Origin of the sequence: Halodesulfovibrio spirochaetisodalis, assembly GCF_001672295.1 — a bacterium.
GTDB classification, from domain to species: Bacteria; Desulfobacterota; Desulfovibrionia; order Desulfovibrionales; family Desulfovibrionaceae; genus Halodesulfovibrio; species Halodesulfovibrio spirochaetisodalis.
The window spans coordinates 1-57671 of the sequence record NZ_JXMS01000021.1; the positions used below are offsets into that span (position 1 = coordinate 1).

The window sequence follows — 57671 nt, forward strand, 5'->3', positions numbered from 1 at the left end:
TTAGATAGTGATAAAAATCACAATCTTGACTTTATAATATTTGTTTTAATTAATTTAGATGATTAGGGTTTTTGATATAGTGATTTCAAAAGAAAACAGAGATTGTCCGAGGAAAGGGCGGTAGCGTTTCTTCTGATTAGTGCATGCTAGTAAAATAGCAGATGGAAAATTGAGTAAAAAGAGTTGCTAAGTTAAACTGTTATGTGATACTTTTCACATGTAAAACGAAATCTATATTTTCGATAAGAAATGCAAGGCACACTGCAGTATTTTTCACATGTTATTCGCCATATTAATGACATGATCGAAAATGACGCCAATAGATTTAGATAATGTATGAGGCCGGTCCGTGACCGGCAGAAAAGCCTGACCGCGTTCGTGGTCAGGCTTTTTGTATGTGGCTTGGCGCTTGGCAAAGGGTGAGCTGGCTCAGCGGGATTAGCTGATCGTTGTGAGTATCAACCGCGTAGTGTCCCAATGAGTTTACTCAGTTCGCTGGAGTTTGATGCAAGTGCTTTCACCACTTCCTCCGATTCTCTCATGCCTGTGCCTGTTTCAGTCGCTACTTCATTTATGGCGGTGACACTTGAGAGAATGGTGGTTTGCTGGTCGGAATGAGTTCGCGAGTATTGCGCAATGCGCTCAATATGCTCACCCATTGAGGTTGAGAGCGATGTGATTTCCTGCAGCGCCTCAGATGAAGCTGAAACCAGTCTCGTGCTTTCTGCAACAGCTTCTACCGCTGCATTGGTGCTTGATATATTCCCCTGAATTTGTGAGCGGATAATATCGATGCTCTTGTTCACTGTTGTTGTTGCATCCATTGTGCGTTCGGCCAGTTTACGAACTTCGTCTGCAACTACGGCAAACCCGCGCCCAGAATCGCCAGCTCGGGCGGCTTCGATTGCGGCGTTGAGTGCAAGAAGGTTTGTCTGGTCGGCGATTTCGCTGATGACTCCGATAAGATTGCCGATACCCGCAGTCTGTTCACCGAACTCATGCATGCTGTCTTTCAACTCATTGGACAACTTTTGTACCCGCTGCATGGCCAGTGCTGTCTGTTCCATAACATTGGCACCGTTTTCTGCCTTTGATCTGGCCGTTTGCGCATTCTTGACTGCGTCCTCTGCAAATGAAGCGGAGTGTTCAAGTACCGTATTCATATCGTCTACAATATTGGTAGCTTCCTTGAGTTTGCTGATCTGTATGCGTGCTCCAACACCTATCTGTTCCACCTGTCCAGACAGGGTGATTGCCTCTGCAGAGACGTTTGACGCAATGGTTTCTGCCTGTTCTGCCACTTCCAGCATTTTGCTGTTCTGTTGCTGAATTCGCTGCTCTTTGGTTCGAATTTCGGTGAGGTCGCTTGCAAGCAGTATTGAACCGATGAGTTGTTTGTCCATGTCATAGAGCGGTGCGCAGTCGAGTAACACGTTCCGGTGTTCATCACCCGGAGTGATCCATGTTTCTTCTCTATTCAGAATTGCCTGTTGCTTGTGGAGTACATGCCTTGTTGATTTTTCGTGGTTGGCAATGAGAGAGGCGGCAGGTTTGCCTACATAGAATGAAGGCTCTTTTCCTTGCCCCACAAGGACAATGAACTGTTTGTTAACAAAAGCGATGCGGTTTTTGTGGTCTGTGATAATGCAGGGGTGCGTCATGCCTGCGAGTATGCTTTCAGAGAACCCAAGCTTTTCTTTAAGCTGGTTCACCATGTGCAGCATGCCTCCTGCAAGTTCTGCAATTTCTCCACTGAACGTATTATCAAGCTGGGCGGAAAGATTTCCTTCCGAGATTTTTTTGGCAAAGTTCAGAATTTTCTGGAATGGTTTTACCAATGAGAAGTGAATCATGCCGAACGTAGCGAGCAGGATGAGCAGGGTGCTCGCTACGCCGAGAATAAGTGTGGCGTACTGCAGCTCTTCAACCGCGGAAAAGGCGATGGATGTCGGAAGTTCGCTTATGATCGCCCATGTGTGATCGCCGAACTGAACAGGTGCATACGCGGTGGCGTATTCTTTGCCATCAAAGCTTGCATCTATAAGAGTGCCTTGTTCACCGGAAAGAGCAAGTTCAACTGCGTGTTGGGCAGCCTGTCCGGTAGACGGCGAGGAAAAGGAGCTTTTTATGCTGTGGGTGAGCGGGGCTCGAGAGAGGTCTGAGCGCATAAGGTGGTCGGTACCGACCAGATACGAGTCACTTTTGCCTGTACCGGCAGCATTGTTGATAAGAGCAGAGAGCTCACTCACTGGTAGTCTGAGTACAGCAACTCCCAAAATTTCTTGTGTATAGCTGTATACAGGTGCTGCAATGAATGCAGCCGGTGTATTGCTGTCCGGTTCAAACGGAGCAATATCTGTAAACGCTATTTCGCCTTTCATGGCTTTTTCCCATGCCGCAGAAAGAGCCGAGTTGTTGTATGTTCCGTGTTTGAAGTCCCGTCCCAGTTCCTGTCCGCGCTTTACAGAAAAAATGATACGTCCGTAATCATCCATGAGCAGAGCGTCTTCAAAGCCCAGTTCTTCAACAAAGGGGAGAAAAGAAGGGGCGACATACTGGTAGATATTTTCATACTCTTCATCCAGTTCCAGCGGTTTGCCTTGAACTGCTGTGTAGGTCGCGTCGCGTAGCATGCCTATGGCATTGTAGACTTCTTTTACTTTGGAAAAGATTACAGCTTCATGCTTCCATGTCGTGACGAGCGTTTCTATATGTTGCCTCTGCGCTTCCTGCGTAGAACGAAGCTGGGCAAAAGAATTGTTTTTCAGACTGACTGCTGCGGTGTGCACGCTGTATGTGCCCATAGCAAGCAGGGGGAGTAGGCCGATGCAAATACTAAACAGGGTCAACTTTGTGCGTAGCCGCATTTCCAGTCCTTTCGTTAGTGTTATCAGGATGATGAGAGTGATAGGTCACTAATGTTACAGACAGGTGAAGGCGGGGTGAAGAACGTGAGGTGCGTATTAGATTTGAGACGAGCCCTTGGATTTCGGGCAAAAAAAAAGATCATACTTTCGTATGATCTTTTTTAAGTGCATGGTGCCCAGGGGGAGACTCGAACTCCCACGGGCGTGGCCCACTACCCCCTCAAGATAGCGTGTCTACCAATTCCACCACCTGGGCACTTATATGAGCTTCGCTAATGTGTTGCTCTGAGGCTGCGTTAAGCTGTTGTTCCTCAACGCGGAAATGTGTTTATGTGGATTGGGGGTATTTGGCAAGCCTTTTTTGCATTTTTTTTCAGAAAGTTTCCCTGCAAAGAAAATATCATGGCTCGAACTACCTGTAGGTGAGTTAGTATGTACCGTGTTTTTTCGCCCCCCGGAAAGAGCACCAGTGAAATATCACCACACCAAGTAGGAGAAATCGTTATGAAACTGGTACGCATTTTTGCAATCACAGCCGTAATCATGAGTCTTGCAGCATCAGCTTTTGCTATGAAACAGGACATGATGGCGGATAAGCCTATGATGAAGAACGGTATGATTATGATGATGATGGCACCGGATGGCTCCATTATGCCTATGATGATGAAAGACGGAACAATGGTTCCTATGATGATGAAAGACGGCATGGCAAAGAAAAATATGAAGATGCCGATGATGCGGTCAAAATGCAGCATGATGATGATGCCTATGATGATGAAAGACGGCATGATGATGCCTGCTATGAAAGATATGAAAGACGACAAGATGATGATGAAGGACATGGACATGGAATGCATGATGGTGCCGGTTATGATGAATAATGGCATGGTCATGATGATGCCTGTGATGATGAAAGATGGCATGATGATGCCGATGACCATGAAAGACGGCAAGATGACACCGATGAGCATGCCTATGATGATGAACGGTGGCAAAGTTAAATAGAGCAACACTGCTTAAACTGTTGGTAGGCACCCTGCGCTGCAGGGTGCCTTTTTTATGGCTGCGAATATAGGAAGAAGGTGAAAAGGCTGATCAGCAGAGGAAAAGAAAGTGTATTTATTAGGATTGATAGCTAATATCTTTACAACGCGACAAGAAATACTTACTTGGAAGCTACGGCAGCTGAGTAAGTGCAAGAAGCCCATTCTTCACATGCTTCGATGTCGTTGAAATATTTTTTTAATAAAGACGGTACAGCATGCCTGATGTATCAACTGGTTGGCTAGAAAATAACGTATGCCGCGCATCAGGAACTGTAGTATGAAAGTAACTTCTTTGTATTCCAGCAGGCTTTAGAAACAAAATACTGCTTCAATACAACGTAACGGGGTGTTCCTGCCGCTGCCCATTCAGGCTGGAACAAAACTACGCAGGAGATGAGTGTGCAACGTTCTGAATCTATCCAAAGAATTGAAAGTCAGGATATCTGGGATGTACTGATCATCGGAGGCGGTGCCACTGGTCTAGGTGCCGGTGTGGACGCAGCCGCCAGAGGATATTCGACTTTAGTACTGGAGGCAGCAGATTTTTGTCAGGCCACATCCAGCCGAAGCACAAAGTTAGTGCACGGTGGAGTGCGGTATCTGCAGCAAATGAACTTTTCGCTGGTATATGATGCCCTGCATGAACGGGGACATATGCGCCGTAATGCACCACACCTTGTGGATGACCAGTCTTTTATTGTGCCTACCTATAGCTGGTGGGAAACATTCTATTACGGCATCGGTCTGGTTATGTACGACCTTCTGTCCGGACCGTTCAGTTTCGGACGCTCGTATCCCATGGTTCGTAGCAGAGCTTACCGCCATGTACCAGGATTAAATCCTGTGGGTGTTAAGGCTGGAGTACGCTATCATGACGGGCAGTTTGATGATTCCAGATATGCTATGACGCTTGCGAGAACTATGCACGATCTTGGTGGGGCTCCTGTAAACCACATGCAGGTGCGCTCTCTCATTAAAGAGCATGGTACTGTATTGGGTGTTGTCGCTGTGGATACACTGACAGGTAAGGAATATACAATTCACGCCCGTTCTGTAATCAATGCAACGGGTATCTTTACTGACTCTATCCGTCAGATGGATGACCCGTCAGCCCAGCCAATTTTGCAGCCGAGTCAGGGCATTCATATTATGCTCGACAGGTCTTTCTGCCCGGGAGAGGCTGGAATTCTTATTCCGAAAACAGATGACGGTCGTGTAGTCTTTATTTTGCCGTGGCATGACAAACTTATTGTCGGCACGACTGATACAGAAGTTGAAGGGCCGGAAATGGAGCCGAAGGCAACCAATGAGGAAGTGGATTTCCTCCTTGAGCATGTGGGCCGTTTCCTTGCCCGCAAGCCGCAGCGAAAAGACGTGCGTAGTGTATTCAACGGAATCCGTCCGCTGATTAAGGCTAAAGGTGCGGAAGGTACATCTGCATTATCACGTGATCATTATCTGACCGTCTCTCCCTCCGGTATGGTTACCATTGCTGGTGGTAAATGGACTACATACAGGAAAATGGCGGAAGATGTTGTGAATGTCAGCGCGGAGTCAGCAGGGCTTCCTAAAGTGGCAAGTCGTACAGCAAATATGCCGTTGCATGGCTGGACTCGTGACTTTGATAAGGACGATCCATTACGGGTATACGGAAGCGATGTTTACGAACTGTATGACTTGATGGAACAGGATGAGCTTCTTGCTGAGTTGATTCATCCTCGTCTTCCGTACCGTAAGGCTGAGGTTGTCTGGGCAGTGCAAAAAGAGATGGCGCAGACCCTGTATGGCGTGCTTGCATTACGCACCCGCGCACTATTGCTGGATGCTGCTGCAACAGTGGAAGCTGCTCCTGAAGTTGCCCGCATTATGGCCGCGGAGCTTGGGCTTTCCGGTGATGCTGCGAAAAACTGGATAGACACACAGTTGACTGATTTTACAGAAGTCGCATCACAATATATTGCAGACAATTGCTGCGAGCTTTAGCAGATAGATACCTAGATTGAAAAACTCCCCGTTTCCTACCGGAAGCGGGGAGTTTTATTTTAGGTCACGGAACCGTATGCGTAATAAGGTGGCGATTGTGCACCTGTATCAGTTTTTACTGAACTACTGAACTACTGAACTACTGAACTACTGAACTACTGGGCTGCTTCTTGCTTCTCCAGCAGTTTGTCGCTGTTCAGCTTGTTTTTATATACCCATGCAGCATTCTGGTAGTACGAGATTGCCTTTCGCACGAGTTCATCGTCTGTAGAACCACGAACGGTGTTAGTGGTGGTGTCGTTTTTGATTGTCTGGATCTCGATGGACTTTTTAGGACCAAGCACTGCCAGTCGCTTTCCGTCGAATAAACCGAGGTACTGGTAATTACCGATCAGAGCACGACCTTCTTCCGGTTTCATCTGTGCAATATCTTTTCCATAGAAGAAAGAAGAGTATGACCAGTTAAGTAATCCGAGAATTGTCGGCGCTACGTCGATCTGGCTGGACAGGGTTTCTACAAGCTTTGGCTGTACGATTTTTGGTGCATAAATCCACATAGGGATTCTGTAGCGGCGTACAGGCAGATTTACACGCCCAGCACTGCTGGCCTGATGGTCTGCAATAAAAACAAAGATGGTATTATCGAACCACGGCTTTGTCTTGGCATGTTTCAGGAAATCACCAATAGCCCAGTCTGTGTATTGAACAGCACCAGTTCTGCCGTCACCGGATGGAATGGATACACGGTTGTCAGGGTATGTGTATGGGCGATGGTTTGATGTGGTCATGACATGGAAAAAGAAAGGTTTCTTTGACTTATATGCCACGTCCGCAGTTTTGATTGCCTGATTGTAGAGGTATTCGTCAGCCATACCCCATGCATTTTCAAAACCGATATCTTCATTTGGTACAGAAGCCTGATCGATAATCTTGTAGCCGTTTCCAGAGAAGAATTCGTTCATATTATCGAAGTAGCCGCGTCCACCGTAGATGTAGTAACTGTCGTACCCTTTGGAGTTAAAAATCTGCCCAAGAGAGATATAGCCTTTCTCATTACCGGAACGTTTTACAATGGAACGTCCCGGAGTAGGCGGAATAGATAACGCAAGGGCTTCCAGTCCACGGGTTGTACGTGTGCCTGTTGCGAACATGTTTGTAAAGAACTGGGATTCTTTTTCAAGCGCATTCAGGTTCGGTGTCACTTCTGCTCTTGCTCCATAACGACCGAGGTATTTGGGGGTGAGGCTTTCAATGGTCACAAGGATTACATTGTACTTGTGCTCCTCACCTGTACGCTGAACAGTTCTGAAGATACTGTGCTGGTTGTCAGAAAGAAATGTTTCTGCTGTGTCAGCAAGCTCTGTTCTGATGATTGTATTTACGCTGTCTTCCGGCAGAGAACGGTAAAACAGGTAGTAGTCCAGTTCATTATTTTTAAATGCAGAAACAAACTGGTACGGACCGTTTGCTGCAAGTTCTTTCTGGTAAGTGTTGTCTGAAAAGTCCCGTAAGTCGCTGGTGAGGAATAAGCCACCTGTGGTTGCAACAAGGAGAATGCAGATAAACGGAAGCAGGCTGGAGATAAGCGAGTTTTTTGCTGCAAGTGCTCCGTTGATAACGGAACGGAATTGATATGTGAGCAAGCCTGCGATAGCAGCAATAGTCGGGATGATGACGAAAACAGGGTAGGATTCAATAATATTGTTAACTACTTCTCGTCTGTAGATAAGGTAATCTACTGAAATAAAGTTGAAGCGGACATTGAATTCTTCCCAGAAGATTACTTCTGAAGTTGCCCCGAAAATGAGAATGAAAATGGTAATAAAGAAGGCGCTGAAGATAAAAAATTTATTCGCTTTAGAGCGCCAGATGATATTGGGAGCAAATGTAATGTAGAGGCAGGGGAGGATTGTCGCAAAGGAAAAAAATACAAGGTCATAAATAAATCCTACAGAAAAAATCTGAAGGAGCTGGATGAAGTCCGGAGATGCATCATTCCATGAAAATACGAGCAATCCAAGGCGGACAAGTGTCCACAGGGATATTGCTACAGTAAAGGCTAACAGAACAGTACGGTATCTGTGTGTGCCTGGCGTGACGAGTTTGTCCATCTAGTTTTCCCTCGTTAAACTATTGGTAACCGGTTGCATGTTTAGAGAATATTCCCCTATATTGAGATTGTATTAGTAAGTAAAGGGTTAAGAGGAAGTTAACTGGATTGTAATGATGTTGTTAGAGATTGATTGAACGGGGAAACGCATTGAAAATGCTGGATGTGGATGGATAACAGAGAAGTTTTAAATGTATAAAAGAAAGAGCCGGTACCTTTGTAGTACCGGCTCATTTTTATCATGTGGGTTATGCAGTGTTATATACTTGGTGCTGTAATGGATTTTTGATGCTCATGGTATTTATCAATTGCAACAAAGTAGTCTGGATCTTCAAGTACATTAACAACACAAATTTCTTCTGCTTTTTCAATGAGCCGGACACAGTCTTTACTCAGGTGCCAGAAGTATACTGTTTTGCCGGAACGGCGGTAGCGGTCTGCCAGTTTATTAATAATTTCAATGGCTGACTGGTCCATAATTCGGGATTCTTCAAAGTCGATGACGACAGTGTCAGGATCATTTTTGATATCGAACTTGCTCATGAATAGTGAGGTGGAGCCGAAGAAGAGGGGGCCGTAGATCTGGTAGTGTTTGAAACCGCGCTCATCCACAAACTTACGTGCACGAATACGCAGAGCATTTTCCCACGCAAAAATAAGCGCAGAGATAACAACACCGCAAAGTACAGCTATAGCAAGGTCATATTTCACAGTGAGGAATGTCACCGTAAGAATCACAACAACATCCCACTTGGGAACTTTGTTCATGATTTTAAAGGTGCTCCAGGCAAATGTTTTTATGACTACAATAAACATAACGCCTACGAGGGCTGCGATAGGCACCATCTCAATATATTGGGATGTGCAGAGAATAAAGAACAGCAGGGCAAGCGCAGCTGTAATGCCGGAAAGGCGTCCGCGTCCGCCGGAAGTGATATTGATGATGCTCTGACCGATCATGGCACAGCCGCCCATACCCCCGAATAATCCGTTCACAATATTTGCCACACCTTGTGCAACGCACTCTTTGTTGCCACGGCCGTGAGTGTCTGTGAGTTCATCAATAAGGTTGAGCGTCATAAGCGACTCAATAAGGCCGATTGCAGCAAGAATACACGCATACGGGGCGATAAAAAGCAGAGTTTCCAGTGTGAAGGGAACTTGCGGAATAGCAAAGGTCGGCAGTCCGGCTTTGATTCCGTTGCCCCCGTTTGACTGGATAAAGGAAAGTACTGTCTGTGTGTCTATTCCTGTGCAGATAACGAGCAGTGATACCGCAATAATGGCGATGAGTGCGCCCGGGGCTTTGCTGCAGATGCGTGGAACAATAAGCAGAATGCCCATGGTCAGCGCCACAAGACCGCACATGATAAGCATGGCATCGCCTTGAAGTAGTGAGCCGCCTACTTTGAACATTTTAAGCTGGGATAAGAAAATAACAATCGCAAGGCCGTTTACAAAGCCCATCATAACGGAGCGCGGCACCATGCGGATAAGCTTACCCAGTCTGAAGGCTCCAGCAAGTCCTTGAAGAACGCCTACGAGCAGCAAGGTAACGAAAAGGTATTGTAACCCTGCGTTTGCTCCCGGTGCGCCCAATGCATTTCCTTCTGCCACAAGGTGAACCATTACGACTGCCATAGCGCCTGTCGCACCGGAGATCATACCCGGTCTGCCACCTAGAATGGATGTTATCAGACACATCATGAATGCTCCGTACAGGCCGACAATCGGTGATACTCCTGCCACAAATGAAAATGCGACGGCTTCAGGAACAAGTGCTAATGCAACGGTGAGACCGGAGAAAATGTCTGCCTGAATGCTCCCTTGAGAGCTTGGTACCATGGTATGGTTCGATTCCATTAAAAACTTCCTTATGGGAGAGGCGTCCCGAATGTATATTGTGCATACGCATAGAGCCATGTGGCTGTATGGCAGGCCGCAGATTGAGCAGGATGTCCAATGCACAATAAAAAAGACAAGACCTGACATCTTGTCTGCATGTGATGGACGTTTGATTTTTGAGCAAAAAAAGAACCGCGTTGAATTTGAGCGCTTGCTCAATATTGTAGCGGGAATGGTGAAGTAGGGAAGTTTTAAAAAGAAGTCAATTGATTGCGAACAAATGGCGCTCAATAATATTGAAGGACTATGTAGGTAATTTTGATCGCGTGAACAGGCTCAACTGTCTGAACGTAAAAAGCGCGTGAGTTCAGCCAGTTGAGCCTGTTTACGAAAACGCCTAGCTGACGTGGAGGTACGCCTCCTGCAGATGCTTGTCTGGTTCATCTTCAGGAGAATGTATTGCTCTATGTTCATTGTATAAAGCGTCCTCAGCTGAGGCGTAGATGTGTTCTGTACCGATCTTTTCTAATAGATGAGCTTTTTGCAGCACAGTGATAACCGTGTTGTTCGCTGCGCATAATGAAAAAGTAATATTGTTTGCGTGTACTTTTTCAATAATAAGCTCCAATGCTTCCGCGCCTGAACAATCAACATCGTTGATACCGCCAGCCGAGAGGATGATGTGCTTAAGCGACTCATTCTCTGTAATCTTTTCCGTAACGATATCCTCTAAGAAACTTGCGTTGGCGAAAAAGAGTGGGCCTTCAAACTGGATTACGGAGGTGTTTTTACAGTGTTCCAGCCCCGTGATGGAGGTATCCCGTTGTGTCTTGTTCAACGTGCGGGAGAGAAAAGAAACATTCGGGCGCATGCTCTTGTACAGGAACATAGCCAGTGACAGCGCAACGCCTATCATAATGCCTTTATCCAGATGTGGAGCATAGGCAAGCGTTGTAATGAAGGAAATGACAGAGATAGCTCCGTCGTACCACTTTATTTTCCATGCATGCACAAAGCTGGAGACGTTAAGCAGCCCGAATACTGCCATCATAATGATTGCCGCTAAAACTGCCTGCGGCAAATGATAGAGCAGTGGCGTACAGAACTGCAGTGTGAGAACAACCATAATGGAGGTAAACACACTGGACATGCCGGTTACGGCACCTGCTTGAAGATTGACTGCGGAACGGGAAAACGAACCGGACACAGGGTAACTACTGCCAAAGGCACCGGCCATGTTGGCAAGTCCCTGACCGATAAGTTCCTGATCGGGATTGATTCGTTGCCCTGTTTTAGCTGCCATGGCTTTGGCAATGGAGATTGCTTCCATAAAGCCAAGCAGGGAAATAATTATGGCAAACGGCACCAGATGCAGCACAACTGTCATATCAACAGCAGGTACAGCAAGTGCCGGAAGTCCTGATGGTATTGAACCGACAACAGCCCCTCCGCCCATCATCGTGATGGCGGAGTCTCTGAGGGGGGTGTTAGAAACACGAATCCGCCAGGTCCTGCCGTCGGTTTGTATATTCGGTGGCACGTTCTGCTGAAGGTAAAACGCGAGGGTTCCGTCAGAGAGTTCAACACCGTTGAACAACATTGTGCGGAGCTCTTTACGAAGCACATGCGTCTGTTGTTTTACGGTATCAAGTTTAAGTGCCAGTGTGTTGAGTTCATGTTGGATGTTCAGAGCATGAAGCGGCTCACCGAGGGCTTTGGCCTCTGTGAGTTTTTTATTTATCAGCGTACGTTCTGAAGCAAGTCCCTCTGCCGCAGCAAGGCTGCTGTTGAAGGCTGCGATAGTGTTCTGGGCTTGGGGAGAGACAATAGATTCTGCAGAAACGGTTGCATCATGATTGAATCCGGTAGCCCACGAAAGGCACGTGGTCAGTATGACTGCTGCCAGCACACTGGGGATTCGAGGAAGATAGCGCTTACATCCGATCATAATGGCAAAAGCAAGAAGTCCCATCCCTAACGTAGGAAGATGTGTATAGTCGAATGCGCTTTGTGCCACGCGAATAAGTGTTTCGTAGTGGTGAGAAGCTTTATCTACATAGACTCCGGCAAGCTTGGCTACCTGTGACGTTGCAATGATGATTGCTGCCGCGTTTGTGAATCCGTTGATGACAGGGTGGGAGAGAAAATTCACCACAAGCCCGAGTCTGAGTATGCCCAGCAGGAATTGAAATACCCCGACCATGAGTGCCAGCAGAATTGCGTAGACGATGTAGCCTTCGCTCCCCATTGTGGCGAGCGGCTCAAGAGAAGCGGCGGTCATGAGTGAGACAACAGCAACAGGGCCGGTTGCCAGCTGGCGGCTGGAGCCGAAAAGTGCTGCGATCAGCGGAGTGAGAAAGGATGCATACAGTCCGTAGTACGCAGGAAGGCCGGCAAGTTGTGCATAGGCCATCGACTGGGGGATAAGAACCAGAGCTACAGTCATCCCTGCAATGGTGTCTGAACGTAGAGATGAACTGTCGTATTCCTTAATCCAACGGAGAAAAGGGAAAATATTGGCTAGCATTCCAAAAACTTTCCTTTACCGGCTTGCAACACTTGGTAAGTGACGACTGGGGAACGCGCAACGGGTCGCAATCGTCAGTTAGCAAATGGCACAACAGGCAATCAAGGGTCGAGCATAAACTATGTACGACACGACCGATTGTGAATAATTACTCAAGCGCGTAGATCTGGGATAGCACCATAAAAACAAGATGAAAAGCATTAAGTTTGTGGGTATTGACTTGCTGTTCAAAGATTTTTTGTGATTTTTTCTGTAAATACATAGAGTTGTGCTTGAAGGAGGAAGGGTGGGTGCACATGTATTTGTGAATAAAATAACATTCGTGAGTATTGATTGAGAACTCAGTAGGTTGGATGAAATATCGTAGAAGGGAGAGCTGATCTAGAAGGTTGCAGCAGGGCAAAAAAAAAGATCATACTTTCGTATGATCTTTTGTAAGTGCATGGTGCCCAGGGGGAGACTCGAACTCCCACGGGCGTGGCCCACTACCCCCTCAAGATAGCGTGTCTACCAATTCCACCACCTGGGCACTTATATGAGCTTCGCTAATGCGTTGCTCTGAGGATGCGGTGAGTTTTTTCCCTCAACGCGGAAGAAGTATTTATGTGTATTACACGTGTTTGGCAAGTCTTTTTTTAGAAAAAATGAGAAAAAGTGCTTGAGCACAATTAAAAGGGCAGCTGATTTTGTTCAATGGAAGATAGCCATTATATTTTATGTAATATTTGTGTATGGTTGCTCAAGTTTTAGAGGCGCATCCTTGTGATGCTTTTGGCAGAGTACTTGAATAAGTCAGGCTTGGGCGTAGAAGGCGTAGTATAGGAATATAATGAACAAACTCGGTGAACACACGTTGGCATATGAAACGGTAGGGCCTTTTGTAACGCATGTGCATTTGCATCATAAGGATGGAACTAATAGGTATTCAGCTCGATCTGTGCGTAAGGGGGCACGGTGGATTCGTCCAATGATGCTGGGTGCTGATGCACAGGCAAAGTATGTTGTCTGCACAAAGCGGATTAATTACTGGGTAGCAGTAGCATTTATGATCGGCTCTTTTTTGTTTGCACTCCCGGGATTTTTTCCCGAAGCACTGGCTGCGTATAGTAATATGGTCTTTTTTTGTGGTTCGGTCTTTTTCACCTCTGCCGGATACTTGCAGCTGGTAGAATCAATAAATAAAGACATTACCAACCCAGAGTTATTCCGTACTGAGCAATGTTACTGGATACGGTTTGCATGGCGACCAAAAAATTTAGGGTATCTTTCATCGCTTGTGCAGTTTGCAGGAACGTTAATGTTTAATGTTAACTGTGGCTCTGCTTTTTTTCCGCTTACGATTTTGCAGCAGAATATGCTGATATGGGGTTCAGGTATGCTGGGGAGTATTTGCTTTTTGGTCTCATGCCTGTTTGCGTGGTTGGAGATATGCCGTGACCCGTCTATTACTGCTGGCCAATCTCCTGAATGGTGGATTGTGTGGAGTAATATTGTAGGTTCCATTGCATTTCAAATTTCCAGTATTGTATCGTTTTATCTCCCTCAGACTGGTGCTGAATTTGCTCCGACAGTATCCAGCTTTTATCTGACCTTGGGGGCAATCTGCTTTTTTATTGCAGCTGCTTTGTTGCGAATTGAAGATATTGTCGATTCGAGGAAATTGATCAGTGGAGAGTATAGCGCGTAGCAGGGGGAAGTGTTGATTGAGAGCGTTGCTTGTCGGGAGTCGTGGCTTGCGTCAGCAAAACGTGTGAAGATGCTATGAGGCAATAAAAGAGAAACGGCATCTGAATCCAGAAGGAGTCAGATGCCGTTTGCGGTATTATTTCTGCGCAGCTACAACGGAGACTTCGATGAGAAGTTCCGGGCGTGCAAGCCGCGCTTCAACACAGGCACGAGCAGGTGCGTGGCCTTCAGGTACCCATGCATCCCATACTTCGTTCATCTGTGCAAAATCTTTCATATCACGGATGTATAAGGTTGCAGAAAGCATGTGCTCTTTGTCACTGCCTGCTTCTGCGAGCAGTGCTTCAACTTTTGCGAGCATAGTGCGTGTCTGCTCTTTGATGTCTTTGGTTGCATCTTCTGCTACCTGACCAGCAAGGTATACTACACCGTTGTTGATAACGATTTTACTCATGCGGGTGCCGATTTCCATGCGTTTGATATCGCTCATGTTCTGTCCTTTTTCTACGCTGCTGCCAGCGCATAGCATATGTTCAGAAAATAGCAGCTCATGACCCCTCTTGAATTGAGAAAGAGAGAAGGCTGTTGTTTCAACAGTGCTTCAGGCGGCTGTTTGCCCACGATCGGCCCAAGCAGAGATGTTTTTTTCTGCAAGCGTGGAAAAGGCCGGAAATCTTGACAGTATGTACTGATGCCTGAAGTTGTCTTCCCTTATGCAACATTCAGTTGCAGTCGGTAGACGTTGCTTGATTCCTTCATGACGCGGAAGATGTCAACAACTGTTTTATTGTAGTTTCAAAGATTGCTGGCTTACTGGAAGAAGTAAACGTGGATACAGGTAAGGAAGCAAGCGTATGGCAGTCATAAAAAAAGCCCGCCATAAGGCGGGCTTTTGATGCCGAAGCTAAGTTCGCTTAGTAGCGAGGGCGACGCTCACGAGGCTGTGCTTCGTTTACACGAAGGTCACGACCCTGGAAGCTAGTGCCGTTGAGTGCTTCAATAGCCTGAGTTGCACCGTCAGCATCCATTTCCACGAAGCCAAAACCACGGGAACGACCAGTTTCACGGTCTTCGATTACACGAGCAGATGCAACTTCGCCGAAATCAGCAAAAAGGTTGCGAAGGTCTTGGTCAGTACAGCCCCAGGAAAGGTTGCCAACATAAATATTCTTATTCAAAACAAAAAACTCCAAAGAAAGGATTGTCCCCCGCCACAAAGCAAGCTTTGTTCGGGGCGTGTGTGCTACAAACCCAAGGGAAACTGAAGCACGATGTAAATACGATTATTGACCGTATCTGTGTTCATGACATTGGTCAATCGTTTCCTGTATTTTTTGTGCTTTTATTTCGCAAAAAAAAATCTAATACGTTTGTATATGGTTGTATGAATAACGTGCTGGTTTTGATGTGGAAAAGAAATGTGGAGGAATTTGCCGCAGCGAATTTGAAATGATTTTGTATCCGGTTACATGAAATGAAAAGTGATGAAATATGCAGGCGATCTGTGCAGAGGGTTGAATTTCGCTGGTTACGGGGCATCGTTGTTTGGGAAAACGATTGAAGAAAAGAGATAATTGTTGCGCTCGGAATGTGCATCAAGATTGCGTCAGGGCCAAAAAAAAAGATCATACTTTCGTATGATCTTTTATAAGTGCATGGTGCCCAGGGGGAGACTCGAACTCCCACGGGCGTGGCCCACTACCCCCTCAAGATAGCGTGTCTACCAATTCCACCACCTGGGCACTTATATGAGCTTCGCTAGTGCGTCACTCTGAGGCTGCGTTGAGCTGTTGTTCCTCAACGCGGAAATGTGTTTATGTGGAACGGCGTTGCTTTGCAAGTGTTTTTTTGAGTTTTTTGTAATTTTTCTGAGCAAACATATTGTTTGAGAATCATGATGTTGGTCTATCTGGTTGATTCTATTATATGTAGAATGTTTTTACTGGAATAAAATTTTTGATGGTAATTATCTGCTGAATTGTGATTTGACGGCCTGCAAGTAAGTCTGGCTTTTTATCGTGCTTGAAATTACTCATGCATATGAATCTGTCAGCCTATTGGCATAGATTGTTGCTGATGCAGGGCAGTATATCCAAGATACACAACTCCCACTGGAGCATTTATATGAAATCGACCCTCTTTCTTGATATTGGCAGCGGTACGCAGGATGTTTTGTATTACCGTGACGACATGGAACTGGAAAATTGCAGCAAGTTTGTTCTGCCTTCTCCTGCAAAGATGATTGCAAAGCGTATTTCGGAACTGACGGAAGCCGGACGCGATATCTATATGTATGGAACCAATATGGGCGGCGGTTTTTTTGGTGCAATGAAAAAGCATCTTGAAGCTGGTCTGCATGTGGCGATTCATCCTGAAGCTGCATACGCACTGAATGACGATCCGAAGCGGGTGGCTTCTCTTGGCATTACTCTTTGTGATACATGCCCGTCCGGATATGTTCCTGTTGAATTGTGTGATTACAATGCAGGCTGGTGGAATGCGTATCTTGGCATGGCTGGTTTACCTTACCCTGATGAGGTTGTTGTGGCAGCGCAGGATCACGGCGTGCATGAAGAGGAGAGCAATCGTATAGGTCGGTTCCGCATGTGGCAGGAATTGTTAACCCGTCATCAGGGCAATCCCTATTCATTATTGTACAAGAAGCCTGCTGAAAGTCTGACCAGATTAGCGACGGTTCAGAAAGCGACAGGCGGTGGGTGTGTTGCAGATAGCGCTGCAGCAGCCGTGCTGGGTGCATTGTTTGTACCTGAGGTAACACAGCGTTGCTGGCGTACCGGTATTACTGTTGTGAATGTCGGTAACAGCCACATTTCAGCGTTTCTCGTATATCAGGAAAAAATTTATGGTGTGTACGAACACCATACCGGGATGTTGACACAGGAACAGCTCCAGCATGACTTAAAAGAGTTTCGTCGCGGCTGGCTGACAGATGATATGGTGCGCGATGCCGGAGGGCATGGATGTATGTATATTGATGTGCCGGATGAGGGCGAAGGCTTTTTCCCGACCTATCTGCTTGGCCCGAAACGTTCTATCCTTGAAGGTAGCGGAGTTATGATTGCTCCGGGGGGGGATATGATGCTCGCCGGTTGTTTCGGGTTGCTAAAGGCACTGGAGAATCTTGAATAAAATTATTTTTTCGACAATGCCGAAATTGACATCGCCTGTCAGCTACGTATAATCCCAACTCATTTTGAGAATAAGGGGTTGTAGAATGGCATACTTTGATCCGGCAGAAGGTTGGTCTCGGGAAGAAATTGAACAGGCACAGGTTGCCCGTTTGCGTACAACCATAGCACAGGCTGGTAAGGCTCCGTTGTATCGGAAACAATTTGATGAGTTGGGCATTACTCCTGACTCTATTCAGTCTGTGGATGATGTGCGCAAACTGCCTGTGACAACAAAAGACGATCTCCGCGCCCAGTATCCGGATAAAATGAATACAGTACCGCGTAAAGATATCGTGCGTATGCATGCATCCAGCGGTACCACTGGTTCTCCTACCGTTATTCACTATACTCAGAGTGACCTTGATAACTGGTCAGATCTTGTTGCGCGCTGCCTGCACATGGTGGGGGTGCGCCCTGAGCATGTGTTCCAGAATATGACAGGCTATGGCTTGTTCACAGGCGGGCTTGGTCTGCACTATGGTGCAGAGCGTCTGGGCTGTTTGACCATGCCGTCAGGCCCTGGGAATACAAAGCGCCAGTTCAAGTTGATGAAAGACTTCAATACCTATGCTGCGCATATTATTCCTTCATATGCCCTGTACATTGGTGCTGCATTGCGCGACATGGGAATGTCTCCAGACGATTTGCCTCTCGGTATTGTCATTACCGGTGCTGAGCCGCATACAGAAGAGGCTCGCCAGCGTATTGAGGAGTTGCTTGGAGCGAAGGCGTACAACTCGTACGGATTATCCGAAATGAACGGCCCTGGTGTTGCGTTTGAATGTACAGAACAGTACGGCATGCATATCTGGGAAGATGCATTCCTTCCGGAAATTGTTGATCCTGCAACTCTGGAGCCGGTAGCAGACGGTGAGGTGGGCGAACTTATTATGACCACTTTGTGCCGTACCGGTATGCCGATTATCCGATACCGTACCAGAGACCTCACTCGTTTTATTACAGAAGAATGCCCATGCGGCAGATTACATAGACGCATTGACCGTATTTTAGGGCGTGCTGACGATATGCTTATTATTAAGGGTGTTAACATTTACCCTATGCAGATTGAGCGCGTGCTTATGGAGTTTAATGAGGTTGGCGAAAACTATGTAATTGAACTTGAGCGTGAGAATTTTATAGACCAGCTGCGTGTAAAAGTGGAAATTAAGGACGAACACTTTGTAGAAGATATGCGCGTCCTTCAGGGACTGCAGCGCAAAATAGCCTCACGGCTGTGTAGTGAAATTCTTATCACGCCGCGTGTTGAGATTGTTCAGCATAACAGCCTGCCGAAATCAGACGGCAAGGCGCAGCGAGTGGTAGACAAACGAGAATAAGGAATATTGAGTGGAAACAGTTCTCGCAGTTGTTTTTACAGCACTTATGGTCGCTTTTCTCGGCCTTCATTTTTTGAGCATGCCTGCTAACTTTTTAATTATGGGCATGCTGGTATTATGGAAGTTCATGTATCCGGCACAATCAGCGGATATGAATACAATGTTTTTTGTGATTACAGGTGGTCTTGTGTTGCTTGGTGAAGCGCTGGAATTTGGTTCCCAGTTGATGGGGGCAAAAAAATACGGTGGCTCTAAAAAAGGAAACCTTGGCGGGATCATCGGTGCCATTTGCGGTGCCATAATTGGTGCACCATTCTTTCTTGGATTGGGAGCACTGGTCGGTGCTCTTGGCGGGGCGTACGCTGGCTGCCTCATTTTTGAGATAGCGCATGGCCGTAATATGAGCGAATCAATGACTGCCGCAAAAGGAGCCTTTTACGGCAAATTCCTAGGCATGAGTATCAAGTTCGGTATCGGTGTTTTTGTCGTTGTGTACGGCGCATCGCATATATGGAACTAACAGTAATTAAGTAACCAAGAGGCTGTGGAGAAATCTGCGGCCTTTTTTTATGTGCTGTTTATCAGAATTGAGAGATGAAGATGTAGAAGAAAAGAAAAAGCCCCCGGCGGGAAAGGGGGCTTATAGTGCTGTGCTCCAGTGGTCGAAGAACAGGTGCGTACCAGTGAAGAGACCGAGTATTATGCACCTTGAAAGATCCCGACCGGGGTAAAAAAGAGCACAGCACGGGAAATTTAATGATGTGCGCCTAGAGCATAAGGTTGGCAGCAACAATTTGAAGTGTGACAACCAGAGAAGCAAAGACGATAGTTTCAATAATATTTCGTTTACTCATATCAACCTCTCAGGGTTTCAAAATAGGGGGAACAGGTACTGCACTACCTGTTCCCCTTTGTTACGGGTGCCTTTCGCTATCAGTATGCTGTAGATTTTTGTCCGTGTAAGGGGCGGGACGGGTAGATTTAAGAATCCGCGTTTTTTTGAAGAATTTGCGGATTGCTTCAGCATGATGACAAGAGCTGATGCTTAACGATTTTTTCATGGGCAACCCCTTTACGTGCTATGCGTTCAGTTTAGCGACAAGGTCATTTGCCCAGGCATCAATGTCAGCCTGTTCAGCTTTAGGATCGCCGTCAATTTTAAGCGAGTCAGCAAACACGGTAGCACCTGCATTTTTACATGCTTCCTCAATGGCATCTACTGCACCGCAGTAATATTCGTAGCTGCTGTCACCGCAGCCAAAGCATACGATTTGCTTGCCGGTAAGATCTACATTTTCAATTTCTTCATATACTGGAATGAAATCATCCTGCAGTTCGATTTCATCCTCACCCCAAGTGGAACAACCAAGGCAGCAGAGGTCGTATTCTTTTGCGAGGTCGGCAACATTAATGTCGGAAACATCTTCAATAGTAACTTCATGGCCGTTCTGTTCCAGAGTGCGCTGAACGCTTTCTGCAACATATGCGGTATTGCCTGTAGTAGAACCGTAGGTAATGAATACTGATGCCATAATTTTGTCTCCTGTTTGATTATGCTGCTGTATTAGTAATACAGCAGCTGTCTACAGTAGACAGAATAGCGGCGGTGCGTTTTGTGCACGGACATGCCGGACCGTCGTTGGGGAGACGGTCCGGCAGACTGCGAAGGAGTAATACTGATGTGTGATTTCATATTCATGTTTTTATTCAGCCAACTATGTTCGGGTTGAATTCTTTATATTGAAATTGAAATTCTTTTTCAATTAAAAAATGCAAAAAAAGTATATTGTTTTGTAAGTTGTTGATTATTTAGCGGGAATTGAGCCTTTCCAATGCTCCCACATGCTCCACTCCGGCGGGCACATGGCAGAAAAGGAACCAAGTTCAATTTGATAGTGATGGAGGTACATTGTTTGTTCGTGAGGGGAAGCAACGTCTTCTTCTGCTGAACCGTAGAGCGGGTCACCGACAATAGGAAATCCTTGAGAAGCAATGTGGGCACGAATCTGATGTCTGGCACCTTTACTGATTGCTGCCATAAGGAGTGTTGCCGAACCGGACGGATCGTTCGGTAACGTGGTTTCCAGTAGCGGTAAAAACGTTGTGTGGCGGAGCGGGTCGGAGTCAGGTTCCGGTAGTATTTTGGTAATTTTGCGTTTGGCAGTGTCGAGTTTGTTTGTCACGACAAGCGGTGCGGTTACGGAACCATGAACCAGCAGCAGGTAGAGCTTTTCCACTGCTCCTGCATTTTCCAGTTCCTTGAACATCGCAGCGGCAGCTTTTGATTTGGCTGCCATAACCATACCGGAGGTGAGGCAGTCGAGTCTGTTCAGCAGAACTGGAAGCACTTCATCTGCGGCAATGTCTTTAGCAAACAACGAGCGCAGTTCAGCTTCAAGGCTTGGAGTGTTTTTACCGGCTATCGCTGCAGTGTGGAGTCCGCCGGGTTTGTAAATAGCAGCAAAGTGAGCATCTTCATGCACTATATAAAGCTTTTTTGTCAGCTCTGTATTGAGTGTAGCGGAGTCTTGAGTGTTGTCGGAAGGCTGCTCAGACTCTGTTTTTTCTACGAGCAAAATTTGGTCTCCGGTGGAGACCGTGTGCCCTTTTGATCGAGGCACTCCGTTTACAAGGATAGTGTGGGTTTCAAAAAGGCGTTTGCGGATGCGCATGCCCGCTTCAGGAAGAAACAGGGATAGAGCGCCGTCGAGTCGACTACCGTCCAGTTCTGGAGGGACAGTTGCTGTAGAAAGATTGGATACCATGTGAAGCCATTGGATAAAGTTATTCAGGTGCATCTTCCATAGGGAAGTTGATTGTAAATTCGGTGCCGCTGCCTAATGTGCTGGCTACATCTACACTACAATTATGGGCGGTAGCAATACGCTTTACTATGTGTAATCCGAGACCGTGGCTTGATTCACTTCCGGTAGGCACAGCACTTCCTTTTGAAAACGGCGTAAAAAGTTCGTGTTGCTCTTCCTCTGCTATGCCTGGGCCTTCGTCCCGTACTATGAGCTGGATGCAGGTGTCAGTCCGTTTGGTACAGATATGGATGGTTGTGTTGTGGTCAGAGAATTTAACTGCATTGGAAAGCAGGTTGTCCAGCAACTGTGCAATGCGGTTCGGATCAGCAGTAACGTGCAGATCAGGTTCCAGATTTTGATGGATCGCAATGGACTTGCGGGAGGCAGACAGCCCTGTCAGGGCAATGCGCTGAGTAACAACGTCACTGAGCTTGAACGTTTTTTTTGTAATGGAAAGCAGGCCGCTTTCTATTGTTGAAACGTCCAGAAGGTCTGTAACCAGTGTAAGCATGTCGTCACTGGCGTTGTGGATAGCATCGGCAATTTCTTTTTGCTGAGCTGTTAATTCACCTGCATGACCTTCTTTGAATAGAGATGATAGGCCTTGAATACCAGTAATGGGCGTAACGAGGTCATGAGCAGCAACGCCGAGCATTTTATTTTTCACCATATTCAGTTGTTCAAGGTGACTAAGCAACTCGGTCATTTTGAGGTTTTGCATTATCCGGCAATACAGCTCCTCACGCTTGAACGGTTTATTAAGAAAGTCGTTAGCGCCGTTTTTAAGAAACATGGCCGAGATATGCAGGTCAGTATTGCCTGAAATTCCAATGATGGATGTGCGTTCCGGTGGATGGTTTTCGCGTAGGATACGGGTCAGTTCAAATCCTGCCATGTCCGAAATGTTTGCATCAATGAGTACCAGTGAGAAGTTGTACTGCTCCATGAGATGCATGGCTTCGCAGCCGGTCTGTGCCGGGACAGGATTGAGCATGTAGTTGGAAAGCAGGTGCGACATGTAATGGCGGATGGAGGCAGAGCTGTCCACAATAAGCACATATGTTTCCCGATTCTTCTGCAAGCGTTGTACAGCTTCAACCACGTTGTTGAGGACATCTCTCGTTTTAAGGATTGAATCTATGATGGTCGGGGAGAGCACACAGGCTGAGCAGGCTTCATTATTGCTATCTGTAATAAGAAGCGTAGGTATACTTTGTTCAGCTGTGACGTAGAACAGACTTTCATTAATATCGGCTAAGGAAGTATCCAGCACGGCAAGCTGTAATTGATCGCTGTAGCGGGAGGCAAGAGTAAAGGCTTCGGATGAAGAAACGGCAACAAGGCATGGGACGCTGCTTGTTGCTTCGATTCCTTGCTTCATCTTTTGCGCCATCTCTTCATTTTCTTCTGCAATGAGGATGTATTGAGTTTTCTCCGTGTTCATTCCAATACCGTTAGAGGATGGAGGTTACAGATGTGCAGGCGGATACATCACAAATGGGCAGAACTTCTCCGAGAAGGGCGTTGATGTCCTGTTTTCCCTTGCTGCGAAGTATTGAGTCCACATGCTGAATTTTATCGGCATTGGCAAAAAAGAGTTCTACAAGGTGAGGGTCAAAGTGATGTCCGGCTTCTTCAGTAAGGATTGCTGCGGTGTTTTTCCATGAAAAAGCTGGCTTATATGACCGTTCTGAGCGCAGGGCATCATACACATCTGCTAGGGCAACAGTGCGGCCCTCTATGGGGATGTTAGTACCGGCAAGATTTTTGGGATACCCTGTTCCGTTCCATTTTTCATGGTGCGTCAGGGCAATGATGCGTCCGGTTTCCAGCAGGTCTGATTTAGAGTTTGCCAATAGCTTAGCGCCAACTGTTGTGTGGCTTTTCATTGTTTCGAATTCAGCGGCAGTCAGTGGGCCCGGTTTAAGAAGGATTGCATCCGGTATGCTTATTTTTCCTACATCATGCATGGCTGCTGAATTGTAGATTCTCATGACATGTTCGCAGGGCAGGCCGGCAGCATCAGCAAGAATAGCGCTGAAAAAACAAATACGGGAGACATGGTTTCCTGTTGCCTCATCTTTATATTCAACAGCTTGTGCAAGTCTGTTGACGGAATCAAGATATGCCATCTCCAGATCAAAATGAGATTCTTTCAGCAGATTGATCGTTGTATGTAAATCTTCAGCGTAGACTATGAGCTGCTTGTATGCTTCTTGAATTTCTGTCTCACAGGTATCACTTTTGGACATACGATATTCCTTTTATGCATGGTTGCCGTACTGCGCCATAAACATGGAGCTAAGCTAAGGGTAGGCGCTGTTGTTAATCATATGCGGCACCATTGTCCGTGTACTATGAGAATGGATGTATAACAGGTATTTAGTGGCGTAATGTTGGCAGGCTGTTAGTAGAAGACAACAGGACTATGAGCGTTGTGCAGCTTGCTGAATATTTTTTAACAGATCGATAGGGCTGAATGGCTTGGTAAGATAGGCTACTGCGCCGGCCTGCAGGCTTTTGTCCTGCAATTTCTTTGAACCGGTGAGCATAATAACAGGAATATCAGCAGTTGCGGGATCTGCGTGAAGCTTTTGAATGGCGGTCAGTCCGTCGTATTCACCCGGCATGTCTATATCCATGATGATACAGCTGAGCGGAGTTTGTCTGGCAAGGGCAACAGCTTCAGGAGCGCTTTGACATTCTGTAACCTGATAGCCGTCACTGGAGAGCGTAATACGCACAAGGGTTCGTATTTCAGGGCGATCATCAGCAATCAGTATATTTTTCATGTCTTTCTCCGTGAGCTTGTCCGTAGAAAAGAAAAAAGCTGTCAGACGATCATATCAGACCGTCTGACAGCATAACATGAAAAATGTTTTTATTACTCGTCAGTAAAGGGGTGATCTGCTTCGAGGGCAACAGGGCTAAGCTCATAGCCAAGCTCTTTAGCCATAAATTCGAGAGCAGTAATGTCTTTAGTGGCACGCATGATGTCGAGCAGAGTATCCGCACCAAGCTTAGCACTCTGGTCGTACGGATTTAATTCACGCATCATTGTCGGATATGGTTTACCGATTTGCTCTGCTACCCATTTTGACTGCCGTGCGCCTAGAACCATGTTTTGTGTCACGCGAGTTACAGTTTCTCTCATAAGGCCATCCTTACTATCAAAGTTAGACGAATTACCATATATCCGCGATCGTTGTGAGGTCCCGCGGATACTCTCCTACTCTGATACAAAATAGACCACATAGTTCGTGATGCGTGAATTAGGCGCATGCTGTATTTTTGTATTGAGAGTATCCGTATTTTTATGGTAGGGTATAGCCTGATTACTACTCCTATAATGATAGGAAGTAAGGCGGTTTAGCGTCTTATTTGCAGTGGTGTGTTAACTTTTTGTGTCTGAGTATTGGGGGTAAACCTAAAGGCAGGCGTTTTAATGGAAGAGTTGTATCATGTTGTTTTAGCTGAAGATCATGTGTTATTGCGTGAAGGGCTGAAATCATTATTACTAACGTTTGAAGGCTTTGAGGTAGTCGGGGAGGCAAGCGACGGGTATCAGGCAGTAGAGTTGTGCGAAACTCTGAAGGTCGATCTGGTGTTGATGGACTTGTCAATGCCTAAACTGGACGGTTTAAAAGCAACAAAAATCATTAAACGTACTCTTCCTGAAATTAAGATTCTTGTTATCACACAGTATGATGCCAACGATTATGTTCATTCTGCGCTATCAGCCGGAGCCGACGGCTACATTCTCAAAGATGCCACCAGTGAAGAATTTCTGCTTGCAGTCACCAGCATTATGGATGGAAAGACCTATATCTCTCCCGGAGTGGCCAGTAATGTTATCAGAGGATACTTGAATGGCAGTGGAAATGCCGAGGCAGGTTCACCGTTGGCAGACCTGACACCTCGTGAAGAGGAAATTTTCCAGCTTGTAGCAGAAGGCTACACAAGTAGGGAAATAGCTGAGATGCTGGTTGTAAGCATTAAGACAGTCGAAAAACATCGCTCTAACCTTATGCAGAAGCTTTGTGTGCACTCTGCGGCAGAGCTTCGGGAATTTGCTGCACAGCAAGGGGTAATTTTTAAAAAGCCTGAGCTAAGTGCGTAGAGCAAAGCCATTGAAAAGCAAAAGATAGATTGATGATGACTCAGCACGTTGGTGCTTGCTTAGACTTGTTTCAGTCTGTCTACCGAAGTTTGTTAACACAAAAGGGGAAGTACCGTTACCGGTACTTCCCCTTTTCTCGTATTGTGTTGTGGAGTGTGACTAGTTTTCCAACTGCTGGATACCGTCGAGCAACCACATGGAGTCATCTTTGTTGCTTTTAAGGAAATGCCATACTTCGCGCACCTGCTCCGGTTGCTGTGCTGATGCATCTTCACGCATGAGCACATCGAAGTATACAGTGGCGAGAATGCCTTCTGCGTCTTCTTTTACTTCGAGAAGACGGGCATTGGACATAAGGATTTCGGTACGGGACGGAGTAGGGTCTTCTTTTGCCTGCTGTTTGATGGACTCAAAGACTTCCTGCGTCGTGAACTGCTTGATGTCATCAAGGTCACGGCTGTCCCAGCTTTGCTGCAAGCGGTTGAATACCACCTTGGCACCTTCAAGGAAGTCTTCAGTGTCGAAACCGGCCGGTGTAACAACCTCAGGCTGAACATCTTGAGCATGGCTTCCGCCTGCCGGTGTGCTGCGCAGGTTTGACCACGCATCCTGTGCCTGACGCTTCATGGTCGAGAAATCGTCCTGCTGCGGTGCATAGGATTGTTGCTGGCTGTAGTTTGCTTGTCCTCCGGCCTGATATGCAGATTGCTGCGATTCCATTCGTCGTGACCGGAACATTTTGCGGAGAAAGAAAAATGCTAAGACTAGCAGGATAATGTCGAAAAAACCGATGCCACCAAAGCCGCCGCCAAAGAGGAGGGAGCCAAGTAAGCTACCGGCAAGAAGACCGCCAAGCATGCCGCCCATGCCTCCAAAGAGACCTCGGCGCGGTTGCTTTGTGTTGTTAAAAGCGGATTTGTTTTGGTTCAGCGGAGCCTTAGGTACGGGCTTTGAGAAGCTCTTGCTGAACATTGGCTTACTCCCGAAGGACCTCCCCCCGCCGAAGCGTTTGGCGTCGGCAAATTCTGACATGCCGATAACAAACACAGCAGCCAGAATCGGGATAAGGAGTAAGGCAACAGGACGGATCATTTTCATAGGGTTCTCCCTGTAAAGAATATACCCGTACCATGTAACTATATTGAGGCATCCGTCAAGGGGACAGATGCCTCAAACATTGTTACTTTTTAAAGTCGTCTACTTTAATCCATGTAACAGCGCCTAACTCAACAGGCTTTTCGCCGGCATCCGGCACAACCATTGTGTAGTCAGCTGTGGTGAGTGCAGCAAAGCCCCACCAGCCTGCTTTAGGGCATGTAACAGTAAACACACCGTTCTTGTCTGTTTTGACAACCATGGTAACGTGGTATTCTGTAGGTCTTTTGTAGCCGTCTTTATTGTAGAATTCATATTCAACAATGGTGCTTGGAACCGGCTTTCCGTCTTTCAGAACCTGACCTGTGAAGCTGCTGCCGACGTACAGGCCGTACGGGCGGCTAAGCGGAACAATTTCCATAGGCAGCCTTGCTGGCGTGTCCCATCCGTCTTCAGAACCGAAAGCAGCTACATATGCTTTTGTGTAGTGAACAATGAAGCAGTCTTCTTCAGGTTCCCAGTAAGGTTTTGGTTCCATGATGAACTGGTACACACCTGGACGCTTGAAGCGGTAATTTGTTTTCCATGCAGGTGCATCCATAATGGTGGTTTCAGTAAGCTCAGGAAGCAGATCAATCTTCTCGTCGTTAACCAAAGCATAAAACTGCTTTGGCTTTTCAAGCGGCATGCCGATGCCGTCAAACGGGTGAGAGAATGAAAGCGCAAGGTTGGTGCTGCGACTTTCCTGTGTGGCAACATTGTTGTCTGGAATAACCATTCCGAAATGGGCAAATGCCGGACTGGCAACAAGCATAAAGGCAATAAATGTGAGAATAATTGTGCGCATAGCTGCTCCTGTTAGGTCAAAAAAGATCTGTCGAATTGGACACCTAGGAGTTGGTTACACGAATTGAATAATCGTGTCACCAAGAAAGTAACAGAGGTGAAATGGTGCTACTGGTATGGATATGTTCGAGTGCGGGCAGTTGAACATGCTGGCACAGAATCAACAACTGCTTATCGACCTGAACGGCAACTTGCTTATGATAAGGGAGTGGAATGTTCCGGTTCTGGAGTTTTAGCAATGATGGCAACCTCAACTGAACCGGCTCCTGCCTGCAGCAGCGGGTGTACTGCTTGATGCAAGGTAGCACCTGTGGTGGCGATATCGTCAACAAGAAGAAGATGTGCGCCGTGTAATGATCGGGGCAGGCGCGCGGTGAAGGCACCGGAGATGTTCTGCGCACGGTCTTTTTTACGTAAGGTTGCTTGCGGGGTCGTTTCTCTGGATCTGTACAAAAGTTCCGGCATGAGCGGAGTTTGTATTTTTTGTGCAATAAGTTTTGCGCTGAGCATACTTTGGTTATGCCCGCGCTGGAGCAGGCGCTTTTCGTGCAATGGAACCGGAACAACTGCGGCTGGAGGATGTGCCGCAGGCTGGTAGATGCTTGTCAGGAGGCGGGCAAGAGTCAGCCCTGCATCCAGCCTGCCGTGGAATTTGTGCTTAAGAAGCAGTTCGCGCAGTAATCCTTCATAGCCTCCATAAAGCGTGATGCGCGTCCAAGGGGGTGGAGCAATCATGCATGAGGAGCAGCGAGAAGGGCTGCCAATTGCTTTCGCATAGAGCATGCCGCAGTCAGGACAGTATCCTTGTGTCCGTGGTGCTAGTTGCTTTAAACATGCGGAGCACAGTTGCGGCGGGCTGCTATGGAAACGTGATGTGCGAGCGGTAGAAAGTTCAGGAGCTGACTCTCCGCTCTCATACAGGGAGCGGAATGAAATTTCGGTTGCTGGCGAATAAGGCGTAAAGCATGAAACACAGCGGACTTCGTCTATTCCTAGAAAGGTTGCAGTACTGGCCAGCAGTGTCAGGATGCTATGCATGTTGCGTTGTCCAGAGACTATTTATATTTAGTAAGAGGCGGAATGCTGCCGGCATACGCCGCTCTGCCGTACTCCAGAATACGCTCAACCGTTGCAGAGTCGTTTTCCAGTTCCGTAGGCCCGTCTTTGCCATAGATAAGAAGCGGTTCTGCAAGTGAAATATTGAGCGGAGTCAAAAAGTATTTGAGTGTCAGCAGGGAACAGTGGAAAAGCTGATCTCCAACAGGGCGTGCCGCCACAAGACAGACGTATGCTTTTCGTGGTGGAAGCGAAAGAATGTACGGATCGCGGTTATGGTGTCTGAACCAGAAACATTGGCAGCGGTCGATGAATGTTTTGAAGATGGACGGTAAGTGGTAGAAATAAATAGGGGACGTAATGCACAATGCAGGCGCTTCCATGAGCATGGAATAGAGCACAGAACTGTCATCTTTGCCTTCCTGAACGCACCCCTTGCTGCCCTTTGCAGCGCATGCTTCACAGGCGGTACAGTGGCGGACTGTATAGTCACGCATGTACTGAGTCTGTGTTTTGCCACCGGCTGCTTCGTACCCTTGGGCAAACAGTTTTGCCGCGTAATCAGAGTTGCCGTTTTTGCGGGCACTGCAACCCAGAATTTGAAGAGCGTTTGCAAATGATTGCGGTGCAGGCATGAGAACTCCTTAAGCTAATCGGTACGTTTTGAGGCGGTGCGTGTGCACACTGCAGAAAGTTCAGTATGGTCGTCTGTCTGAATTTCGCAGTGCCATTCAGGATATCTTTCTACGGCATATTCAAGTGCAACATGGCTTCGCGCAGGAAGTAAAAAAAGTACCCTGTCTTTCTTCTGAACTCCGAGATAGAAACTTATCTCGACGCCAAGTCCTCAGCATATCTTGCGTAAATCAGCGACAGTGGTGTCGGTGCTTGCTGTATGTGTAGGCATGTTACCCCCTGTGTTTCCTAAAGACTGTGTGTAACCGGCAGGTTGCCGCATTACTTTTTTTGTTCAGGCACAGCAGGCTGTGCCTGAACAAGGACACTATCGTTTGAAATCAGAAAAGTACGGGTTGTTCAACTCTTCATCTTTGACTGATGAGTGAGGGCCGTGTCCTGAATATACTACGGTTTCAGGTGGGAGTGCGAAGATTTTTTCTGTGACAGAGCGTTTCAGCACATCAAAATCACCGCCAGGAAGATCGGTACGACCGATTGCGCGGTAGAATAACAGGTCGCCCACAAAGACAACAGCTGCATCTGCAAAGTAGAAAGAGAGGCTTCCGGCAGAGTGCCCCGGGGTCGCCAGTACCTTACAGTTCAGATCCATGAATGTATGTTCCCCTTCGTTGATAGGGGTGAAGCTGAATGCAGGAACTTTCGGGAATCCCCACATACCGCCTTGACCTACCTCGGAATCGAGAAGAGCTGCATCGCCACTGCTGCCGATAACGACTGCATCAGTTGCTTCTTGCAATGCTTTTACACCGTATAAGTGGTCAAAGTGGAAATGCGTAATGAGGATGTGCGTGAGCGTGAGTCCTTCTTTTTTGAGAAACTCAACTACGGAATCAGGTTCTCCGCCAGGATCAACTGCAATAGCTTTTCCTTCGTGAAACAGAACATAGCAGTTGGTTTCAAGTGGTCCTAATGGAAATGTTTTTACTTGCATTAAAATGGCTCCAGCATAATATCTGCCAGCGGTTTGCGTGAGGAAGAGCCTTCCTGCGCAGGTTCGCCGATGGCAATAAATGTAATGAATTCATAATTGGCAGCATCAAGGGAAAGAACATCAAGTACCTGTTCTGCATTATTCATCATTTGTCCCAGCCAGACAGAACCAAGGCCGAGAGCATGTGCTGCAAGCATAATGTTCTGAATGCAGGCACCGGCAGACTGATGATCTTTAAGCTCATGATACAGGCTATTTTTATCGAGAAAAACACCGATCATAAGCGGTGCATTGTTTACGATATGTGAGTAGATCGTGCAATCGGCTAATCCTGCCATACGCGGGTCATCTGTATTGATGACAATAAAGCGGAACGGCTGGTTGTTTTTTCCGCTGGGAGCCCAGCGACCCGCTTCCAGCATGGCAGTGATTTCATCACGTGTGATAGTTCGGTCAGTAAATTTTCGTATGCTGCGACGCTCTTGCAGTGCAGCAAGGACAGGGTTGGACATGCTGTCTCCTTATCAAAAAAATATGCTCAACGTCATTGATGGATATGTCTGGACATAACAACGTATCATAAGAGCAATGGCAAATCAGAGTCTGTGCTTTGACAATACAATACACAGTTGCCTGTGACAGCCGTAACGTGCTTGGTTTGCATTGAATTGCCGTACCCTGAGTGTACCGTCTGTTGTTTCCAGTTTCTCATTTTCTTTCCACAAACCGGACTGTGCAGAATACAGAGTGTAGTCTTCTGTAAATCAACGCAAAATGCAACCGGTGCTTTTCTTTGTGGTGTAACCCATGTATAAAAAATGGTTATGAAAGCGCAAATAGATATTCTGAATTCGGAGCGGACACAGTTAAGTAGATATGATCTTATCACGTATGAGCATCTGCTTGCTGACTCGGTCAAATCTATTATCAATTTTTCATCGTACAGTCTGTATTTCCCAAGAAAGATTCAAAGCCTTGAGGCTGTATGGGATGCAAAAGAAAAAAAACTTTTGCTGCCTCTTGTCATGAATAACAAATTTTACGGGCAGTTTGTTGCCCGTGGTGTGTCGCTTCGCGCTCCGAAGACGCTCCTTGAGATGCTTCCTGCTGTGGCAACGCTGGCTCTTGAAAAAATACAAGGGGTGAAATCCAGTATCACGAATGCGCAAAACGGACTTTTTACCCGTGACTATCTGTATCACGCGACAAACCGTGAACTGCGCATGATCCGTGAAGGCTTTCATCCTTCCGGAGAACCGCGTACTGCGGGGAGTGAAGAATATCGTGCTTCTGTTGGCGTAGTGCTTCTTGATCTTTCCGGCTTGCGTTCCGTAGCAACAGAGTTCGGACATCTTTTTGCCGAAGAGTTGGCTGTGCAGTTTGCAGATGCCTTGTCTTCAATAGCACCGGAGCAGGCTCTTGTGTGCAATAGCGCAGAGTATGAATACGCCATTCTTGTACCTGCCGGAACCTCGAGCGTGTGCAGAAAAATCGCCGGAGAAGCAGTGCGTACCCTGCGCTCCATTCAGAAAGTCCACGACATAACTGAACACAGAGTCGGTGTTGATATTGCCGCAGGCTATGCAGCGTTTCCACAGGATTTTGAAGGCGCTCAGTTTGAACTGAATAGTAACGAGCAGAGCCGTATTCTGTTGGGAAAAGCCCGCATAAGTGCTGAAGTTGCCAAGCGCCTCGGAGAACTCCTCACCATCCCGCATGTCCTTGGGTTTACCCGTCTACTGCATGAAGGGGGAACTGTTCGCGAAGTTCTGCCAGTCAGCCGTGTGGTTGTTGATGTGGGCATGTCCATGGGTGCTCGTGAAGGCCAGCGTTTTTCCGTGTGGTCATGTAATTATGACTCCAAATATGCAGACGGCGTTTCTCCCGATTCCTTGATAAAACGCCACCCTTTGTACAAAGGGGAGCTTGTGTTGATGGAGGTGCGTGAAACAGAATCAGTGGCAGAGATAATGCATCTTGGTGATCCTACATGGGCTGTTGCTCCGACAGATACCATCAAACTGCTGCCAGAAGAAAAAGGAATAGGCGTTGCTGTGTCGCAAAGCTCTGAAGAGGAGCAGACAGACGCCTTAACCGGATTGTATAAGCATAGAGATTTTATTGCCCGCTTTACCAAGGAACGGGAACAGACTGACTCTTTTGCTCTTGCCCTAATACGTCTTTCCCGCATGCCGCATGATACCGGTGGGGCAGGGGAGCAGATTTTAGCGGAAGCAACTCAGCTGTGCCGCGATATTCTGGGCAGCGATATGATTGGCGGCAGGTACGGTCTTAATTCTCTTATTTGCTTTTATCCGGAAGGCAAGCCGGAGTTTGTACAGGTGCTCTTTAATGAATTATGCGTGCGCCTGTTAGCAAATCTTGGAATAGAAGCAGCTGTGGGTGTCTTCTGTTATCCGTATCTGGATTACCGTAAAGGCGATGCATTGGAGTGCTGCCTTAAAGCACTTGAATACGCCATGCTGCTCCCGGAACCACGGGTGGGAATTCTTGATTCGCTTGCGTTGAACATCAGTGCAGACAAGCTCTATTCCAAAAACGATTCCTTCGGGGCAATTGAGGAGTACAAGCGTGCCTTGCTTGCTGACGAAGATAACACCATGGCATGGAACTCCTTAGGGGTTTGTTATGCGGGATTAGGGCGTAAAGAAGAGGCGCGAAAACATTTTGAAGGTGCATTGGTTCGTGATGCACATGACACAATGGCCTTGTACAACCTTGGGCACATCTCGCAAACGCTGGGAAATTTCAATGCAGCACGGCAATATTATGATGACTGCCTTGCACATGATGCAGAACACTTCTTTTCCCTCATCCGTCTTGGACAGGTGAATGAAATGGAGAATGACTTTGCAACCGCACGTATGTTTTTTGAAAAAGCCCGTGCGCTTGAAGAAAATAAACCTCTCGTGGAACGTAACTTTGCCCGCCTCTGTATGAAAGAAGAACAACCGGATAAAGCCCGTGAACATCTTCATCAGGCATTGTTGTACAATCCGCAGGATGCAGTAGCACTTGAGCTTATGGCGCGTCTGTATCTCGATGGGGGTGAAGACCCTGAGATTGCAGAAGTACTGGCACGACAGGCCGCAGCACTGCGACCGGATTTTAAAGGAGCTTGGCTCCAGCTTGCCCGTGCGCTTGAAGCATGTGGTAAGAAACAGGAAGCGCATCAGGCGCTTGTGAAAGCAGGGGAATTATAGTGCTTCAACAATTGAAGTCGTTTTTTGCATCGCCATACATTGCGGTACCCATCGGCGCGCTTATCATCAGTTTTTCTCCGGTGCTCGTAAGACTGACCACCGTATCGCCGGACAGTTCGGCATTTTATCGCGTCCTCTTTGGCGGGATCACCCTGATGATTATCTCAATTGCCAGACGGGAAAAAATATCTGTCCCGTTAAAAATATGGGGGCTCGTGGCGTTAACCGGAGTCTTTTTTGCCATTGACCTGCAATGCTGGCATCGTTCGATTGGCTATGTAGGCCCCGGACTGGCAACAATCCTTGGTAACCTGCAAGTATTCGCCACAGCAGCATTCGGTGCCATACTGTTTAAAGAAATTATCTCAAAACGTTTAATCGTAGCATTGCCATTAGCTGTCATCGGGCTGTTCCTTTTGATCGGCCTTGATATAAACCAAATGTATTCCCATATCCTCTGGGGGCTCTTCTTCGGTATCCTGACAGCACTTTCGTATTCTTGCTATTTAATCTGCCTTCGCCAGTCCCAGTCGACAGAAAAAAAGTTACCGCTTTTTGCCAACATGGGGATCATCTCCTTACTCACAGCGTTGAGTGTGGGCATTTCCATGTACAGCACTGGTGATTCCTTTGCCATCACCACCCCGCATGACTGGCTGTATCTCATTATGTACGGTGTGTTCTGCCAAGGCATCGGATGGGCGTTTATTTCAAAAGGCCTCCCAAACTTACCAGCTGCCATTGCAGGTTTACTCATGCTGTTGCAACCAGCACTCGCATTCGTTTGGGATGTTGTGTTATTTAACAGGCCAACCGGAACCTACGGGCTTTTCGGCGTAGCACTCGTTCTCTTTGCCATAGGCATGGGGATTTACGGGCAGCAGGCTGTGACTAAAGAGACTGCATAGCGTTGGTGTGTCTCCGACGGGCAGGCGGGCTCTGCCCCCTGCACCCCCGCAAGGGGACGCGTCCCCTTGACCCCGAGTATACGCGAACCAGTCCGTTCTTTATGATGTTGGAAGCCGCGTAGCAGCTAACTTTCTGTAATAAAAAAGGCTGTCCTTTATTTAAAGGACAGCCTTATACCTTTGAAAGGTAGTGGGGACAAAGCCGCGAGGCTACTGTAAAAACGGGCTAGCATCGCGAGTAAAAGTTTTTGGAGAGTCCAGAGAACCTTTTTTAAAAGGTTCTGCTGGTCGCCGAAGGCATCCCGCTGATAAGCGCCGCCGGAGGCAATAGCTGCGAAGAGCTTTTTAGGAAATTACTCTGTCACAAAAATTGGCAGATCAGGCATTGGCTTGCCTGCTATTTCGAATGCTTTTTCCAGCAGGAGTTGAATTGCGTATTCGCCGTCTGCACCGAGTTCCATGGAAAAGTCGTTTACGAAGGTGGCGATGTGCTCTTTGATGACTTTGTCATCCATTTCTTGTGCGTGCTCTTTGATGTATGCGGTGGCTTCATCTGGGTGTTCGCGCACGTAGGCAAGGCTTGCGCGGATAGCTTTTTCAAGCTGGCGGGCGGTTTCCATTCCTAGGTCTCGGCGGATAGCGATGGCACCGAGCGGCAGCGGCAGGTTTGTTGTATTTTCCCACCATTGTCCGAGATCGAGAACTTTTTTGAGTCCGAAATTCTCGTAGGTAAAGCGCCCTTCATGGATGACGACACCGGCATCAACCGCGCCTGATTGCACGGCTGGCATTACTTCGTCAAAAAGCATTTCCACTCGCTCCCCTTTTAGGGAGTTATTAAGGGAGAGGAGCATGTTGGCTGTAGTAAGTTTGCCGGGGATGGCAACTTTTTTGTCTGCTTCACGTGCGGACTGGAAGCATGTGTCCTGTTTGGTTACGACGATAGGCCCGCAACCTCTGCCGAGTGCCCCGCCTGTTCGCAGAAGAATGTAATTATCAAGGCAGTCTGTCATGGCGGCGACCGAAAGCTTGGTTGCTGCAATATCGCCTTTGCGTGCGCGGAGGTTTAAATCCTCGACATCTGCCATGTACATGCTGATGTCGAAAGGCATTGCAATTTTCTTGTTCGCAAGGGCGAAAAAAATCCATGTATCGTTCGGGCAGGGAGAAATGCCTAGTTCTAACTGCATAATGATAACCTCCGGTGTACGGGAGCATAGTGTTCGATAAAAACGCACGCTGTGCGGCTTGTGTGTAGTTATTCTTACGGTTGACATAGCTCGCATGCAAGCAGATACTCAGCCCGCCGAAGACCACATGCACATGTTGCCGTATGTATTATATACTCTGCATTGATTTACGGTAAATTGGAACGTTCGATTTGCCTCGTATACAGCGGCAGCAGCAGTACATCAAGATACTGATACTGTCTTTTGATAACGCAGAGAGCGTGGTTCTTTTAGTAGACATCTGGAGACCGTGATTATGTTAGATGCTGGTTACTATGCCCGTCTCGGACTGGGCAGTGTATTTGAAAAGGTTATGAACGGTGAACGTCTGTCCATTGAAGACGGTAGAAAGCTGTTCGCCTGTGAAGACATAAACGCCCTTGGCGCACTGGCGCATCATGCACGCACCTGCATGCATGGGGATTCTGCGTATTATGTATTGAACCGCCATGTTAACTACACAAATGTATGTGTAAATGCCTGCCTTTTTTGTGCGTATCAGAAGGAGCAGGACGAGCAGGAAGGCGCGTTTCGTCTCAGCATAGACGATATTGTTGCCAAGCTTGATCCACAGGACGGTCTTCCATATGACGAAGTGCATATTGTAGGCGGTTGTCATCCTAAATTGCCGCTGAGCTTTTTTGAAGAAGCTATCTCCCGCATAAAAGAAACCTATCCCGGTATTGTTGTAAAAGCATTTACTGCTGTTGAGATTGCGCATTTTGCTGAGCTGGAAAACTGTACAACTCAGGAAGTGCTTGAACGTCTGAAAGCAGCAGGTCTGGAAGCTATGCCGGGTGGTGGTGCTGAAATTTTTGCACCTGAAGTCCGCGAAAAAATTTGTCCGCGTAAAGCAACTGGTGAGGAATGGCTCAATGTTGCACGTGAGGCGCATAAGTTGGGTATTACCTCCAACTGTACAATGCTGTTCGGACATCTTGAGTCCATTGATGATCGTCTCGATCATCTGGACAAGCTGCGCAGACTTCAGGATGAAACCAACGGGTTCTCCTGCTTTATTCCACTTCCGTTTTTGACGGAAAACAGCATGCTTGAGCTGCCGGAAGAGCGTAAAGGCAAGCATACCGGTCTTGATAAGCTGCGTACTATCGCGGTTTCCCGTCTTATGCTTGATAATATTCCGCATATTAAAGCGTACTGGGTCATGCTTGGCGTTAAGCTTGCGCAGGCAGCACTTCACTATGGTGCTGATGACCTTGACGGTACTATTGTTGAAGAAAAGATCGGCCATGATGCTGGTGCACAGTCTGATCAGGCTATGACGATTCCGCAGTTGGAAGAGATGATTTCCCGTTCCGGATTTAATCCGGTACGCCGTAACAGCTTCTTTAAGCCTGTTACTGATAAGCAGGAGGCGTAGGTATGTTTGTCCACAGCCCGTTTCATGAAAACGACGCCGTATTGGAAGTTGCTAAAAAAGTACTTCGTGGTGAGCGGATAGACCGTGGTGAAGCAAGCGTTCTATATAATGAAGCCAGCCTGCACACCCTTGCGCATCTTGCCAACGAAGTTCGTTTTGCAAAACATCCTGAGCGGATTGTGACATATGTTGCAGACCGCAATATCAACTACTCCAATGTTTGTAGCTGCGCATGTCGCTTCTGTGCATTTTTTGTTGCACCGGATAAAGCTGAGACTGATGGCGGCTATGTTATTTCCCGTGAAGAACTTGGCCAGAAGATTGAAGAGACCATTGCACTTGGTGGTACTCAAATTCTCATGCAGGGAGGACATCATCCTGACCTGACCATGGAATTCTATGAGGATATGATCCGCTGGATTAAAAAAACATATCCTTCTATCCACGTGCATGCATTTTCTCCGCCGGAGATTGTGTTCTTTGCAGAGAATGAAAAGCTGCTGGTAAAAGATGTTATTGCCCGTCTTCGCGCAGCAGGACTTGATTCCATTCCGGGTGGTGGCGCAGAAATTCTTGTGGACGAAGTCCGCAAACGTGTTTCCCCGAATAAGTGCAGCGCAACACGCTGGCTTGCTGTGATGGAAGAGGCGCATTATCAGGGACTGAATACGACGGCGACCATGATGTTCGGTCATGAAGAAAAGCTTGAAGATCGTTTGGAACATCTGTTTGCTGTACGTGAGGTGCAGGACAGAACAAACGGATTTACAGCATTCATCCCGTGGACATTCCAGCCGGGTAACACCAATATTACATGCAGACCTGAGCCAAGCTCCGGATACCTGCGCGTGCTTGCTATGTCCCGCATTGTTCTGGATAACATTCCGAATATTCAGGCATCATGGGTTACTATGGGGCCAGAAATCGCACAGTTATCTCTTTCATACGGTGCCAACGACTTTGGCTCACTGATGATTGAAGAAAATGTTGTTGCGGCGGCAGGTACCTCTTTCCGTCTCACCCGTGAAGAAATTCATTCCATTGTTGAAGCTGCCGGATTTACGCCAAAGCAGCGGACAATGAACTACACTCTTGTAGAAGACAAGGAAGCCTAAGTAGTGCAGCAATCGAAAAAGAAAGTACGGGTCGGTCGTATCCGCTACCTTAATGTGCTGCCTATTTATCATCCGCTGGAATCTGGGGAGCTTGGAGAAAATTTTGAGCTTGTTTACGGTACTCCTGCGGAGTTGAATGAACAGATGGAAGCCGGAACTCTTGATGTGTCTTCCTGTTCTTCATTTGAATATGCACGGCATCCTGAAAAATATTACTTGCTTCCGGATATTGCCATCGGAAGCGCTGGCCCTGTTATGAGCGTGCTGCTTATAAGCCAGAAGCCGATTTCAGAGCTGGAAGGGGAAGAAATTCTGACCACAGCCCAGTCGCATACCTCTGCTGCATTGCTGCGCATGTTGTTTCGTGATTGTCTTAAACAGGATGTGTCGTACAAAACAGGTTCTGTTTCTGATTACATCGACCGTGGTGAACTGCCAGTTGCGGCGTTATGCATCGGTGACGAGGCACTGCGTCTTGCTAATGATGAGCGCTATCCGTACCGCCTTGATCTTGGTGAAGCATGGCGCGAATGGACAGGACTTCCGTTTATTTTCGGGGTGTGGATTGTTTCCCGTAAATCTGTAGAGTCCGGTTGTTTCTCACAAGACCCTGCGGAGCTGTTCAGAAAAGCAAAGCAGTGGGGCGACGACAATATACAGCACGTTATCAGCCTTGCAGAAAAAGCAGGGTACATGGATACAGAAGGACTTACTCAGTACTTCAAAAGTCTTGTGTATGATCTTGGTGAAGAAGAGCAAAAGGGACTGCGTCTGTTCTTGAAGCGTCTTGCTGATGCAAAGGAGATTCCTTTTGCACCTGAGCTTGAATTTTATGAGCACACATGCTGATCTTGTATATAAATTATGAAAAAGGGCTGTCCCACGTTTGGGACAGCCCTTTTTTTATGCGTGATTTGCTTGCGGGGAAGAGGTTACGCAAGGGGAATACGTAACTCTGTGAGAAGGTCTTCTTCTGCGGTGATTGATGGACAGTTAAGATACACTTCAAGTGGCGGGTTTATTGTTAATTCTTCGCCTGAATCTGGAAACCAGCTGCTGAGCATGGCGACAAATGTTTTGGGTATATCGCGATAGGAGCCTTTATGAACACAGCAGGCATATCTTCCGCCTTGAATAATCATCTTTTTAGCTTCACCGGTAACGTGGAAATCTTCCGGTATTTCCATGCAGCCATCATAGCGTAGTTTTTCTGCGGGAGTTGTTCGTGGATCATCGTGGCTTGTACCGATTACTTGTCGATATGTACCATAAAGCCCGTTTTCCCGCGCCCAGTTGCATAAGACTGGATATACCTTCCCACACTCTGCATATGGCCCGATGTGGCGTATTGCGGCTACGTTAATAGGATTACAGTGTTTTATTGTGACAGGTGGTGAAGAAATGGTCTGCGCAGTGGAATGCATCAGTCTGCCTCCAATCAGGGAACTGTAGTCAGGCTGCAGCTTCCTGAATTTGTATGGTGAGAGGGTGAACCGCTTTTTGAATGCGCGAGAGAAGCCTTCCTGCGATTCGTACCCTGCGTCCAGAGCAATATCCATAATCGATGTTTCGGAAAAAAGTAGTTGGTTTGCTGCACGTTGCAGGCAGAGTCTGCGTTGATATTCTTTAACACCTTCTCCTACTATCCCAGTAAAAAGAGAGTGGAAGTAGAGCGCGGAATACCCGCATTGTTCTGCCAGCAAGTCTAAAGAGACAAAGCTGTCCAGATGCTCTTCAATGTAGCGTTGTGACTGTGCTATCCGTTCGCGGATAGGTACTTTTTTCGTGTTCATGCGGGTATAATTACCACCTGACGTGATGCATTTCTTGACCGTTTTTTAGAAAAAGAACGGGCAGGGGGTGAACCCTGCCCGTCTGGTGTACGTTAGCTTCTGAATCCATGCAGGAATCCTGCATCGTAGAGTTTGGAAAAATGTTCTTCATTATCCTCACCCGGCAAGATCAGAAAGACAGTCTGACGGTTGAGGTTATGTTCTGCTACTGATGCGCACAGGTTGCCTATGGTCGTGCGGATAATTTTTTGATCCGGCCAGCCCACGCGATAGGCAATGACAACAACAATCTCATCCTCAAGCCCGCCTGCGCGTAACTCTTCAACAAGACGTTCAGGGTGCGCAGCTGAAAGGTAGACAGCCATTGCGCAACGGTGTTTTGCCATGTCCCGCAGTTTTTCGGTTTCCGGCACAGGGGTACGACCTTCCAGTCGGGTGATGATGACGGACTGGGACTCTTCAGGAACAGTCAGGGATGTCGCCGATGCTGCTGCGGCTGCAAAACTAGCTGTAACTCCCGGAATAGTGCCGTAGCCGACTCCTTCTTTATCCAGTAAGCGCATTTGTTCCCGTATGGCGCCATACAGGCTGGGATCGCCTGTGTGGACTCGGGCAACGGTACCGCCTTTGCGGACTGTCTCCATAACAGCTGTATGTGTTTCTTCCAGATTCATCGGGGCAGAATCCATGATGGTAGCGGATTCTTTTGCACCTTCGACGATGATCGGTGGAACAAGAGAACCGGCATACAAAACAAGGTCAGCTTCCGCGATCATGCGCGCGCCTTTAAGCGTGATGAGTTCAGGGTCACCCGGGCCTGCGCCGATAAACCATACCGGTGCAGTTTTCCATTCAGAACGTGTGGTCGTCATATGTAGTCCGTGTAGTGTGTCTATCTAATCTGGTTGTTTTTCAGGCACAGGCTTGTGCGCACTGATGATAAAAATCGGGTTCATGCTATCCAGCCGGATATCTCCGGCAAGTGGACGGGAATCGGCAGACTGAATAAGCGTGACGTCATATTCCCAATCAAGCGTTTTGAAATACTCTTTTGCTGTTTCAAGGCTTGAGAGCAGGGTGCAGTTTACAACAATACGCCCACCGTCGCGCAGGCGCTCGCACAAGGGGGCAAGTAGAGTGCTGTCTGAGCCTAACCCGCCACCCATAAAAATTCTGTCCGGTGTGGGAAAGTCTTCAATACATTGTTGTGCATCACCGTGCTGGATATCGACATTTATTGCGCCGAACCTTGAACGATTCTCGCGAATAATATCTACCCGTTCGCTTTTACGCTCAACGGAAAACACACCACCTTTAGTGAGGAGGTGGCCTGCTTCAATGCTGACAGAGCCGCTTCCGGCACCGATGTCCCACATGATGTGGTGTGGCTCCAGTTCAAGGATGCCGAGGGATGCCGTGCGAACTGGGCGTTTTGTGATTAATTGATTCTCTGTTGCATAGTGTGAGTCGGGAATGCCCAAACGGAGCGGTTTGTCCGGTGAACCGGTGCGTTCCAGCAGTACCGCGTTAAGACTGGCAAAGGTACGGGTACTTGCTTCTTCCAAAGTGCAGACTGTGATGCACTCATCAGCAGTGCCCATTTTTTCAAAAATATGCATGCGGAACCAGCTGACACCTCTGTCTACGAGCTTCTGGGCAATAACAGCAGGAATGTTTGTGTCATCTGTGAGAGCCGTGACGTGGTCACACTGCATAAGCGCTGTGTACAGCGGAGTGTAGTCGCGGCGTCCGTGTAAGGAAACCATGCGCATATTCTGCCACGAGACTTTTGCTTTGCTGGCAATGGCCTGCACTGTAGCAGTATTCGGATGAACGATGACATTATCTGAACCGAACTCTTTAATGATACGGTCGCCGATTCCAAAGAAGAGCGGGTCACCGTCCGCAATAACAACTACTTCTTTACGGGCGTTGTATCTGGACGCCATTGCTTCAAAAACATCAGACAACGGTGCCGTAACCGGAATCCTCTCTGCATTGAGGTTGGAGTATGATTCCAATTGTCGATTACCGCCTACAAGCACGTCAGCAGTCGTAATAATTTGTTCATGAATCTCAGGAAGTGTATCAGGGTCTATTCCAAGACCGACAACATGAATAGGCATAATCCCTCCCGGCAGGTTTCCAGTAGCAAAGCTTCGGTTACACGTTACACAACAGTAAGCAGCGTACCATCAAAATCAAACAAATAAACAGTGATTTTAATGTTATTTTTTGCCCACATTTGCGCTGTGTCACGTGCAATGGTTGCAATATGTTTCAGAGCAGTATCTTTATGGGGATCTGTGCTTATTATTTCAAGAACCTGTCGTGCGGTATTTGCTCCTTCAATTTCAGGAAGAAGGTGTTCTGCAATACCTGCTTCGCGGCACCATTCAGCAAGTTTGATAAAATCGACCGGAGCAGTTTTAGCATGGGTGTAGGCGTGCCCTTGCGCCAGTTTGACCAGTTTTCCGAAAAAGCATGACCATGCTGCGCAGGTGATACCCTTTTTAGCTGCGGCATCCAGTGAAAATTGTACAAAGTCTGCCGCCTGTATGAAGGCCAGTTCTTTCCAGTCCGGCAGAGCTTCCATCAGCAGGCGTTCGCTGCGACGTCCTGTTGAAAAGCCTATGCATTCAGCACCTGCTGCAAGGGAAACATCCATACCTTGCAGGATGGTCGCCTTCCACGAGCTGTGACTGTATGGCTTAACTGTCCCTCTGGTGCCGAGGATAGATATACCTCCGAGAATACCGAGTCTGGCATTCATCGTATTTTTGGCACGTTCTGCACCTCGGGGCACCTCGATGCGTACGAGCACACCGCCATTGTAGCCAGCTTTGGAGCATACCTCGCGTATTGCCGCCTTAATCTGTTCCTGCGGTTCAGGATTAATTGCGGGATTGCCCGGAGGCACAGGAAGCCCGGGAAGCGTCACTTTGCCTATCCCTTTACCGCCTTCAAGTATGATCTTGTCTGCGTCCGGCAAGAGGGAGACGTGTGCTTCAATGTGCAAGCCATTGGTGGCATCCGGATCGTCTCCTCCGTCTTTAATGACGCTGCCCATAGCACCGTCATTGGTGAGGCGAACAGTGTGAACGGGAATATTCAGCCGTGCATTAGGCGCATCAGTCGCACCGTTTTCCTGTAGAAACGGAGGGAGCGGTATCTCAAGCGATTCAAGACGTTCCTGCATAAGGAGAAGCCTGAGTGCAGCTCCTGCTGCAGCCGCTGCTGATGAACCTGTTGTATAACCTTCGCGTAGTCTCTTTTCTGCCATTTCCATGGTATACTGTTGAGTGCGGTAAATTGCAAAAACATTAGCTTGTAAAAACGTCTACTCTTCGTGATTGTTATCATAGATAAACGTGATACATATCCTTGTTTACAATGCATATTATCGATTTGATTAAAAAGTTCAGCGTGATACCGTAATAGTATGAGTGTGTCCAACAATACTGTGCTGCGCGTTTTTCAACGTCCTGTTTTTGTTCTGGCTGTGCGCATCTTTCTTGGAGGAGTGTTCATTTATGCAGGAGCATCCAAATTCTGGGATTTACGAGGGTTTGCGCTCATCATTGAAGAGTTTGATCTTGTTCCGCTTTGGTTGCTTCCATATGTGGCTGTAGGGTTGCCGTCTTTGGAAGTCTTAGCGGGGGCAGGACTTGTTCTGAATGTACGCGGAAGTCTTGCAGCAGTAACAGGCATGACGGTGCTGTTTATGGGAGTGCTTGGCTATGCCATGTATGAAGGGCTGGTGATAGCGGACTGCGGGTGTTTTTCGCCTGGAGAGCTTCCAGCAGGGTATGATGACGGTAGCGCGTTGAAGGATGCGTTTATTCGGGATGCGGGCTTATTGCTTGCCTGTTGCTTTCTGTTTGTATCGTCCATCCAGAAGCGGTCGGCAGAAAAAATTTTGTAATGTTTACTACTAAGCTGTACTGAGAATTGGAGTGTGTTGTGCGTAAATTGCTTATTATGAGTGTTGTGTTGGCAGGTGTGGTACTATTGAGCGGTTTTCTGGGAATAGGCGAGTCAGAAGTCGAGCTGGAAGGTAAGGCCATAAAATTGGCAAAGGAAGTACAGCGAGGCGACTATAAGGTCATATCCACTCAGGAGCTCTCTGATGCACTCAAAAAAGGCGATCTGCTTGTGATCGATACAATGCCGTATGAGGCATCATACAAAAAGAATCACATTCCAGGAGCAGAGCAGTTCTTATTCCCTATTCCGGATATGGTAGAATGGGATACCAAAGAAACTGCCGGCAAGACACAGGAAGATTTTGAAGCTCTGCTGGGTGCAGACAAAGATCGTATGCTCGTGTTTTATTGCGGGTTCGTAAAATGTACTCGTTCTCATAATGGTGCCGCATGGGCACGTAAGCTTGGCTACACCAATGTATATCGTCACCCGGGCGGTATTAAAGCATGGAAAGAAGCCGGATACCCAGTAGATGAAGTTAAATAGATACGCCACAGCATCAGTTATTGATGCTGAATTATCGCCTGAAGCGGAAGTTGTTGTTGAACGACTGAAGCTTCAGGCGGAAAATTTATTTGAAACCCGTGCGTTGCTATGCGCTGAGGCAGTCATGGTAACGTTGAACGAAGCATTTGACGGTTCTCTTTCAGAAGAAGAGGCCATTAATATTGGTTCTACCTTTTGCGTGGGCGTAGGGAATTCCGGTTGCATGTGCGGTGCTCTTGCCGGTGGACTTGCTTCCGTAGGGATGTTTACGGGAAAAGGGCAGGTTGCCACAAGCAATGCCCATGCACGCGATTGCGGAAAAAAGTTGCATGATGCCTTTGTACAGCGCCACAAATCAAGTTGCTGCCGCAGTCTGACACGTAAAGTGAAGCATGATTCTGCAAAGCATTTTGCTCAGTGCACAATGCTCACAGGAGAGGCTGCTGAGTTGGCGGCACGTATTATTATTGCAGAGCGCGGTGGCATAGTATCAGACACAGTATCGCGTCCTGCGCTGACAAAAGCACAGGTGCTGGGGCTGAGGGTCGGGAATATGCTGCGTAGTGTTTTTCAAAAGTGTTTGGGTGATGCAGGTAGGTAAGATGTAGTTTTTTAGCTGGATTGTTCAGGTTGTATATCTGAGTAAATTTTGAGCCTGAATTTATTACTGCTTGCAATACGCTGGGGGGCACACGCTGGATAGGCGTTGTGCTTTAGGGAGCAAAAAAGCCGTATGTGATGCATACGGCTTTTTTGTGTCATCAAATAGTGATGTCGGGGAACAATAAAAAGGGTTGGCGAACCGACATGGTGTGGGCAAGTCGGTTCGCCGACCGAGAGATCCTTATATATGTTGCAGGCATATATTAAATACAGAGGAGAAGACCGCTGTTCTCTCGGTAAGCAGTCTGTCAAACGCGGGCTAGTCGATGACAGACTGGAGTGGCAATGAGCGCACCCGAAGGTGCTGCAGAGAGAAATTTGTCGCTACGTTGGATAGCGTAGTTAGGTTGTATACTCAACCAACACTAAGATCAAGTTAAAATCAGGTGCTTATTGGTGAATATTGAATGGGATTATGGTGCAAACGCAATTTTATCCGCTGGTTATCAGTCTTTCAGCGAAAGAGGTGCGCAAATAATTTTTTGCTGTCGACTCCAGTAATATAATCGTATTACCTTTTTTTAGATCAAACTCACTCCATATTTGCATGGGCAGCTATCTATGGTGGCTGCTTCTACCAGACATGTTTTTTCCCAGCGACTCAAACGTTCTGTAATTATCTTTATGAATATTTTTGCTGAATCTGGATCCTTATCCGGCTCAGTTAAGGCTTTGGGGCGGGGAAGAATGAGGCACATTGCAGGTTCAATGGCTTCCACAGAAAACAAGCGTTCCGTATCTGCCAGAAGTGCTAAGGTACCAAACACCTGCCCTTGGGAAATAGTGCCGTGTGTATGGGACTTATCAATATATGTATGTGTGATGGATAAAGAGCCTTGTACAAGAAGATAGGCTTTATTGTCGTAGTCTCCCTGATGAAAAACAAATTCACCTGCCTGATAATTCATGCGCTTAACGAGTAGCGCATAGGTGCGGAGACGTTCAATAGGAATCTTGGTGAAGAGATCCGCTTTAAGCAGTAAGTCTAGGTTTTCATCATATTCACAACAAGGTGGTGCATGTTTGTCCATGGTATCTCCTGATATAGTAATATGTACTGCTCAGTTGAGCTGTTATGCGCCGTGGATGAGTTCGTAAAGGGCACCTTTTTTCTCCATAAGTTCTTCATAGGTGCCTTGTTCCACAAGTTTGCCACTCCGTAGAACAGCCACTTTATCATATCCCGGAAGAGTATCCAGACGGTGCACAACAGAGAGAATAGTCGCTTTGCCTTTGAGCATGCGTTCCATAACATTCTGGATGCGTGTTTGTGAGGCGTTGTCCAGAGCAGAAGTTGCCTCGTCGAAAATATAGATAGGTGGTCTTTTGAGGAAAGCACGCGCCAGTGCAACCTTCTGACGTTGTCCGCCTGAAAGGTCCTCACCCATATTCCCCACATTATGTTCAAGGCCGATTTCGAGAATTGTTTCCAAGACCCCCTCAATAATAAGCAGCTGGTTGATGTGCTGTTGCACTCGTTCTTCTGCACCTGCATTATCGTGCTTGATATGCCCGTACGCAATGTTGTCCATAATTGTGAGCGTGTACACGTAGCTGTCACGGCTGTAGGCATTGAATTTGCCCGGAAGGTTGTCGTCCATATATTGATGGAAGCTTTTCCGAATGGTGCCGATGGAGGAAAAAAGTTGGTCAGGTATTGATGCAATAGAGTGCTGGCTTGGCGTGAAGTTGAGGCTCAGATAGAGCAGGGCAAGACGTGCTTCTTCGTCGAGACTGTTCAGACCGCTTTCAGGTGTAGGGGCTTTACGCAGTTGCTCGACAATACGTCCGTATGCGGAGAGCTTTTCTGCTGGTACAGGGCTTCTGAGAAGTAGTTCCTGTTCATCCGGTGAGTTTTGAATGAGGTCGATGGTTCTTGTTGCCAGCGTGATGCCGAGCAGTTCAAGTGGCTTCAGCAAGTCATAGTGAATGAGGAAGTTGATGAAATGCTTTTGCTTATGCAGTTCCTGCATGGAAATATTTTCATTTTTTGGAGCACCGAACACAATATTTTCTGCAATGGATGCATATTGCAGGTATTTTTCTGGATCAAAAAATTCAATGTCACTGTGGAGTTGTGCTCCGTGCCGTTCCTGAAATTGTGACCGCGCACGGATGAGGCTTTCAATAAGTTCGGGCGGTGCTTCTTTATTCAATGTTGTACGGAGCCCGAACCCAAGCACGTCTACAAACAGGCCGACTTGCTGGGCAACTTCGATAATGCGGTCAAGGTCAGGAAGTACCGGTTCTGTTTCACCTTGTTGCCGCAAGAGGGCTTCACTGCTGTACACTAAGTTGTTGCGTATTGTTCCATCAAAGATGAATGGATGTTGAGCAACAATTCCTACGTTTTCCGCAATGTCCTGTTTAGTCATGTTCGCGACTTCGTAGCCGTCAAGTTGCACACTGCCGCCTGTGTATTTCAGCATTTGGCCTACTGCACTGGCAAGGGTGGATTTGCCGCTGCCAGAAAAACCGACAAGGGCTAGATGCTCACCCGGTTTGATGTGCATGTTGATATTGTCCAGCAAGCGTATGTTTGTGCCGATGGTAAATGACAGGTCATTGAGGTCAATATCACCTTTGAATCGATACACATCACGACCAAGAGGGGTTGATTGAAACTCTGCAAGTAAATCGAAATAATCCATTACTTGCCGGTAACGCACGACACAATCTTGATAGAGTTGGTAAAACTCCATTAATTCTTTCCATGGATCATACAGCTTTTCATAGGCAGAAAGAAACGCCACCAAAGCACCAAGCTGGAATTTTCCCTGAATAGCGAGATAACCGCCAACGAGGAAAAGAATGAATGGCCCGATTGACTGGAATAGGTTGTTTGTGAATTTGATTCCGAATTTTACTATCTGTAGTCGATACGTAATGTCGTACAGCCAGCGTGCTGCTTTTTTAAATTTTGTTTCTTCAAGGGAGTATGCACAGTTGCCTTGTATTTCGTGAATTCCTGTCATGGATTCACTTATGATGCTGCTGGTTTTTCTCAGGCTTTGTGTTCTCTGGCGGTTAAGCAGATTATATTTACGTTGTAGAATAGGGATGATGATCATCTCAATTGGATAAATAGCAACAGAAAGAGCTGCCAGAAGCGGATTCAGGTACAGCATGTATCCCGCAAAAGCAAAAAAAGTAAGGATGTTTACCAGAGGTGCGGATATAGCCATTCCGGCAAAAGTGGACATGGCCATCAGTTCTGTCATGAGTGTGGAAACGACAAGCCCGGGAGAGGTGCGGCGGAAAAACGGCATCGGCAGAGTAAGGATATGTTCATACAGGGCAGTGCGTATGCGATAGAGTGTCATTTCTCCTACTTTAGCCTGAAGAATATTAATCGCATATTTGAGAATTCCGGCGGTAAACACGGCAATGATGTATATGATGCAGTAGTAGATGAGTGCATCAACTTTTTTAAGTTGAATTGCATCGGATACAATTCTTTTTTGCATTTCAATAGGAACAAGGCGCATGCCGACCGTTATAACAATGATAGTAATCATGGTGAGTTGTAACGGTTTGTTTTTATATAGAACCCAGAAATACATGGAGCGTTTCGTAACCGGAGGAACTTCTTTTACCATGCTTTGTATCCTTTACTATGTAAAAAGGCACATCATACGGGCATATATAACAATATTAAGAAGAAAGGTACGGTACTATAGGTCATGGCTCTGAAAAAGATGACCTTTATTCACAGACTGTCCTTACGGTGGAAACTGTTCATCACACTGTTTTTATTCAGTGTGTTGCCTATTTGCGGTACGCTGGTGACAGTTGAGCAGCTTGAAGCAGATATAAAAGAGTACCTATATGAGAGTACCCGTAAGGACTTAGTGCAGCAGGCCAGCCGGTCTATTGAAAATATTGCAATAAATTCTGCGCGGACTTTGGAAAGCAGTGAGCGGATGCGTAGTGCCATTTTGGATGTAGTTGCCTTTTCTGCTCAGTATGTGCTTAATCTTCCGCCGCTTCCTGAAAAAGATCTGCTTTTTTCTAGGCAGATTGACCCGACCGCTCCATATCCCAAAGACTTGATTGTCGACCCACAATACATTCCTACTCAAGAACATATACTCAAATATGGCAGTGACATAAGCAAGTATATTTCCTTGGAGAACCTTGCGTTCTTTTTACCGCAAAATGTTTCAGACAAGTCGGCAGCCATACAGGAAGCACGAAGGCTGGTGCGATTACTTCCGTTGTTCAGGAAGATCAAAAAATCGTACGGGGCGTTTTTGTATAACTTGTACATAGGGATGAAATCTGGATTATTTATCACTTATCCTGCGCATGCCGGTATCCCCAAAGGGTATGACCCGCGCGAACGTATCTGGTACAAGCTGGCAGTAGAAAACAAGGGCTTGATATGGCGTGCTCCCTTACGTGGAGCTTCAACAGGAAGACTTATGCTTTCTGTGGCGACGCCACTGGTTGATACTTCTGAGCAAATAATTGGTGTAGTAGGTTTGGATGTCCTGATGGAGCAGGGACTGACGCAGGGAACGATAACGGGAGCCTGGTCAAAACATACGCGGTTGATTCTTGCAGAAGAAGCGGATGATAAAGATACAGGAAGCACAGGCTTACGGATGGTTGCCCACAGGTATTTACGGTTTGCCAGTGAGAAAAAATTTGGTTGGGTTATGGACGGTGGTGATAAGGGGACTGCTATTACCTTTGAAGATAATGAAGTAAAAGCAAAATTCATGAACGCACTTGCCTCGGGAACCTCTGGCACGTTGCGCATGCGATGGGAAGGCAAAGACAGTCTTGTGGCGTGGGCTCCTTTTAAAACAAACAGCTACTTCATTGCTGTGGTGCCCGAAAAAGATGTCATGCACCTTACGAACAAGATTTTAGCGTATTTGCATTGGGCAAGTTCCGCACAACAGCGTGTTGTAGAAATAGCAGTGGTTGTTATCATCTTTCTTACATTCCTTTTTGCGATCTATGCCAGCCAGACAATTTCCAAGCCAATGAATTTAATGAGCGAAGCCTTTAAAGAACTGGCTAAAGGTAACTTCAGCGTTCAAGTAGACTTTAAGACAGGTGACGAGCGTGACACACTTGTGGAGGCATTTAACCGCATCGGCCCGCAATTGAAAAATTTGCTTGAAACCCAGCAGGCTCTGGGAGTGGCGCAGGAAATTCAGGAAAACCTGCTTCCGGCACAGAGTCCTAAACTCCCCGGATGGCAAATATCAGGGGCAATCCGGTATTGTGATCAGACAGGCGGCGATTACTACGATTACTATATGACTGTTTGTGACGGTGAGCCGATACTTTCGGTCGTGGTAGGGGATGTTTCCGGACATGGTGTTGCGTCTGCATTGCTGATGACAACAGCGCGTGCGTTATTGAGAGTGCATTCTGAATGTTCGCGTATGAGCGCTGCGCGAAGAATATCGCAGGTGAATAGTCTGCTATCACAGGATGTCCATGGAACAGGGCAGTTCATGACGCTGTTCTACCTTGAAGTAATCGGGACTACAAACAAGTTGTGCTGGGTGCGTGCAGGGCATGATCCGGCCATTGTGTATCTGCCGGAAGATGATACGTTTATTGAACTTCGGGGAAGCGGGCTTCCGCTGGGCGTAATGTCACGGTTTGCGTATGAAGAAAATGAAATAGAATTAACACAGCAGGGAGCTATTATCCTGTTGGGTACAGATGGAATATGGGAAGCCAGAAAAGGCGGATATGGTGACTTGTATGGGAAAGAGCGTGTGCGTGAGGTTATTCGCGAACACGCTGCGGAAAGTGCGGAATCAATACGTGACCATGTACTCAAGGCCGTTGAGCTGTGGCAGAAAAATGTCCCCAATGCAGATGATGTGACGCTTGTTGTGTTGAAGAAAGATCGTAAGGCAAACAAGGGCTGCAAAGATGTAACGACCTGCAATATTGATTTCTTTATGAGCAGTGAGAATAGCAATGAGTAATGAGCGCTTGTGCTATAGAATGATACTTCACTCACGAGATGAATTTTCGAATCTTGTCTCGGCAATTGATAGTATTGCTGAGCAGCGGGATGTTGCGCCTTCTGTTGTCTTTAAAATCACCCTCGCTCTTGATGAACTGGTCAGCAATATTTTTGATTATGCGTTTCCTGGAATTCCTGAACCCCAAATAGATGTTGTCGTGTGTGTTGATAACGGAGTGTTTTTCGCTAAAATTATTGATAACGGTATTCCTTTCGATATGTCCAAGCTTCAGGAGCCGGAAGTGGACAAGCCGCTTGAAGAAAGAAAAAGAGCTGTCGGGGGGCTTGGTGTGTTTTTAGTTCGCAGGTTGATGGATTCCTTCACGTACTATCGATACGCCGGAAGAAATTACGCCATGATTTGTACAAAACTTGATTCAGAAAATTCAGAAAAAGGAGCCGGAGATGGCAATGACTACCATTGAATTACCCAACTGCACGGTTCTCGCAATGAGTAACCGGCTGGATGGCTCGCATACGCAGGAGCTCGAAGCAAAGGTCGAGGAGTTGATAAGCGGGGGATATTCACGTCTGTTGTTTGACTTTCAGGAACTGGATTATATCAACAGTGCAGGATTGCGAATTCTTGTAATGGCCTATCAGCAATTACATCCGAACGGAGGTAAGGTGGCTGTGTGTTGTGCCCGGGACTATATTCAGGAAGTATTTGAAATATCGGGGTATGATCAGTTGTTTGGCATGTACACCAGCCGCGATGATGCTGTGAGCGATTTTTAAGAAAATACCGTAGGGAGATTGCTTCACAGAAAAGGTCATGCTTTCGTAGGAAAATGTGATGACGTTTTTTCGGATATCTCTGAGCATAGTTTTGTGCAAAAAATAAGTGCCTGTAGATACACATTATCTGCAGACACTTGTTTTTTTGATGTGTATTGGCTGACCTGCCTTGAAGGCAGGGCGGCGCTTACTATGGAGGGTTCCGGAACTTTACTGAGTTCCAAAATTACTTAGAAATTGTAATTTTGACTTCACTTCCCGGGGCATAGCCTTTTAAAGATGTAAGCATACCTTCGATTGAGCCGCGAATAATTTTTTCGACAAACGGGTTAACTCCTACGGGAGAGCCGTTTACAGAGATACTCAATCCAGAAGCATTGATGGATTTACACGCTTTCATAGTTGCTTTTCCTGCAACAATTTTTTGCGCAATGACTTCGCAGGTCGGTTCGCCACATGCGCCACAGTCCAGAGCTGGCAACGTGAAAGATTTTTCTTCGATCAGATCAACAAGTTCTTTAAGATTTGCATCACTGAAATGGGGCATGTCGGAAGCCGGTACATCACCGAATGAACCGATGGCTAGTTTTCTATCAAGAGCCTCTTGCTCTTGCTGGTCACGAAGGAGAAGAATGCGGGGGAGCCAGCTGAGTGATTTTCCGCCCTCTACGAGCAGGTAGTCTGCCTGTGCAAGCGGAAGCAGATCTGGGAGCATTTTCTGTTCGCCCCAGTGGATAGTGCATTCATCTTGACCTAAGCCAATGACAGTTCTGTTTTTTTGAATAAAAGAGCCTGTGTCAGTGTCTGGCTTGGTCAAACCAGTGTGGGTGAATTTTGCAATGGAAACAGTTTTACCACGCGCCTCAAGGGCATCGGCCAGCTTACGGGTAAGAGTTGTTTTGCCGGATTTTTTGTATCCAATAATACTGACAGCTTTCATGGCAGGAACCTCGGTAGGATGTGTGTAAAAGGCCAGTTTCACCTTCAGGAATGAAAAATGCAAGGGCTAAAGACGTCAGTCGGTTTGCGTATTGAAAGTGACAATGCCATACTTTTCCATTTTGGTTACAATAATTTTAATTTACTGCTGTATTATGTAGAAAAAAATAAAATTATCGTGTAATGCACTGAATGTTATGTGAAAAAGTTTTTAATCTATAACATCCCGAGATGTTAACTTATTGTAAACCTATCCACGTAGTATGCTGGCTTTTAGGTGAAAAAAATGAAAATAATCGCAGATATTGAAAAGCTCACAAGCGTTTTTTCATATATTGAAAAAATGCTAGATGACGAAAATGTTGTTTTAGTCCCTAAAGTAAAGCTTGTTGCTGAAGAGTTGCTTGTGAACGTCGCAATGCACGTTAAAGATGCAGAAGATAAAACTATCGAGATAGTAATTTCTGCAGTGGAGGGGGAAGAGGATACATGGAAGTTAACCTTTGTCGACAATGGCCCTGCATACAATCCATTAGAAGAGGCAAAAGACCCAGATCTTGATGCAGGGGTTGAAGAGCGAGAAATTGGGGGACTTGGTATTCACCTTATCAAAAATATTACAGACAGATTGCTCTACGAGAGAACATCTAACGAAAAAAATCTCTTAGAAGCTTTTTTCAAGAAAGATTAAACGATGATCAAGAGGCGGGCTGTAATCTCTGTAATTTTTTACGAAGCCCCTCTCTTGTGATTCCAAGTAATTTAGCTGCCTTACTTTTATTATTCTGTGTGTACTCCAGTGCACGCAGAATTGTTTTTTCTTCAAGCGCAACCAATGAAAACTCTTCATTTTCAATAATCATTTTCTTTTCTTCGTGTTCTGCGGAGAGCTTCACATCCTGCGGTATGACATTGACTGGAACCTGAATTTTGTTCGACTGTCGCAGTCTTGGTGAAAAATTCTCAGGTACAATTTCTTTTTCTGAAAAGAGTGCAGCTGCGCGTTCCATTTCGTTATTGAGCTCTCGAACATTCCCCCGCCAGGAGTAGTTGAGCAACAGTTTCTTGGCCTTTGCTGAAAAACGTGGAGTAGTTCTGTTGAATCGTCTGCAATGTTTAGCGAGCAGAATATTCGCCAGTTCAATAATGTCTTCGCCACGTTGGGCAAGATCCGGCAGTTCTATCTCGGCGACATTGAGTCTGTAATACAGGTCTTCACGGAATCTTTTTTCAGCAACTGCTTTTTCAAGATTACAGTTAGTCGCGGAAATCACACGAATATCAATAGGGATAGGGCGCGAGTTACCAACAGGGGTAATCTCTCGTGATTCAAGTGCCCGCAACAGTTTTGACTGGTTTGCAAGGCTCATATCCCCGATTTCATCCAAGAACAGCGTTCCTTCATTTGCACTCACAAAGAAGCCCGCTCGTTTTGTTACACCGGTAGCAACCCCTTTATCGATCCCGAACATTTCGCTTTCAAATAAACTGTCTGGAATAGCTGTGCAGTTAACTGCAATGAATGGTTTGTCTTTTCGAGGCGAAGCGTTGTGAATGAGCTTTGCAAAGACTTCTTTACCGGTTCCTGAGTTACCCAGTAGCATGACATTGATAGGGTGCAATGCAAGTTCATATGCCATGTTTGTTACCTGCTGCATGACAGGGCTGGTGGCAACAAAGAAATCTTGAGCTGCACCTTCACGTATGGAGCTGAGTGACTCAGTGCAGGTTGAAAGATTTTCGAGGGCAGTTTCCAGTTCAAGGTTCTGCTGCTTAAGTGCTGCAAGCAATTCAGCATGACGCATTTCACTGATTTCCAGACTTACATACAGAAGACCGATAGCATCAGCCAGCCTTTGGATATGCTCTGGAAATTCATACTGCTGTGTCAGCATGAACAGCTTATTAAGTGCCTCTTCTCTTTTTTGTGCATTTTCCGGAGTGTTGCCGGCAGAAAACTGCTGTTTTTTCTGCCAGGCAACTTCTTCACATAATTTAGTGAGCAGGCCGAAAAGTGCCTGCTCGTCTTGGGTAGTATTCTTTTTCATAGGGCGTTGGGCTAGGAATTTTGTTTATCTTTTGGGTCGTAGTGCAGGCACAGCATAGTAATATCGTCAGATTGCGGAGCTTCGCCGGCATGTGCAGCAACAGCGTCTTTAACGGTATCAATGATGGATGACGGTGATGCATCAGGCCTGTTGGTGCTTTGGATGAATGTTTCTTTGAGTGTTTCTTCACTAAAGAGCTCTTTATCCGAATTCATCGCTTCAGTAACACCATCTGTGTAGGCAAAGAGAATATCGCCCTTTTCGAGTGTGATCGAGTGCGGCATATAATCAATGCCCGGCATTGCCCCTACAACAGGTCCGCTCAGGTTTTCCAGCCATATTGGCTCAGTGTTACCTTCATGAAGAACGAGAAGCGGGTTGTGGCCGCCGTTAGCAAATTTCAGTTCGCCGATTTTGATGTCAAGAATACCGATGAACAGAGTAACAAACATGCATTTAGGATTATCCATCCCCAGTGTATTGTTCACAATTTCCATGAGGTCTGCAGGGTGACTGTGCTGTCGGGCGCCGGAGCGGATAAGGGTCATAGTCATACTCATGAACAGCGCAGCGGGAACGCCCTTGTCAGAAACATCACCGATAACGATGCACAGGCGGTCATCATCAAGCATGAAGAAGTCGTACAAGTCACCGCCAATTTCTTTTGCTGGCGTCAAGTACGCGCTGATTTCTCCGCAGTTAATCATGTGTTCCGGTGAAAGAGGAGAGGGCAGTAATCCCATCTGAATATCATGGGCTGCATTTAGCTCACCTGTCAGACGCTCTTTTTGCGCGTTTGTCGCCATCAGTTCCTTCACTCGCTGACGCAACGCACTGTCCATAAAGAGGAACGATGCAGCCAGACGGCGAATTTCATCTGCTGATTCAGCAGACGCCATCTGCTTCAGGAGAGGGTCTTGTTTTTCATCCTGCATAAAGTCTTTTTCAGGAATGGTATGCGCATACTGTGTAAGCAGCTGAAGTGGAGTTGTTAATTTTCTGGAAAGGAAAATTGCACCAGCTGTTACCAGCAGTGTACCGCCGAGCATTGCAAAGAACAGGCGCAGAGACAGGCTCTTGCCCGGCCCTTGAATTTCATCAAGGTACGCAACACCGACAATATGCCACTGCAGGGCTTTTATTGTATCTACATATGCCATCCAACGTCGACCGCTGTTTACGCTTAACGCTTTTATTGGAAGGCTGCAGGTTATAGGAGTCGATGGTGTTAGCGCAGCTTGCTGTAAATCTGTGAGCAATGGCTGATTTGTTTCTGCGTTTGTGAGGGGTGAAATATCGCTCGGTAAATCCGGTGCTGGAACGATGAGTTTTCCTTTAGAATCAACAATAAATACATATCCGGAACTGCCATGATTGATAGTCTGCAGTGTACTTGAAAGATTTGTTTTTAATGCTTCGAAAAGTACTTTTTCTTTGTTCTGGATTTTACCGATGTCTGTCCATGCAGCGATGACAACGCCCCGCTCCGGTACCCATTTATGCGTACCGTAGTATTTTTGCGGTGAGCCATTCTGTGCTCTTATAAGACATGTTGCAGTTTTGCCTTGCTTTGCACGGGAATACATTCTGTTGGCTACAAAGTGTCCCTTGATGTCTTTCAGCGTGGAAAAATATTTCAGAGCAGGAATCTTTTCACCATGTGCAGCTAAGATGGTGGAGTTTCTGTTGTATGCAAATAGTGTCATTCCGGCTGGCAGCGGGAATGTTTTAAGTATCTCTTTAAGCGGAGTCTTAGGAGCTTGCTTAATGAGACTCGCAATCATTGTTTGAATGCTGTGCATATTTTTTTTGGTGTGAGACGCCTCTTGAATTCTCCAGTCAAAGAGAGTTCTGTGCAGACTCTGCGCATTGAGTGTACCCAATGCAACACTGTTTTTGACACCTTGAAGCTGCGCTTCGCTCATGCTTTTTTCAACGCTGTGCGAACTGAAAAAGCCGATACCTAAGGCAAGAAAAGCAAGAGCAGTTATGATAAGAAGACTAAATTTTTTGCTGATCGACATGTAGGGTTCCGCAGTAATCACAAATTGTGATTGCTATACTGCTGCTTTTTGTAGAGCAGGTATGGGTGGTGAAAATCGGTTGTAAAATGGTTGAACTATCTTCTGGTATTCTTCTTCACTAATGACAATGTGTCCGGCTTCAGAAAAGTTTGTAAACTCTTTCTCTGATGGTGCTCCGAAGTATCGGGCATCATCTTCGCGGTAGCTGGTGCCGGGGATCGCTGCGAAGTTTTGTGGGTTGTTACACAGGATAGATGCCATTTCGCTAATACCTTTCTGGTATATCTGAATGGTGTTCCAAAGCAGGGAGCGGGAATAGTCCAGCCTCCATGGAGTCAGTGCCAGAATTTTTCCGCAATCTACCTTTGTAGTCATGAGATGCACTGAGCAATATGCGTATTCATTGTGCTCCAGCATTGCCCAGAAAGGAGTACAAAGTCCTCGAAACTGGGGAAGCTTTCCAGGGTGAGTGTTCACACAACCAAACTTTGCGCTCTCCAGCACATCATCAGGGAGTATGAAGTCGTGTCGTGTTGATATAATGATATCCGGTGCGAATTCTTTTATTGCTTCTTTGCATGAAGAAGTAATTGATTCTCCCATGTGTACAATGTTTGCGTTGTACACCGCACTGAGCTCATTGAACGTAAGCAGTGCAGAGTTTCTGTTACTCTGATGCTCAAGGTACGGAAATAATTGTGTGAGCGGGTAGTCCCGCTCGCAATACGTGAGAGTATCAACTGGTTGAAACCCTCTTTCATTTGGAAAAACTTTATCTGAGAGGAAAATTGTGATCTCAGATGCCAGTTCCTGAATTTCAGGCAGTAAGGTGTTCAGATTGTACGCACCTATTATGTCGGCCTTAGAAAAAATAGCTAATCTCATAGTTCCCCCTTGGAAAGTGTTTGGGATATACCTTTTGAGTTTGCAATAAGGAAAAAGCATAATCCGGCAATGATGAAAGCTATGCCGGTAGAGCTGACTTCCTG

Annotated in this window: 50 protein-coding genes and 3 tRNA genes (1 of these 53 running past the window's edge); 20 read left to right on the forward strand and 33 right to left on the reverse strand. The window is 46.7% G+C overall.

Going from position 1 to position 57671, the window contains the following annotated elements; translation table 11 throughout:
* Window positions 1-458: 458 nt before the first annotated feature.
* Window positions 459-2867 carry a methyl-accepting chemotaxis protein gene (locus SP90_RS11560; RefSeq protein ID WP_066856270.1) on the reverse strand — a complete coding sequence of 803 codons (2409 nt, stop codon included), beginning with the start codon at window positions 2865-2867 and terminating at the stop codon, window positions 459-461.
* A gap of 170 nt (window positions 2868-3037) precedes the next feature.
* A tRNA-Leu gene (locus tag SP90_RS11565) sits at window positions 3038-3123 on the reverse strand.
* Between the two features lie 248 nt (window positions 3124-3371).
* Between SP90_RS11565 and SP90_RS11570 the strand changes: the two genes are divergently transcribed.
* Together SP90_RS11570 and SP90_RS11575 are read left to right on the forward strand one after the other, a co-directional pair.
* A complete protein-coding gene (locus SP90_RS11570) occupies window positions 3372-3872 on the forward strand; it encodes a hypothetical protein (RefSeq protein ID WP_066856273.1) in 501 nt (166 codons plus the stop codon).
* Between the two features lie 434 nt (window positions 3873-4306).
* Window positions 4307-5896: a glycerol-3-phosphate dehydrogenase/oxidase gene (locus SP90_RS11575; protein WP_231895560.1), complete on the forward strand. Its 1590-nt coding sequence runs from the start codon at window positions 4307-4309 to the stop codon at window positions 5894-5896.
* A gap of 155 nt (window positions 5897-6051) precedes the next feature.
* Here the strand turns inward: SP90_RS11575 and SP90_RS11580 are convergent, their stop codons facing one another.
* On the reverse strand, window positions 6052-8007 hold the full coding sequence (locus SP90_RS11580; protein WP_066856277.1) for an LTA synthase family protein: 1956 nt from the start codon (window positions 8005-8007) through the stop codon (window positions 6052-6054).
* A 257-nt stretch (window positions 8008-8264) separates the two neighbouring features.
* The gene (locus SP90_RS11585; RefSeq protein WP_066856280.1) at window positions 8265-9869 is read right to left on the reverse strand and encodes a SulP family inorganic anion transporter; all 1605 of its coding nucleotides are present in this window, start codon (window positions 9867-9869) and stop codon (window positions 8265-8267) included.
* Between SP90_RS11585 and SP90_RS11590 the strand changes: the two genes are divergently transcribed.
* Complete coding sequence (locus SP90_RS11590) at window positions 9850-10095, forward strand: hypothetical protein (RefSeq protein ID WP_157471271.1); 246 nt, start codon at window positions 9850-9852, stop codon at window positions 10093-10095. The genes SP90_RS11585 and SP90_RS11590 overlap by 20 nt on opposite strands.
* 153 nt (window positions 10096-10248) lie before the next feature.
* Here SP90_RS11590 and SP90_RS11595 read toward each other — a convergent pair whose 3' ends face one another.
* The gene (locus tag SP90_RS11595; protein WP_066856286.1) at window positions 10249-12378 is read right to left on the reverse strand and encodes a SulP family inorganic anion transporter; all 2130 of its coding nucleotides are present in this window, start codon (window positions 12376-12378) and stop codon (window positions 10249-10251) included.
* Window positions 12379-12821: 443 nt separating this feature from the next.
* A tRNA-Leu gene (locus tag SP90_RS11600) sits at window positions 12822-12907 on the reverse strand.
* A 300-nt stretch (window positions 12908-13207) separates the two neighbouring features.
* Between SP90_RS11600 and SP90_RS11605 the strand changes: the two genes are divergently transcribed.
* Complete coding sequence (locus SP90_RS11605) at window positions 13208-14065, forward strand: hypothetical protein (protein ID WP_157471273.1); 858 nt, start codon at window positions 13208-13210, stop codon at window positions 14063-14065.
* A gap of 135 nt (window positions 14066-14200) precedes the next feature.
* On the opposite strand, the gene SP90_RS11610 is transcribed toward SP90_RS11605, so the two are convergent.
* The 3 genes from SP90_RS11610 to SP90_RS11625 all read right to left on the reverse strand — a co-directional run bounded on the left by SP90_RS11610 (window position 14201) and on the right by SP90_RS11625 (window position 15806).
* Window positions 14201-14554, reverse strand: coding sequence for a RidA family protein (locus SP90_RS11610; protein WP_066856408.1), 354 nt, complete (start codon window positions 14552-14554; stop codon window positions 14201-14203).
* A gap of 424 nt (window positions 14555-14978) precedes the next feature.
* Window positions 14979-15242 (reverse strand): RNA recognition motif domain-containing protein, encoded by a 264-nt coding sequence (locus tag SP90_RS11615; protein WP_066856293.1) that lies wholly within the window; start codon window positions 15240-15242, stop codon window positions 14979-14981.
* Window positions 15243-15720: 478 nt separating this feature from the next.
* Window positions 15721-15806, reverse strand: a tRNA-Leu gene (locus tag SP90_RS11625).
* A 382-nt stretch (window positions 15807-16188) separates the two neighbouring features.
* Here SP90_RS11625 and SP90_RS11630 point away from each other — a divergent pair.
* The 3 genes from SP90_RS11630 to SP90_RS11640 all read left to right on the forward strand — a co-directional run bounded on the left by SP90_RS11630 (window position 16189) and on the right by SP90_RS11640 (window position 19112).
* Window positions 16189-17214, forward strand: coding sequence for a DUF1786 domain-containing protein (locus tag SP90_RS11630; RefSeq protein WP_066856299.1), 1026 nt, complete (start codon window positions 16189-16191; stop codon window positions 17212-17214).
* A gap of 85 nt (window positions 17215-17299) precedes the next feature.
* The gene (locus SP90_RS11635) at window positions 17300-18592 is read left to right on the forward strand and encodes a phenylacetate--CoA ligase family protein (RefSeq protein ID WP_066856301.1); all 1293 of its coding nucleotides are present in this window, start codon (window positions 17300-17302) and stop codon (window positions 18590-18592) included.
* Between the two features lie 10 nt (window positions 18593-18602).
* Window positions 18603-19112, forward strand: a complete 510-nt coding sequence (locus SP90_RS11640) for a DUF456 domain-containing protein (protein WP_066856304.1) — start codon at window positions 18603-18605, stop codon at window positions 19110-19112.
* Window positions 19113-19671: 559 nt separating this feature from the next.
* Here SP90_RS11640 and SP90_RS11645 read toward each other — a convergent pair.
* The 6 genes from SP90_RS11645 to SP90_RS11670 form a co-directional block, all read right to left on the reverse strand.
* Window positions 19672-20124: a flavodoxin gene (locus tag SP90_RS11645; protein WP_066856307.1), complete on the reverse strand. Its 453-nt coding sequence runs from the start codon at window positions 20122-20124 to the stop codon at window positions 19672-19674.
* 273 nt (window positions 20125-20397) lie between these two features.
* Complete coding sequence (locus SP90_RS11650; RefSeq protein WP_066856411.1) at window positions 20398-21357, reverse strand: pseudouridine synthase family protein; 960 nt, start codon at window positions 21355-21357, stop codon at window positions 20398-20400.
* Window positions 21358-21376: 19 nt separating this feature from the next.
* Window positions 21377-22843: a hybrid sensor histidine kinase/response regulator gene (locus tag SP90_RS11655; RefSeq protein ID WP_066856310.1), complete on the reverse strand. Its 1467-nt coding sequence runs from the start codon at window positions 22841-22843 to the stop codon at window positions 21377-21379.
* Between the two features lie 10 nt (window positions 22844-22853).
* Window positions 22854-23651, reverse strand: a complete 798-nt coding sequence (locus SP90_RS11660) for an HD-GYP domain-containing protein (RefSeq protein ID WP_066856313.1) — start codon at window positions 23649-23651, stop codon at window positions 22854-22856.
* A 174-nt stretch (window positions 23652-23825) separates the two neighbouring features.
* Window positions 23826-24191: a response regulator gene (locus SP90_RS11665; RefSeq protein ID WP_066856316.1), complete on the reverse strand. Its 366-nt coding sequence runs from the start codon at window positions 24189-24191 to the stop codon at window positions 23826-23828.
* Window positions 24192-24283: 92 nt separating this feature from the next.
* Window positions 24284-24553: a phage regulatory CII family protein gene (locus tag SP90_RS11670; RefSeq protein WP_066856319.1), complete on the reverse strand. Its 270-nt coding sequence runs from the start codon at window positions 24551-24553 to the stop codon at window positions 24284-24286.
* Between the two features lie 291 nt (window positions 24554-24844).
* Between SP90_RS11670 and SP90_RS11675 the strand changes: the two genes are divergently transcribed.
* On the forward strand, window positions 24845-25519 hold the full coding sequence (locus tag SP90_RS11675) for a response regulator (RefSeq protein WP_066856321.1): 675 nt from the start codon (window positions 24845-24847) through the stop codon (window positions 25517-25519).
* Between the two features lie 159 nt (window positions 25520-25678).
* Here SP90_RS11675 and SP90_RS11680 read toward each other — a convergent pair whose 3' ends face one another.
* The 6 genes from SP90_RS11680 to SP90_RS11705 all read right to left on the reverse strand — a co-directional run bounded on the left by SP90_RS11680 (window position 25679) and on the right by SP90_RS11705 (window position 30658).
* Window positions 25679-26617, reverse strand: a complete 939-nt coding sequence (locus SP90_RS11680; protein ID WP_082936420.1) for a Tim44 domain-containing protein — start codon at window positions 26615-26617, stop codon at window positions 25679-25681.
* Between the two features lie 82 nt (window positions 26618-26699).
* A complete protein-coding gene (locus SP90_RS11685) occupies window positions 26700-27461 on the reverse strand; it encodes a DUF4198 domain-containing protein (RefSeq protein WP_066856323.1) in 762 nt (253 codons plus the stop codon).
* Between the two features lie 194 nt (window positions 27462-27655).
* Window positions 27656-28498 (reverse strand): ComF family protein, encoded by an 843-nt coding sequence (locus SP90_RS11690; RefSeq protein WP_066856327.1) that lies wholly within the window; start codon window positions 28496-28498, stop codon window positions 27656-27658.
* Window positions 28499-28515: 17 nt separating this feature from the next.
* Complete coding sequence (locus SP90_RS11695; RefSeq protein WP_066856330.1) at window positions 28516-29151, reverse strand: flavodoxin family protein; 636 nt, start codon at window positions 29149-29151, stop codon at window positions 28516-28518.
* A gap of 368 nt (window positions 29152-29519) precedes the next feature.
* Entirely contained in the window at window positions 29520-30146 is a 627-nt protein-coding gene (locus SP90_RS11700) for an MBL fold metallo-hydrolase (RefSeq protein WP_066856333.1), read from the reverse strand.
* Window positions 30146-30658 (reverse strand): nitroreductase family protein, encoded by a 513-nt coding sequence (locus tag SP90_RS11705; RefSeq protein WP_066856338.1) that lies wholly within the window; start codon window positions 30656-30658, stop codon window positions 30146-30148. The genes SP90_RS11700 and SP90_RS11705 overlap by 1 nt, the downstream gene beginning before the upstream one ends.
* Window positions 30659-30970: 312 nt before the next feature.
* Here SP90_RS11705 and SP90_RS11710 point away from each other — a divergent pair, with 312 nt between their 5' ends.
* On the forward strand, window positions 30971-33370 hold the full coding sequence (locus SP90_RS11710) for a tetratricopeptide repeat protein (RefSeq protein ID WP_231895561.1): 2400 nt from the start codon (window positions 30971-30973) through the stop codon (window positions 33368-33370).
* A complete protein-coding gene (locus SP90_RS11715; protein WP_066856341.1) occupies window positions 33370-34278 on the forward strand; it encodes a DMT family transporter in 909 nt (302 codons plus the stop codon). Before SP90_RS11710 ends, SP90_RS11715 begins: the two co-directional genes overlap by 1 nt.
* Before the next feature lie 353 nt (window positions 34279-34631).
* On the opposite strand, the gene SP90_RS11720 is transcribed toward SP90_RS11715, so the two are convergent.
* A complete protein-coding gene (locus SP90_RS11720) occupies window positions 34632-35468 on the reverse strand; it encodes a 1,4-dihydroxy-6-naphthoate synthase (RefSeq protein ID WP_066856343.1) in 837 nt (278 codons plus the stop codon).
* Window positions 35469-35763: 295 nt separating this feature from the next.
* Here SP90_RS11720 and mqnE point away from each other — a divergent pair, with 295 nt between their 5' ends.
* From mqnE to SP90_RS11735, 3 genes are read left to right on the forward strand one after another with little or no spacing between them, the layout of a single operon-like run.
* Window positions 35764-36888: an aminofutalosine synthase MqnE gene (mqnE, locus tag SP90_RS11725; protein ID WP_066856346.1), complete on the forward strand. Its 1125-nt coding sequence runs from the start codon at window positions 35764-35766 to the stop codon at window positions 36886-36888.
* Between the two features lie 2 nt (window positions 36889-36890).
* Window positions 36891-38003, forward strand: coding sequence for a cyclic dehypoxanthinyl futalosine synthase (mqnC, locus tag SP90_RS11730; protein WP_066856350.1), 1113 nt, complete (start codon window positions 36891-36893; stop codon window positions 38001-38003).
* A 3-nt stretch (window positions 38004-38006) separates the two neighbouring features.
* The gene (locus SP90_RS11735) at window positions 38007-38852 is read left to right on the forward strand and encodes a menaquinone biosynthetic enzyme MqnA/MqnD family protein (RefSeq protein ID WP_066856353.1); all 846 of its coding nucleotides are present in this window, start codon (window positions 38007-38009) and stop codon (window positions 38850-38852) included.
* An 83-nt stretch (window positions 38853-38935) separates the two neighbouring features.
* Here the strand turns inward: SP90_RS11735 and SP90_RS11740 are convergent, their stop codons facing one another.
* The 4 genes from SP90_RS11740 to cbiD form a co-directional block, all read right to left on the reverse strand.
* Window positions 38936-39796: an AraC family transcriptional regulator gene (locus tag SP90_RS11740; RefSeq protein ID WP_066856356.1), complete on the reverse strand. Its 861-nt coding sequence runs from the start codon at window positions 39794-39796 to the stop codon at window positions 38936-38938.
* 92 nt (window positions 39797-39888) lie between these two features.
* Entirely contained in the window at window positions 39889-40668 is a 780-nt protein-coding gene (cobM, locus tag SP90_RS11745; protein ID WP_066856359.1) for a precorrin-4 C(11)-methyltransferase, read from the reverse strand.
* Between the two features lie 24 nt (window positions 40669-40692).
* A complete protein-coding gene (gene cbiE, locus SP90_RS11750; RefSeq protein ID WP_066856362.1) occupies window positions 40693-41922 on the reverse strand; it encodes a precorrin-6y C5,15-methyltransferase (decarboxylating) subunit CbiE in 1230 nt (409 codons plus the stop codon).
* Between the two features lie 44 nt (window positions 41923-41966).
* Window positions 41967-43085, reverse strand: a complete 1119-nt coding sequence (gene cbiD / locus SP90_RS11755; protein ID WP_231895562.1) for a cobalt-precorrin-5B (C(1))-methyltransferase CbiD — start codon at window positions 43083-43085, stop codon at window positions 41967-41969.
* 153 nt (window positions 43086-43238) lie between these two features.
* Here cbiD and SP90_RS11760 point away from each other — a divergent pair, with 153 nt between their 5' ends.
* The 3 genes from SP90_RS11760 to SP90_RS11770 are packed head-to-tail and all read left to right on the forward strand — an operon-like array spanning window position 43239 to window position 44870.
* Window positions 43239-43721 (forward strand): MauE/DoxX family redox-associated membrane protein, encoded by a 483-nt coding sequence (locus tag SP90_RS11760; protein ID WP_066856365.1) that lies wholly within the window; start codon window positions 43239-43241, stop codon window positions 43719-43721.
* 56 nt (window positions 43722-43777) lie between these two features.
* Window positions 43778-44269 carry a rhodanese-like domain-containing protein gene (locus tag SP90_RS11765; protein WP_066856422.1) on the forward strand — a complete coding sequence of 164 codons (492 nt, stop codon included), beginning with the start codon at window positions 43778-43780 and terminating at the stop codon, window positions 44267-44269.
* The gene (locus SP90_RS11770) at window positions 44256-44870 is read left to right on the forward strand and encodes a C-GCAxxG-C-C family (seleno)protein (RefSeq protein WP_066856368.1); all 615 of its coding nucleotides are present in this window, start codon (window positions 44256-44258) and stop codon (window positions 44868-44870) included. Before SP90_RS11765 ends, SP90_RS11770 begins: the two co-directional genes overlap by 14 nt.
* A 583-nt stretch (window positions 44871-45453) precedes the next feature.
* Here the strand turns inward: SP90_RS11770 and SP90_RS11775 are convergent.
* Together SP90_RS11775 and SP90_RS11780 are read right to left on the reverse strand one after the other, a co-directional pair.
* Window positions 45454-45963, reverse strand: a complete 510-nt coding sequence (locus SP90_RS11775; protein ID WP_066856371.1) for a Crp/Fnr family transcriptional regulator — start codon at window positions 45961-45963, stop codon at window positions 45454-45456.
* Between the two features lie 42 nt (window positions 45964-46005).
* Complete coding sequence (locus tag SP90_RS11780; RefSeq protein WP_066856374.1) at window positions 46006-48531, reverse strand: ABC transporter ATP-binding protein/permease; 2526 nt, start codon at window positions 48529-48531, stop codon at window positions 46006-46008.
* Between the two features lie 84 nt (window positions 48532-48615).
* Between SP90_RS11780 and SP90_RS11785 the strand changes: the two genes are divergently transcribed.
* Genes SP90_RS11785 through SP90_RS11795 form a run of 3 tightly spaced genes read left to right on the forward strand, consistent with a single transcriptional unit; the run spans window position 48616 to window position 51671 of the window.
* The gene (locus SP90_RS11785) at window positions 48616-50892 is read left to right on the forward strand and encodes a SpoIIE family protein phosphatase (protein ID WP_066856377.1); all 2277 of its coding nucleotides are present in this window, start codon (window positions 48616-48618) and stop codon (window positions 50890-50892) included.
* A 19-nt stretch (window positions 50893-50911) separates the two neighbouring features.
* The gene (locus tag SP90_RS11790) at window positions 50912-51358 is read left to right on the forward strand and encodes an ATP-binding protein (protein ID WP_197498795.1); all 447 of its coding nucleotides are present in this window, start codon (window positions 50912-50914) and stop codon (window positions 51356-51358) included.
* Window positions 51345-51671, forward strand: a complete 327-nt coding sequence (locus tag SP90_RS11795; RefSeq protein ID WP_331710492.1) for an STAS domain-containing protein — start codon at window positions 51345-51347, stop codon at window positions 51669-51671. Before SP90_RS11790 ends, SP90_RS11795 begins: the two co-directional genes overlap by 14 nt.
* Before the next feature lie 226 nt (window positions 51672-51897).
* Here SP90_RS11795 and SP90_RS11800 read toward each other — a convergent pair whose 3' ends face one another.
* Window positions 51898-52611: a molybdopterin-guanine dinucleotide biosynthesis protein MobB gene (locus tag SP90_RS11800; protein ID WP_066856387.1), complete on the reverse strand. Its 714-nt coding sequence runs from the start codon at window positions 52609-52611 to the stop codon at window positions 51898-51900.
* Window positions 52612-52896: 285 nt separating this feature from the next.
* Between SP90_RS11800 and SP90_RS11805 the strand changes: the two genes are divergently transcribed.
* Window positions 52897-53301, forward strand: coding sequence for an ATP-binding protein (locus SP90_RS11805; RefSeq protein WP_066856390.1), 405 nt, complete (start codon window positions 52897-52899; stop codon window positions 53299-53301).
* Window positions 53302-53308: 7 nt separating this feature from the next.
* On the opposite strand, the gene SP90_RS11810 is transcribed toward SP90_RS11805, so the two are convergent.
* The 4 genes in view from SP90_RS11810 to SP90_RS11825 are tightly spaced (at most 33 nt apart) and all read right to left on the reverse strand, a layout consistent with a single transcriptional unit that may run on beyond the window.
* Window positions 53309-54658, reverse strand: a complete 1350-nt coding sequence (locus tag SP90_RS11810) for a sigma-54 interaction domain-containing protein (protein WP_066856393.1) — start codon at window positions 54656-54658, stop codon at window positions 53309-53311.
* Between the two features lie 11 nt (window positions 54659-54669).
* Window positions 54670-56682 carry a SpoIIE family protein phosphatase gene (locus SP90_RS11815; protein ID WP_066856396.1) on the reverse strand — a complete coding sequence of 671 codons (2013 nt, stop codon included), beginning with the start codon at window positions 56680-56682 and terminating at the stop codon, window positions 54670-54672.
* A gap of 33 nt (window positions 56683-56715) precedes the next feature.
* Complete coding sequence (locus SP90_RS11820) at window positions 56716-57567, reverse strand: formyltransferase family protein (protein WP_066856399.1); 852 nt, start codon at window positions 57565-57567, stop codon at window positions 56716-56718.
* Window positions 57564-57671: the final stretch of an MFS transporter gene (locus SP90_RS11825; protein WP_066856402.1), read on the reverse strand. Its footprint extends 2208 nt past the window's final position; the window shows 108 of its 2316 coding nt (coding positions 2209-2316); its start codon lies beyond the right edge, outside the window — the gene reads right to left on this strand; its stop codon occupies window positions 57564-57566. The genes SP90_RS11820 and SP90_RS11825 overlap by 4 nt, the downstream gene beginning before the upstream one ends.

What these genes read in the sequence shown, in the direction of transcription:
- SP90_RS11675 (WP_066856321.1), top strand. Translation starts at nt 24,845, where the DNA reads ATGGAAGAGTTGTATCATGTTGTTTTAGCTGAAGATCATGTGTTATTG.
- SP90_RS11695 (WP_066856330.1), bottom strand. Translation starts at nt 29,151, where the DNA reads ATGCCTGCACCGCAATCATTTGCAAACGCTCTTCAAATTCTGGGTTGC.
- SP90_RS11820 (WP_066856399.1), bottom strand. Translation starts at nt 57,567, where the DNA reads ATGAGATTAGCTATTTTTTCTAAGGCCGACATAATAGGTGCGTACAAT.
- SP90_RS11720 (WP_066856343.1), bottom strand. Translation starts at nt 35,468, where the DNA reads ATGCAGTTAGAACTAGGCATTTCTCCCTGCCCGAACGATACATGGATT.
- SP90_RS11570 (WP_066856273.1), top strand. Translation starts at nt 3,372, where the DNA reads ATGAAACTGGTACGCATTTTTGCAATCACAGCCGTAATCATGAGTCTT.
- SP90_RS11760 (WP_066856365.1), top strand. Translation starts at nt 43,239, where the DNA reads ATGAGTGTGTCCAACAATACTGTGCTGCGCGTTTTTCAACGTCCTGTT.
- SP90_RS11685 (WP_066856323.1), bottom strand. Translation starts at nt 27,461, where the DNA reads ATGCGCACAATTATTCTCACATTTATTGCCTTTATGCTTGTTGCCAGT.
- SP90_RS11795 (WP_331710492.1), top strand. Translation starts at nt 51,345, where the DNA reads ATGACTACCATTGAATTACCCAACTGCACGGTTCTCGCAATGAGTAAC.
- SP90_RS11590 (WP_157471271.1), top strand. Translation starts at nt 9,850, where the DNA reads ATGGTATGGTTCGATTCCATTAAAAACTTCCTTATGGGAGAGGCGTCC.
- SP90_RS11765 (WP_066856422.1), top strand. Translation starts at nt 43,778, where the DNA reads ATGAGTGTTGTGTTGGCAGGTGTGGTACTATTGAGCGGTTTTCTGGGA.
- SP90_RS11785 (WP_066856377.1), top strand. Translation starts at nt 48,616, where the DNA reads ATGGCTCTGAAAAAGATGACCTTTATTCACAGACTGTCCTTACGGTGG.
- SP90_RS11690 (WP_066856327.1), bottom strand. Translation starts at nt 28,498, where the DNA reads ATGCATAGCATCCTGACACTGCTGGCCAGTACTGCAACCTTTCTAGGA.
- mqnC (WP_066856350.1), top strand. Translation starts at nt 36,891, where the DNA reads ATGTTTGTCCACAGCCCGTTTCATGAAAACGACGCCGTATTGGAAGTT.
- SP90_RS11580 (WP_066856277.1), bottom strand. Translation starts at nt 8,007, where the DNA reads ATGGACAAACTCGTCACGCCAGGCACACACAGATACCGTACTGTTCTG.
- SP90_RS11575 (WP_231895560.1), top strand. Translation starts at nt 4,307, where the DNA reads ATGAGTGTGCAACGTTCTGAATCTATCCAAAGAATTGAAAGTCAGGAT.
- SP90_RS11810 (WP_066856393.1), bottom strand. Translation starts at nt 54,658, where the DNA reads ATGAAAAAGAATACTACCCAAGACGAGCAGGCACTTTTCGGCCTGCTC.
- SP90_RS11585 (WP_066856280.1), bottom strand. Translation starts at nt 9,869, where the DNA reads ATGGAATCGAACCATACCATGGTACCAAGCTCTCAAGGGAGCATTCAG.
- SP90_RS11630 (WP_066856299.1), top strand. Translation starts at nt 16,189, where the DNA reads ATGAAATCGACCCTCTTTCTTGATATTGGCAGCGGTACGCAGGATGTT.
- SP90_RS11770 (WP_066856368.1), top strand. Translation starts at nt 44,256, where the DNA reads ATGAAGTTAAATAGATACGCCACAGCATCAGTTATTGATGCTGAATTA.
- cobM (WP_066856359.1), bottom strand. Translation starts at nt 40,668, where the DNA reads ATGACGACCACACGTTCTGAATGGAAAACTGCACCGGTATGGTTTATC.
- SP90_RS11655 (WP_066856310.1), bottom strand. Translation starts at nt 22,843, where the DNA reads ATGAACACGGAGAAAACTCAATACATCCTCATTGCAGAAGAAAATGAA.
- SP90_RS11710 (WP_231895561.1), top strand. Translation starts at nt 30,971, where the DNA reads ATGAAAGCGCAAATAGATATTCTGAATTCGGAGCGGACACAGTTAAGT.
- SP90_RS11805 (WP_066856390.1), top strand. Translation starts at nt 52,897, where the DNA reads ATGAAAATAATCGCAGATATTGAAAAGCTCACAAGCGTTTTTTCATAT.
- mqnE (WP_066856346.1), top strand. Translation starts at nt 35,764, where the DNA reads ATGTTAGATGCTGGTTACTATGCCCGTCTCGGACTGGGCAGTGTATTT.
- SP90_RS11800 (WP_066856387.1), bottom strand. Translation starts at nt 52,611, where the DNA reads ATGAAAGCTGTCAGTATTATTGGATACAAAAAATCCGGCAAAACAACT.
- cbiD (WP_231895562.1), bottom strand. Translation starts at nt 43,085, where the DNA reads ATGGAAATGGCAGAAAAGAGACTACGCGAAGGTTATACAACAGGTTCA.
- SP90_RS11705 (WP_066856338.1), bottom strand. Translation starts at nt 30,658, where the DNA reads ATGTCCAACCCTGTCCTTGCTGCACTGCAAGAGCGTCGCAGCATACGA.
- SP90_RS11595 (WP_066856286.1), bottom strand. Translation starts at nt 12,378, where the DNA reads ATGCTAGCCAATATTTTCCCTTTTCTCCGTTGGATTAAGGAATACGAC.
- SP90_RS11670 (WP_066856319.1), bottom strand. Translation starts at nt 24,553, where the DNA reads ATGAGAGAAACTGTAACTCGCGTGACACAAAACATGGTTCTAGGCGCA.
- SP90_RS11700 (WP_066856333.1), bottom strand. Translation starts at nt 30,146, where the DNA reads ATGCAAGTAAAAACATTTCCATTAGGACCACTTGAAACCAACTGCTAT.
- SP90_RS11635 (WP_066856301.1), top strand. Translation starts at nt 17,300, where the DNA reads ATGGCATACTTTGATCCGGCAGAAGGTTGGTCTCGGGAAGAAATTGAA.
- SP90_RS11645 (WP_066856307.1), bottom strand. Translation starts at nt 20,124, where the DNA reads ATGGCATCAGTATTCATTACCTACGGTTCTACTACAGGCAATACCGCA.
- SP90_RS11775 (WP_066856371.1), bottom strand. Translation starts at nt 45,963, where the DNA reads ATGGACAAACATGCACCACCTTGTTGTGAATATGATGAAAACCTAGAC.
- SP90_RS11660 (WP_066856313.1), bottom strand. Translation starts at nt 23,651, where the DNA reads ATGTCCAAAAGTGATACCTGTGAGACAGAAATTCAAGAAGCATACAAG.
- SP90_RS11560 (WP_066856270.1), bottom strand. Translation starts at nt 2,867, where the DNA reads ATGCGGCTACGCACAAAGTTGACCCTGTTTAGTATTTGCATCGGCCTA.
- SP90_RS11680 (WP_082936420.1), bottom strand. Translation starts at nt 26,617, where the DNA reads ATGAAAATGATCCGTCCTGTTGCCTTACTCCTTATCCCGATTCTGGCT.
- SP90_RS11665 (WP_066856316.1), bottom strand. Translation starts at nt 24,191, where the DNA reads ATGAAAAATATACTGATTGCTGATGATCGCCCTGAAATACGAACCCTT.
- SP90_RS11740 (WP_066856356.1), bottom strand. Translation starts at nt 39,796, where the DNA reads ATGAACACGAAAAAAGTACCTATCCGCGAACGGATAGCACAGTCACAA.
- SP90_RS11610 (WP_066856408.1), bottom strand. Translation starts at nt 14,554, where the DNA reads ATGAGCGATATCAAACGCATGGAAATCGGCACCCGCATGAGTAAAATC.
- SP90_RS11815 (WP_066856396.1), bottom strand. Translation starts at nt 56,682, where the DNA reads ATGTCGATCAGCAAAAAATTTAGTCTTCTTATCATAACTGCTCTTGCT.
- SP90_RS11780 (WP_066856374.1), bottom strand. Translation starts at nt 48,531, where the DNA reads ATGGTAAAAGAAGTTCCTCCGGTTACGAAACGCTCCATGTATTTCTGG.
- cbiE (WP_066856362.1), bottom strand. Translation starts at nt 41,922, where the DNA reads ATGCCTATTCATGTTGTCGGTCTTGGAATAGACCCTGATACACTTCCT.
- SP90_RS11605 (WP_157471273.1), top strand. Translation starts at nt 13,208, where the DNA reads ATGAACAAACTCGGTGAACACACGTTGGCATATGAAACGGTAGGGCCT.
- SP90_RS11790 (WP_197498795.1), top strand. Translation starts at nt 50,912, where the DNA reads ATGATACTTCACTCACGAGATGAATTTTCGAATCTTGTCTCGGCAATT.
- SP90_RS11650 (WP_066856411.1), bottom strand. Translation starts at nt 21,357, where the DNA reads ATGGTATCCAATCTTTCTACAGCAACTGTCCCTCCAGAACTGGACGGT.